At 62.3% G+C, this 56,573-nt stretch carries 53 protein-coding genes, 1 pseudogene and 1 riboswitch (2 of these 55 only partly in view); of the genes and pseudogenes, 34 read left to right on the top strand and 20 right to left on the bottom strand.

Annotation, left to right across the window (positions count from 1 at the left end; genetic code table 11):
- The 13 genes from KY494_RS13905 to KY494_RS13845 all read left to right on the top strand — a co-directional run.
- Nucleotides 1-279, top strand: partial view of a Crp/Fnr family transcriptional regulator gene (locus KY494_RS13905; RefSeq protein ID WP_141171717.1) — the 3' portion only. The gene continues 462 nt to the left of window position 1, outside the view; the window shows 279 of its 741 coding nt (coding positions 463-741); its start codon lies off the left edge, out of view; its stop codon occupies nucleotides 277-279.
- A gap of 45 nt (nucleotides 280-324) precedes the next feature.
- Entirely contained in the window at nucleotides 325-2,568 is a 2,244-nt protein-coding gene (locus tag KY494_RS13900) for a PAS domain-containing hybrid sensor histidine kinase/response regulator (protein ID WP_219891325.1), read from the top strand.
- A gap of 28 nt (nucleotides 2,569-2,596) precedes the next feature.
- Nucleotides 2,597-3,403: a response regulator gene (locus KY494_RS13895; RefSeq protein WP_219134999.1), complete on the top strand. Its 807-nt coding sequence runs from the start codon at nucleotides 2,597-2,599 to the stop codon at nucleotides 3,401-3,403.
- Between the two features lie 39 nt (nucleotides 3,404-3,442).
- Entirely contained in the window at nucleotides 3,443-3,697 is a 255-nt protein-coding gene (locus KY494_RS13890) for a hypothetical protein (protein ID WP_219891324.1), read from the top strand.
- Between the two features lie 83 nt (nucleotides 3,698-3,780).
- Nucleotides 3,781-3,896: riboswitch (TPP riboswitch) on the top strand.
- Nucleotides 3,897-3,975: 79 nt separating this feature from the next.
- Nucleotides 3,976-5,889, top strand: coding sequence for a phosphomethylpyrimidine synthase ThiC (gene thiC / locus KY494_RS13885; protein ID WP_219135001.1), 1,914 nt, complete (start codon nucleotides 3,976-3,978; stop codon nucleotides 5,887-5,889).
- A 20-nt stretch (nucleotides 5,890-5,909) separates the two neighbouring features.
- Nucleotides 5,910-6,113 (top strand): sulfur carrier protein ThiS, encoded by a 204-nt coding sequence (thiS, locus tag KY494_RS13880; protein WP_071079564.1) that lies wholly within the window; start codon nucleotides 5,910-5,912, stop codon nucleotides 6,111-6,113.
- 15 nt (nucleotides 6,114-6,128) lie between these two features.
- Entirely contained in the window at nucleotides 6,129-6,920 is a 792-nt protein-coding gene (locus KY494_RS13875; RefSeq protein ID WP_035824622.1) for a thiazole synthase, read from the top strand.
- Entirely contained in the window at nucleotides 6,920-7,684 is a 765-nt protein-coding gene (locus KY494_RS13870; RefSeq protein ID WP_219891591.1) for a hydroxymethylpyrimidine/phosphomethylpyrimidine kinase, read from the top strand. Before KY494_RS13875 ends, KY494_RS13870 begins: the two co-directional genes overlap by 1 nt.
- A gap of 10 nt (nucleotides 7,685-7,694) precedes the next feature.
- Entirely contained in the window at nucleotides 7,695-8,318 is a 624-nt protein-coding gene (gene thiE, locus KY494_RS13865; RefSeq protein ID WP_219891323.1) for a thiamine phosphate synthase, read from the top strand.
- Nucleotides 8,319-9,548: 1,230 nt separating this feature from the next.
- Entirely contained in the window at nucleotides 9,549-11,252 is a 1,704-nt protein-coding gene (gene ltrA, locus KY494_RS13860) for a group II intron reverse transcriptase/maturase (RefSeq protein ID WP_219891322.1), read from the top strand.
- 116 nt (nucleotides 11,253-11,368) lie between these two features.
- Nucleotides 11,369-12,001 carry an ANTAR domain-containing response regulator gene (locus tag KY494_RS13855; RefSeq protein ID WP_070222669.1) on the top strand — a complete coding sequence of 211 codons (633 nt, stop codon included), beginning with the start codon at nucleotides 11,369-11,371 and terminating at the stop codon, nucleotides 11,999-12,001.
- A gap of 26 nt (nucleotides 12,002-12,027) precedes the next feature.
- Complete coding sequence (locus KY494_RS13850) at nucleotides 12,028-13,134, top strand: S-(hydroxymethyl)glutathione dehydrogenase/class III alcohol dehydrogenase (protein ID WP_219891321.1); 1,107 nt, start codon at nucleotides 12,028-12,030, stop codon at nucleotides 13,132-13,134.
- A 188-nt stretch (nucleotides 13,135-13,322) separates the two neighbouring features.
- Complete coding sequence (locus tag KY494_RS13845; RefSeq protein WP_219891320.1) at nucleotides 13,323-14,177, top strand: hypothetical protein; 855 nt, start codon at nucleotides 13,323-13,325, stop codon at nucleotides 14,175-14,177.
- Here KY494_RS13845 and KY494_RS13840 read toward each other — a convergent pair.
- Complete coding sequence (locus KY494_RS13840) at nucleotides 14,174-14,446, bottom strand: hypothetical protein (RefSeq protein ID WP_219891319.1); 273 nt, start codon at nucleotides 14,444-14,446, stop codon at nucleotides 14,174-14,176. The two genes, KY494_RS13845 and KY494_RS13840, sit on opposite strands and share 4 nt — an antisense overlap.
- 109 nt (nucleotides 14,447-14,555) lie before the next feature.
- Between KY494_RS13840 and KY494_RS13835 the strand changes: the two genes are divergently transcribed.
- Entirely contained in the window at nucleotides 14,556-16,865 is a 2,310-nt protein-coding gene (locus KY494_RS13835; protein ID WP_219891318.1) for a UvrD-helicase domain-containing protein, read from the top strand.
- Nucleotides 16,866-17,063: 198 nt separating this feature from the next.
- On the opposite strand, the gene KY494_RS13830 is transcribed toward KY494_RS13835, so the two are convergent.
- The 3 genes from KY494_RS13830 to KY494_RS13820 all read right to left on the bottom strand — a co-directional run bounded on the left by KY494_RS13830 (nucleotide 17,064) and on the right by KY494_RS13820 (nucleotide 19,293).
- Nucleotides 17,064-17,855 carry a BPSS1780 family membrane protein gene (locus KY494_RS13830; RefSeq protein WP_219891317.1) on the bottom strand — a complete coding sequence of 264 codons (792 nt, stop codon included), beginning with the start codon at nucleotides 17,853-17,855 and terminating at the stop codon, nucleotides 17,064-17,066.
- 2 nt (nucleotides 17,856-17,857) lie between these two features.
- Complete coding sequence (locus tag KY494_RS13825; RefSeq protein WP_219891316.1) at nucleotides 17,858-18,814, bottom strand: homoserine kinase; 957 nt, start codon at nucleotides 18,812-18,814, stop codon at nucleotides 17,858-17,860.
- Between the two features lie 83 nt (nucleotides 18,815-18,897).
- A complete protein-coding gene (locus tag KY494_RS13820; RefSeq protein WP_219135009.1) occupies nucleotides 18,898-19,293 on the bottom strand; it encodes a hypothetical protein in 396 nt (131 codons plus the stop codon).
- 292 nt (nucleotides 19,294-19,585) lie between these two features.
- Here KY494_RS13820 and polA point away from each other — a divergent pair, with 292 nt between their 5' ends.
- The 4 genes and pseudogenes from polA (at nucleotide 19,586) to KY494_RS13800 (ending at nucleotide 26,348) form a co-directional block, all read left to right on the top strand.
- Nucleotides 19,586-22,336, top strand: a complete 2,751-nt coding sequence (polA, locus tag KY494_RS13815) for a DNA polymerase I (protein ID WP_219891315.1) — start codon at nucleotides 19,586-19,588, stop codon at nucleotides 22,334-22,336.
- A 130-nt stretch (nucleotides 22,337-22,466) separates the two neighbouring features.
- A complete protein-coding gene (locus KY494_RS13810; protein WP_219891314.1) occupies nucleotides 22,467-23,351 on the top strand; it encodes a dienelactone hydrolase family protein in 885 nt (294 codons plus the stop codon).
- Nucleotides 23,352-23,594: 243 nt separating this feature from the next.
- Nucleotides 23,595-24,351 (top strand): annotated as a pseudogene (locus KY494_RS13805) (ZIP family metal transporter).
- 263 nt (nucleotides 24,352-24,614) lie between these two features.
- On the top strand, nucleotides 24,615-26,348 hold the full coding sequence (locus KY494_RS13800) for an ABC-F family ATP-binding cassette domain-containing protein (protein WP_219891313.1): 1,734 nt from the start codon (nucleotides 24,615-24,617) through the stop codon (nucleotides 26,346-26,348).
- Nucleotides 26,349-26,397: 49 nt separating this feature from the next.
- Here KY494_RS13800 and KY494_RS13795 read toward each other — a convergent pair whose 3' ends face one another.
- From KY494_RS13795 to KY494_RS13785, 3 genes are read right to left on the bottom strand one after another with little or no spacing between them, the layout of a single operon-like run.
- Complete coding sequence (locus KY494_RS13795) at nucleotides 26,398-27,249, bottom strand: sulfurtransferase (protein ID WP_219891312.1); 852 nt, start codon at nucleotides 27,247-27,249, stop codon at nucleotides 26,398-26,400.
- Nucleotides 27,250-27,262: 13 nt separating this feature from the next.
- Nucleotides 27,263-28,186, bottom strand: coding sequence for a DMT family transporter (locus KY494_RS13790; protein WP_219891311.1), 924 nt, complete (start codon nucleotides 28,184-28,186; stop codon nucleotides 27,263-27,265).
- A gap of 57 nt (nucleotides 28,187-28,243) precedes the next feature.
- On the bottom strand, nucleotides 28,244-29,344 hold the full coding sequence (locus tag KY494_RS13785) for an aromatic ring-hydroxylating dioxygenase subunit alpha (protein ID WP_219891310.1): 1,101 nt from the start codon (nucleotides 29,342-29,344) through the stop codon (nucleotides 28,244-28,246).
- Between the two features lie 407 nt (nucleotides 29,345-29,751).
- Between KY494_RS13785 and KY494_RS13780 the strand changes: the two genes are divergently transcribed.
- From KY494_RS13780 to KY494_RS13745, 8 genes are all read left to right on the top strand, one after another.
- Complete coding sequence (locus KY494_RS13780) at nucleotides 29,752-30,003, top strand: exodeoxyribonuclease VII small subunit (RefSeq protein ID WP_219891309.1); 252 nt, start codon at nucleotides 29,752-29,754, stop codon at nucleotides 30,001-30,003.
- Nucleotides 30,000-30,905, top strand: a complete 906-nt coding sequence (locus KY494_RS13775) for a polyprenyl synthetase family protein (RefSeq protein ID WP_374197291.1) — start codon at nucleotides 30,000-30,002, stop codon at nucleotides 30,903-30,905. The genes KY494_RS13780 and KY494_RS13775 overlap by 4 nt, the downstream gene beginning before the upstream one ends.
- A complete protein-coding gene (gene dxs / locus KY494_RS13770; RefSeq protein WP_219891308.1) occupies nucleotides 30,906-32,774 on the top strand; it encodes a 1-deoxy-D-xylulose-5-phosphate synthase in 1,869 nt (622 codons plus the stop codon). It abuts the gene before it with no gap.
- A gap of 192 nt (nucleotides 32,775-32,966) precedes the next feature.
- Nucleotides 32,967-35,048 carry an FUSC family protein gene (locus tag KY494_RS13765; protein WP_219891307.1) on the top strand — a complete coding sequence of 694 codons (2,082 nt, stop codon included), beginning with the start codon at nucleotides 32,967-32,969 and terminating at the stop codon, nucleotides 35,046-35,048.
- A gap of 103 nt (nucleotides 35,049-35,151) precedes the next feature.
- Nucleotides 35,152-36,276: a cytochrome-c peroxidase gene (locus KY494_RS13760; RefSeq protein WP_219891306.1), complete on the top strand. Its 1,125-nt coding sequence runs from the start codon at nucleotides 35,152-35,154 to the stop codon at nucleotides 36,274-36,276.
- Between the two features lie 274 nt (nucleotides 36,277-36,550).
- Nucleotides 36,551-36,736, top strand: coding sequence for a hypothetical protein (locus KY494_RS13755; protein ID WP_219135023.1), 186 nt, complete (start codon nucleotides 36,551-36,553; stop codon nucleotides 36,734-36,736).
- A 117-nt stretch (nucleotides 36,737-36,853) separates the two neighbouring features.
- On the top strand, nucleotides 36,854-37,210 hold the full coding sequence (locus KY494_RS13750) for a glutaredoxin domain-containing protein (protein WP_258194862.1): 357 nt from the start codon (nucleotides 36,854-36,856) through the stop codon (nucleotides 37,208-37,210).
- 81 nt (nucleotides 37,211-37,291) lie between these two features.
- Nucleotides 37,292-37,504, top strand: a complete 213-nt coding sequence (locus tag KY494_RS13745; protein WP_219135024.1) for a hypothetical protein — start codon at nucleotides 37,292-37,294, stop codon at nucleotides 37,502-37,504.
- A gap of 30 nt (nucleotides 37,505-37,534) precedes the next feature.
- Here the strand turns inward: KY494_RS13745 and KY494_RS13740 are convergent, their stop codons facing one another.
- Nucleotides 37,535-38,086 (bottom strand): cob(I)yrinic acid a,c-diamide adenosyltransferase, encoded by a 552-nt coding sequence (locus KY494_RS13740; protein ID WP_219135025.1) that lies wholly within the window; start codon nucleotides 38,084-38,086, stop codon nucleotides 37,535-37,537.
- Nucleotides 38,087-38,236: 150 nt separating this feature from the next.
- On the opposite strand from KY494_RS13740, the gene KY494_RS13735 reads away from it, so the two are divergent.
- The 3 genes from KY494_RS13735 to glcF are packed head-to-tail and all read left to right on the top strand — an operon-like array spanning nucleotide 38,237 to nucleotide 42,050.
- Complete coding sequence (locus KY494_RS13735) at nucleotides 38,237-39,727, top strand: FAD-linked oxidase C-terminal domain-containing protein (protein ID WP_219891305.1); 1,491 nt, start codon at nucleotides 38,237-38,239, stop codon at nucleotides 39,725-39,727.
- 16 nt (nucleotides 39,728-39,743) lie between these two features.
- Nucleotides 39,744-40,814, top strand: coding sequence for a glycolate oxidase subunit GlcE (gene glcE, locus KY494_RS13730; RefSeq protein WP_219891304.1), 1,071 nt, complete (start codon nucleotides 39,744-39,746; stop codon nucleotides 40,812-40,814).
- A 6-nt stretch (nucleotides 40,815-40,820) separates the two neighbouring features.
- Nucleotides 40,821-42,050: a glycolate oxidase subunit GlcF gene (gene glcF / locus KY494_RS13725; protein ID WP_219891303.1), complete on the top strand. Its 1,230-nt coding sequence runs from the start codon at nucleotides 40,821-40,823 to the stop codon at nucleotides 42,048-42,050.
- On the opposite strand, the gene KY494_RS13720 is transcribed toward glcF, so the two are convergent.
- From KY494_RS13720 to KY494_RS13705, 4 genes are all read right to left on the bottom strand, one after another.
- The gene (locus KY494_RS13720; protein ID WP_258194860.1) at nucleotides 42,043-44,181 is read right to left on the bottom strand and encodes a bifunctional diguanylate cyclase/phosphodiesterase; all 2,139 of its coding nucleotides are present in this window, start codon (nucleotides 44,179-44,181) and stop codon (nucleotides 42,043-42,045) included. The two genes, glcF and KY494_RS13720, sit on opposite strands and share 8 nt — an antisense overlap.
- Before the next feature lie 155 nt (nucleotides 44,182-44,336).
- Nucleotides 44,337-44,822: a glutathione peroxidase gene (locus KY494_RS13715; RefSeq protein WP_258194859.1), complete on the bottom strand. Its 486-nt coding sequence runs from the start codon at nucleotides 44,820-44,822 to the stop codon at nucleotides 44,337-44,339.
- Nucleotide 44,823: 1 nt separating this feature from the next.
- Nucleotides 44,824-45,963, bottom strand: coding sequence for a PilT/PilU family type 4a pilus ATPase (locus tag KY494_RS13710; protein ID WP_219891302.1), 1,140 nt, complete (start codon nucleotides 45,961-45,963; stop codon nucleotides 44,824-44,826).
- 4 nt (nucleotides 45,964-45,967) lie between these two features.
- Nucleotides 45,968-47,011, bottom strand: a complete 1,044-nt coding sequence (locus tag KY494_RS13705; RefSeq protein WP_219135030.1) for a type IV pilus twitching motility protein PilT — start codon at nucleotides 47,009-47,011, stop codon at nucleotides 45,968-45,970.
- A gap of 70 nt (nucleotides 47,012-47,081) precedes the next feature.
- Here KY494_RS13705 and KY494_RS13700 point away from each other — a divergent pair, with 70 nt between their 5' ends.
- Nucleotides 47,082-47,786, top strand: coding sequence for a YggS family pyridoxal phosphate-dependent enzyme (locus KY494_RS13700; RefSeq protein WP_219891301.1), 705 nt, complete (start codon nucleotides 47,082-47,084; stop codon nucleotides 47,784-47,786).
- An 18-nt stretch (nucleotides 47,787-47,804) separates the two neighbouring features.
- The gene (gene proC / locus KY494_RS13695) at nucleotides 47,805-48,635 is read left to right on the top strand and encodes a pyrroline-5-carboxylate reductase (protein WP_219891300.1); all 831 of its coding nucleotides are present in this window, start codon (nucleotides 47,805-47,807) and stop codon (nucleotides 48,633-48,635) included.
- Here proC and KY494_RS13690 read toward each other — a convergent pair whose 3' ends face one another.
- The 8 genes from KY494_RS13690 to KY494_RS13655 form a co-directional block, all read right to left on the bottom strand.
- Nucleotides 48,636-49,352, bottom strand: coding sequence for an anti-sigma factor domain-containing protein (locus tag KY494_RS13690; RefSeq protein ID WP_219891299.1), 717 nt, complete (start codon nucleotides 49,350-49,352; stop codon nucleotides 48,636-48,638). It lies immediately after the preceding gene.
- Nucleotides 49,349-49,906, bottom strand: a complete 558-nt coding sequence (locus tag KY494_RS13685; protein WP_219891298.1) for a sigma-70 family RNA polymerase sigma factor — start codon at nucleotides 49,904-49,906, stop codon at nucleotides 49,349-49,351. The genes KY494_RS13690 and KY494_RS13685 overlap by 4 nt, the downstream gene beginning before the upstream one ends.
- 215 nt (nucleotides 49,907-50,121) lie before the next feature.
- Nucleotides 50,122-50,679 carry a DUF3455 domain-containing protein gene (locus KY494_RS13680; protein WP_219891297.1) on the bottom strand — a complete coding sequence of 186 codons (558 nt, stop codon included), beginning with the start codon at nucleotides 50,677-50,679 and terminating at the stop codon, nucleotides 50,122-50,124.
- Nucleotides 50,680-50,768: 89 nt separating this feature from the next.
- Nucleotides 50,769-51,116, bottom strand: coding sequence for a hypothetical protein (locus KY494_RS13675; RefSeq protein ID WP_219891296.1), 348 nt, complete (start codon nucleotides 51,114-51,116; stop codon nucleotides 50,769-50,771).
- The gene (locus KY494_RS13670) at nucleotides 51,113-51,499 is read right to left on the bottom strand and encodes a phage holin family protein (protein ID WP_219891295.1); all 387 of its coding nucleotides are present in this window, start codon (nucleotides 51,497-51,499) and stop codon (nucleotides 51,113-51,115) included. The genes KY494_RS13675 and KY494_RS13670 overlap by 4 nt, the downstream gene beginning before the upstream one ends.
- 50 nt (nucleotides 51,500-51,549) lie before the next feature.
- A complete protein-coding gene (locus tag KY494_RS13665; RefSeq protein ID WP_219891294.1) occupies nucleotides 51,550-51,906 on the bottom strand; it encodes a DUF883 family protein in 357 nt (118 codons plus the stop codon).
- A 107-nt stretch (nucleotides 51,907-52,013) separates the two neighbouring features.
- The gene (gene ubiA, locus KY494_RS13660) at nucleotides 52,014-52,868 is read right to left on the bottom strand and encodes a 4-hydroxybenzoate octaprenyltransferase (RefSeq protein WP_141171752.1); all 855 of its coding nucleotides are present in this window, start codon (nucleotides 52,866-52,868) and stop codon (nucleotides 52,014-52,016) included.
- 76 nt (nucleotides 52,869-52,944) lie between these two features.
- On the bottom strand, nucleotides 52,945-53,877 hold the full coding sequence (locus KY494_RS13655; RefSeq protein ID WP_219135039.1) for a hydrogen peroxide-inducible genes activator: 933 nt from the start codon (nucleotides 53,875-53,877) through the stop codon (nucleotides 52,945-52,947).
- Nucleotides 53,878-54,088: 211 nt separating this feature from the next.
- Here KY494_RS13655 and rfaE2 point away from each other — a divergent pair, with 211 nt between their 5' ends.
- The 3 genes from rfaE2 to KY494_RS13640 all read left to right on the top strand — a co-directional run.
- Nucleotides 54,089-54,571 (top strand): D-glycero-beta-D-manno-heptose 1-phosphate adenylyltransferase, encoded by a 483-nt coding sequence (gene rfaE2, locus KY494_RS13650; protein WP_071079434.1) that lies wholly within the window; start codon nucleotides 54,089-54,091, stop codon nucleotides 54,569-54,571.
- 129 nt (nucleotides 54,572-54,700) lie between these two features.
- Complete coding sequence (locus KY494_RS13645) at nucleotides 54,701-56,185, top strand: hypothetical protein (RefSeq protein WP_219891293.1); 1,485 nt, start codon at nucleotides 54,701-54,703, stop codon at nucleotides 56,183-56,185.
- Nucleotides 56,182-56,573 carry the 5' portion of a hypothetical protein gene (locus KY494_RS13640; RefSeq protein WP_219891292.1) on the top strand. It continues 1,078 nt past the right edge of the window, so only the first 392 of its 1,470 coding nucleotides appear in the window; the start codon lies at nucleotides 56,182-56,184; its stop codon lies off the right edge, out of view. Before KY494_RS13645 ends, KY494_RS13640 begins: the two co-directional genes overlap by 4 nt.

Raw genomic sequence — 56,573 nt, 5'->3', positions numbered from 1 at the left:
CAGCTGTGCCGCTGGCTGCTGCTGACCATGGACCGCCTGCCGAACCGCGAGCTGACGATGACACAGGAGTTGATTGCCAACATGCTGGGCGTGCGCCGCGAAGGCGTGACGGAAGCGGCCGGGCGCTTGCAGCAGCGCGGCTTCATCAGTTACCGGCGCGGCCATATTTCCGTGCTGGACCGCGCCGGCCTAGAAGGCCATGTGTGCGAATGCTATGGCGTGGTCAAAAAAGAATTCACGCGCCTGCTGTCGGACGTGCGCCAGCGCCAAGGTTCCTGATCACCGCATCCACTCTCTTATCGTTGTTACAGCCCAGGCTACCTCATGCAATCTGTTGAAAACATTCCTCCGCGCGCACCGTCGCGCTGGCCCATGGCACTGGCGTTTTCATTCAGCGCCATCGTGCTGCTGGCCATCGGCGTGCTGGCCTGGCGCGCGCCGTTCGAGACGGCCTGCGTCATCGATGCGCTGGTCTTCCTGCTGCTGATGCTGCTCGTGGCGCTGTACCGGCGCACGGTGTCGGCCAGCCTGCCGCGCCAGTTGCTCAAGGCGGGCGCCTTGCAGGACGCGATTTTCAACAGCGCCAATTTCTCGTGCATCGCCACCGATGCGCAGGGCGTGATCCAGATTTTCAATGTGGGCGCCGAACGCATGCTCGGCTATGAAGCGAGCGATGTGGTCGACAAGCTGACCCCGGCCGGTATTTCCGACGCGCAAGAAATCATCGCACGCGCCGCCGCCCTCAGTGCCGAACTCGACACGGTCATCACGCCCGGCGTCGAAGCGCTGGTGTTCAAGGCCACGCGCGGCATCGAAGACATCTACGAATTGACGTATATCCGCAAGGATGGCAGCCGCTTCCCCGCCATGGTCTCCGTGACGGCCTTGCGCGACGCGCAGAGCAAGGTCATCGGTTACTTGCTGATCGGCACCGACAACACGGCGCGCAAGCAGGTCGAGGCGGAACAGGCGCTGCTGGACCAGCGCTTGCGCGAACAGCAGTTCTATACGCGCTCGCTGATCGAATCGAATATTGACGCCCTGATGACGACGGATCCGCGCGGCATCATCAGCGACGTCAACCAGCAAATGGAAGCGCTGACGGGCTGCACGCGCGACGAATTGATCGGCGCGCCGTTCAAGAATTACTTTACGGAACCGGAACGGGCCGAGGAAGCCATCGCGCGCGTCTTGCGTGAAGGAAAACTGACCAATTACGAGCTGACGGCCCTGGCGCGCGACGGCAAGCAGACTTTTGTTTCCTACAACGCCTCGACCTTCCACGACCGCAACCGCAAGCTGCAAGGCGTGTTTGCCGCCGCCCGCGACGTGACGGAACGCAGGCAGTTTGAACAAGCACTGCAAGACACGAATATCGAAATGGAAAAGGCCCGCCAGGCGGCGGAGAAAGCGAATCTGGCCAAGTCCGAGTTTCTGTCGAGCATGAGCCATGAATTGCGCACGCCCCTGAACGCCGTGCTGGGTTTTGCCCAGCTGATGGCGTCCGAGACGCCGGCACCGAGCGTGCCGCAGCAGCGCTCGATCGACCAGATCCTCAAGGGTGGCTGGTATCTCTTGCGTTTGATCAATGAAATCCTCGACCTGGCCATGATCGAGTCGGGCAAGGTCACCATGTCGGAAGAGGCAATGTCCTTGCTCGACGTGTTGCAGGATTGCCAGGCGATGATCGCGCCGCAGGCGGAAAAACGCGGCATCAGCATGCATTTCCCCCGCTGCGGCAAGGCTTTCTATGTGCATGCCGACCGCACGCGCGTGAAACAGGTGATGATCAACCTGCTGTCGAACGCCATCAAGTACAACCAGAGCGGCGGTAGTGTGAAGGTCGAATGCACGCGCCATGCCGACCGCGTGCGCGCCAGCGTCACCGACAGCGGCGCCGGCCTGAATGCCGAACAGATGAGTCAGTTGTTCCAGCCCTTCAACCGCCTGGGCCAGGAAAGCAGCACGGAAGAGGGCACGGGCATCGGCCTGGTCGTCACCAAGCAGCTGGTCGAACTGATGGGTGGCACCATCGGCGTCGACAGCACGGTGGGCGTGGGCACCACCTTCTGGGTGGAATTCAAGGCCTCGCGCGCGCCCGAACTGCACCTGGAACAGGGCGTAGCCTTGCCGGTGGTGCAGGAAGACCAGGAAAGCCAACGCACCTTGCTGTACGTGGAAGACAATCCCGCCAACCTGGCGCTGGTGGAGCAATTGATCGCCCGCCGCAGCGATTTGAAACTGCTGACGGCCATCGATGCGCACCTGGGCATCGACCTGGCGCGCACCTACCAGCCGGACGTGATCTTGATGGATATTAACCTGCCCGGCATCAGCGGCTATGGCGCCCTGAATATCCTGCATGATGATCCCCTCACCAGCCATATTCCCGTCATGGCCCTGTCCGCCAACGCCGTGCCGCGCGACATCGAGAAGGGCCTGGAAGCGGGCTTCTTCCGCTATCTGACCAAGCCCATCAAAGTCGTCGAATTCATGGATGCGCTCGACGTGGCCCTGCACCATGCGGCCGCGCACGGCCTGGCCGACGACACTCACACAGTACGCTAATTCAGCATTTAATTTTAGGAATACCGCCATGCTTCAAGCCACCGAGATCCTGAACGCCAGCATCCTCATCGTCGATGACCAGGAGGCCAACGTCATGCTGCTCGAACAGGTGCTGCGTAATGCCGGCTACACGCACATCACCTCCACCATGGACCCGCAAGCCGTGCGCGCGCTGCACCAGCAGCACCGCTACGACCTGATCCTGCTCGACTTGCAGATGCCGGAAATGGATGGCTTCGAAGTCATGGAAGGCTTGCGCGACATCGAGGCGGGCAGCTATCTGCCCGTGCTGGTGATCACGGCCCAGCCCGGCCACAAGCTGCGCGCGCTGCAAGCGGGCGCCAAGGACTTCGTCAGCAAGCCTTTCGACCTGGTGGAAGTCAAAACGCGCATCCACAACATGCTGGAAGTGCGCCTGCTGTACCAGAAACTGGCCGAATACAACAAGTCGCTGGAACAGATGGTGGAAGAGCGCACGGCGGAGCTGCGCGAAAGCGAAGCGCGCTTCCAGCGCTTCACGGAACTGTCGTCCGACTGGTACTGGGAACAGGATGCGCAGGGCAACCTGACGCGCTTTTCCGGCCCCGTGGCTGAAATGCTGGGCATCGGCAGCGAGGAAGAGCCGCAGCGCTGGAACGCCACCGAACGCGCCTTGCTCGACGCCAAGATCGCCGCGCGCGAACCGTTCCTCGATTTCATCTACAGCCGCGCCAACCTGGATGGCAGCACGCAGTACCTGCAGGTCAGCGGCGAACCGATGTTCGACAATGGCAGCCGCTTCATCGGCTACCGCGGCATCGGCCTCGATGTCACGGAGCGCTTGCGGGGAGCGTGATTTATACTTGGTGTCATCGACATCGACAAGGAATGCATCATGGCTGACAAATCTCCCTCCTACTGGTTTCCCGCCAAGACCTATGGCTGGGGCTGGGGCTTGCCCATCACCTGGCAAGGCTGGCTGGTGTTTCTGGCCGCGCTGGCGCTGTTCGCCTGCGGCGCCTTCCTGTTCCCGCCGCAAACCATGTTCGTCGGCTACATCGTGTATGAAGTGGCTGTCGTCGCCGCGCTCATTTTCATCTGCCAGCTGAAGGGCGAACCGACCGCCTGGCGCTGGGGCAAGAAGAAGTAGGTCGATGCACAAAGACTACACCTGCAAGAAATCATCTGGCCACGCGGCGTGAACCGCGTATAATTGGCTCGCTGCCGCAAGGCGGCAAACGCTAGGGGTCCTGCCTTTCGCTGTGGAAACACAGTGCAAGCGCGGGTGAGAAATACCCTCCGAACCTGATCTGGATAATGCCAGCGAAGGGAAGCTTTAGGATGAACGCACCCCGCCTTTCCGCGTGCGCGCAGCCGAACCTCCTTAGCTGGCTCCAGGCTTAAAAATAGTCTAGCCAAGGAGCCAAAATGAACGCCAACCCGAAATTCCTCTCCGCCACCGCCACGGTCGACGCAGCCGCCATCGCGCCGCTGCCCAATTCGCGCAAGATCTACGTCGAAGGCAGCCGCCCCGACATTCGCGTGCCCATGCGGGAAATCAGCCAGTCCGACACGGAAGCGTCGTTCGGCGGCGAAAAGAATCCGCCGATCTATGTCTACGACACCTCCGGCCCCTACACGGACCCGGACGTGCAGATCGACATCCGCTCGGGCCTCGATACGCCGCGCCTGCCGTGGATCATGGAGCGGGCCGATACGGAAGAATTGCCCGGCCCCACCTCCGACTACGGCATCGCCCGCCTGGCGGACCCGAAGCTGGCCGAACTGCGTTTCAACTTGCACCGCAAGCCGCGCCGCGCCATCGCCGGCAAGAACGTGACGCAAATGCACTATGCGCGCCGTGGCCTGATCACGCCGGAAATGGAATTCGTCGCCATCCGCGAAAACATGCGCCGCCAGGAGTATTTGCGCGAACTGCAAGCCTCCGGTCCCATGGGCGAACGCCTGGCCGACCTGATGGGCCGCCAGCATCCGGGCCAGTCGTTCGGCGCCAGCATCCCGGCCGAAATCACGCCGGAATTCGTGCGCGAGGAAATCGCCCGCGGCCGCGCCATCATTCCCGCCAACATCAACCACCCGGAAGTGGAACCGATGATCATCGGCCGCAATTTCCTGGTGAAAATCAACGCCAACATCGGCAATTCGGCCGTCACCTCGTCGATCGGCGAGGAAGTGGAAAAGATGACCTGGGCCATCCGCTGGGGCGGCGATAACGTGATGGACTTGTCCACCGGCAAGCATATCCATGAAACGCGCGAATGGATCGTGCGCAACAGCCCCGTGCCCATCGGCACCGTGCCCATCTACCAGGCGCTGGAAAAGGTCAATGGCAAGGCCGAAGATTTAACTTGGGAAATCTTCCGCGACACCCTCATCGAGCAGGCGGAGCAGGGCGTCGACTATTTCACCATCCACGCGGGCGTGCTGCTGCGCTATGTGCCGATGACGGCCAAGCGCCTGACGGGCATCGTCTCGCGCGGCGGCTCCATCATGGCGAAATGGTGTCTGGCGCACCATCAGGAATCGTTCCTGTACACGCATTTCGAAGACATCTGCGAAATCATGAAGGCGTACGACGTGTCGTTCTCGCTGGGCGACGGCTTGCGCCCCGGCTCCATCTACGACGCCAACGACGAAGCGCAGCTGGGCGAACTGAAAACCCTGGGCGAGCTGACGCAAGTTGCCTGGAAACACGACGTGCAAGTGATGATCGAAGGCCCGGGCCACGTGCCGATGCAACTCATCAAGGAAAACATGGACTTGCAGCTGGAGCAGTGCGGCGAGGCGCCGTTCTACACGCTGGGACCATTGACCACCGATATCGCTCCCGGCTACGACCACATCACCTCGGGCATCGGCGCGGCCATGATCGGCTGGTATGGCACGGCCATGCTGTGCTACGTGACGCCGAAGGAACACCTGGGCTTGCCCAACAAGGCCGACGTCAAGGACGGCATCATCACCTACAAGATCGCGGCGCATGCGGCCGACCTTGCCAAGGGCCATCCGGGCGCGCAGATCCGCGACAACGCCCTGTCGAAAGCCCGTTTCGAATTCCGCTGGGACGACCAGTTCAACATCGGCCTGGACCCGGACAAGGCGCGCGAATTCCACGATGAAACCTTGCCCAAGGATTCGGCCAAGGTGGCGCATTTCTGCTCCATGTGCGGCCCCCATTTCTGCTCGATGAAGATCACGCAGGAAGTGCGCGAATACGCGGCCGGCATGGGTATCGCGGAAGACCAGGCGCTCAAGCAGGGGATGGAGGTGAAAGCCATCGAATTCGTCAAGAACGGCGCCGAGCTGTACCGCAAGGTCTGAAGGAGAGCGTGATGCCTGCATTGATATCCATCACGCTCAACGGCGCGCCGCACCAGGTGCCGCCGGGACAGACACTCGATCAATTGATCGCCGCACTGTCGCTGGAAAACCAGGCGCTGGCGCTGGCCGTCAACCGCAACGTCGTGCCGCGCAAGGCGTGGCCGGGACAGGTCTTGCAGGTGCAAGACCAAGTGGAAATCGTACGTGCCATCGGCGGCGGCTGAACTAAGGAAAAAACAATGAACAGTAATAACAACGACCTGCTGACCATCGCAGGCAAACAGTATCAATCGCGCTTGCTGGTGGGCAGCGGCAAGTACAAGGATTTGCCGCAGACGCGCGAGGCGACGGACGCGGCGGAAGCGCAGATCATCACGGTGGCGATCCGCAGGGTAAACATCGGGCAAGACCCGAACGCGCCCAGTCTGCTCGACTTCGTGCCGCCGGACCAGTACACGATATTGCCGAACACGGCCGGCTGCTACAACGCGAAAGACGCCGTCTACACCCTGCAACTGGCGCGCGAGCTGCTGGGCGGGCGCAATCTGGTGAAGCTGGAAGTACTGGGCGACGAAAAGACCCTGTTTCCGCACATGCCGGAAACGTTGATTGCGGCCGAAGCGCTGGTCAAGGACGGTTTTGACGTGATGGTTTACTGCAGCGACGACCCCATCCAGGCGAAGATTCTGGAAGACATCGGTTGCGTGGCCGTCATGCCGCTGGCGTCCCTGATCGGCTCGGGCATGGGCATTTTGAATCCGTGGAACTTGTCGCTGATCATCGATCAGGCGAAGGTGCCCGTGCTGGTGGACGCGGGCGTGGGTACGGCGTCGGATGCGGCCATTGCCATGGAACTCGGCTGCGATGGCGTGCTGATGAATACGGCCATCGCCGGCGCGCGCGATCCCGTGCGTATGGCGCGCGCGATGAAGCTGGCCGTGCGGGCCGGGCGCGAAGCGTTTTTGGCGGGACGCATGCCGCGTAAATTTGCCGCTTCCCCATCGTCGCCGATGGCGGGCCGCCTGGCGTGATGGAGCCAACGTTGCCGACGGTGCTGGTGTTTGCCGGCGCCGATCCTTCGGGCGGCGCCGGCATCGCCGCCGATATTCTGGCCATTGTGGCGCAGGGCGCGCATGCGCTGCCCGTCATCACGGCGCTGACGGTGCAGGACAATGACCGCGTGTTTGCTGTCGAGCCGGTGGCGCCGGCATTGCTGCGCCGCCAGGCGCAGGCGCTGATCGACAAGATGGCGATTCATGCCGTGAAAATCGGCATCCCCGGCAGTGCCGCGAATGCGGCCGTCATCGCGCAACTGATCGCGCAATTGCGGCAGGCCCGCCCAAGCTTGCCTGTCGTGCTCGATCCCGTGCTGGCCAGCGGCCATGGCGACGTGCTCAGCCGGGACGACGCCGTGCTGGCGCTGGCGCCCTTGCTGCCGCTGACGACCGTGATCGTACCGAACGGGCCGGAAGCGCTGGCCCTCGGTGGCGCGGAAAACCTGCGCGCGCGAGGCTGCCAGCACGTGCTGGTGACGGGTGGCCATGGCGAAGGCGAGGTGATCATCAACCGCTGGTTTGACGCCGGTGGCGGCGAGCGTGAGTGGCGCTGGCCCCGTCTTCCCGGCGAATTCCACGGCAGCGGCTGCACCCTGGCCTCCGCCATCGCGGCGCGCCTGGCGCTGGGACAGGCGCTGCCCGAAGCGCTGGATCTGGCGCAAAGCTATTGCCATGCGGCCCTGGCCGGCGCGTATGCGATTGCGCCAGGTCAACTCATGCCGCAACGATTTTTTACATAAGGAAAACATCATGCGTGGACTGTATCTGGTCACCCCGAACTGGGATGACACCGACCGCCTGCTCGACGTGAGCGAGCAAGCCCTGCAGGAAGGCGTGGCGCTGCTGCAATATCGCCACAAGAGCGCCGAGGCGCAGCAGCGGCGCGAGCAGGCGGGCGCCTTGCTGGCGCTGGCCCGCAAGTATGGCGTGCCCTTCATCATCAATGACTTTATCGAACTGTGCGAAGAACTGGACGCGGACGGCGTGCACGTGGGTGGCACGGATGCGTCCGTCGCGCAGGTGCGCGCGCGCCTGGGCAAGGACAAGATCGTCGGCGCTTCCTGCTATGGCGACATGGCCCTGGCACGGACGGCCGAGGCGGGCGGCGCCAGCTATGTGGCCTTCGGCGGTTTTTATCCGTCGCTGGTGAAAAAGTATCCGGTGACCACGCCCCTCGATATCGTGCTGCAAGCGAAACGCGAGATCGCCTTGCCGTGCGTGGTGATCGGCGGCATGACGCCGAACAACGCGGCACCGCTGGTCGCGCGCGGCGCCGATATGGTGGCGGCCATCAGCAGCGTATTTGGCAAGGACTACCAAGCAGATGATGTGGATATTGCGGTGCAGCAATTCAATCACTTGTTTGCGGCATGAACACGGGCAGGGAGGGCTGATTTGAGGGAATAATCGGCATATAATAAGAGCATCAGTGCGACACGGTCGCAAAATCGTCGCTATGCGGCAATCATTAGAAGCAGGAGCGGGTTAGTATCCCTTTGAATTTAAAGGAAAATTCGCCCTAATTGATACAAACGTAATAGTCTGAGAAGCCGTAATTCCTAGTGTGGATACAAAGTGGGTTCTGTGTTCCAGTGGGTCAATTGTGTCTGCGAATCCAGTTTAACGGTTCGCTTACGTTGTTAAAATACGACAATAGAGTCCTTCCAAAGAAAAAAATGAGTCCTCTCATTCAGCATATCAAGCGGGTTGCAAAAGACGATGTTCGGACCTTCTTCGCGCCTTTCGTGGCGATGTATAGCTTTATCCGAAAAGAGTTGAAGCGGCCTGCAATACGGTAAGCTCGGACACTAACAGCAAGGTCTAACACCTCCGCTAGTATTTTAGTAGGTATCTCACTACTTACATCAATGAACTTCTAGAGCGACAAGCTCTTCGATATCTTGTCGTACCCAAATCTTCAATTACTTGGTGCTACGATCGGGCGCACGACCGCCCGTCACCTACTCGAACATGCGTCATCGGTAACGATGGGGTATGAAGCTTCGAGGACAATGTACCCCCAAAATTTCGGTGGCTAACCGCGTGAGCGTTTGGTCAGAGACTGCTAGCAGCAATGCGGTTTAGGGGCTAGGTGAGTGCTGCAAGAGTAATGTAATGTGAACCATCGTTTGAACCCTCGTAAATATTGATAGGCCAAAACTGCTGATAGGCCTAAACCAAAACGGTACGTGGTCGGATATCTCCGTTGATGTTGGGGATACGTCGTCATTTAAACCACCGGGGGAAAGATGGACTCTAAACAGCTAGTCGCGATGTAGCTGTCGCGTCGATATCGTTGGGAACGTGGTAAGCCCGATTTTCTGCCAAAAATCAAAACAGCGAGAAATTGGCAAGTGAGCCGCAAGGCGAGCAGATGGGAAAGCGGGTATGGGAGGATGGAGAAAGCGAATGCCGGGTTTTAACGACTCGGATAGGGGTTCAGAATTTGCCCCAGCCTGAAAGGGCGCAGACTTCCATCTGGTGTAATAGTCGTTATAAAACAGTATTGTCTCCAAGTAGTCATTATTTTTCAATCACCCCGAAGGGATTCAGTTCACCCTTCGGGGAGAACTGCGCCTCTAGGGGAACTACCCGAGGTACAGCATGAAAGTAACCGTTAGTAGTCATACCGGTTCTGCGTCCTCGCATGCTCCGTCTGAATGGGCCGCCATCAACTGGCGGCTCGTTCAACGGAACGTGAGAGCCATGCAGTGTCGATTAACGAAGGCCACACAGGAAGGTGACTGGCGCAGGGCAAAAGCCCTGCAAAGGTGGCTGACCCACTCGTTTAGCGCAAAAGCACTCGCAGTTAAACGGGTGACCGAAAATCAAGGTAAACGGACCGCAGGGGTGGATCAGCAATTATGGGATTCACCGCAGCAGAAATTTGCAGCAATTGCGAGATTGAAGAAGCAAGGCTACAGACCCTTGCCACTACGGAGGGTCTATATTCCCAAGTCAAATGGAACGATGCGCCCGTTGGGCATTCCAACCATGCGTGACAGGGCAATGCAAGCGCTTCATCTGCTAGCTCTTGATCCAATCTTGGAAACGTTGAGTGACCCGAATTCCTATGGGTTCAGGAAAAATCGTTCGACGGCCGACGCTATGTCGCAGATATTCCTCCAGACCTGCCGGAAAGTCTCGGCAACATGGGTATTGGACGCAGACATTGAGGGATTCTTCGATAATATCAATCACAACTGGATGATCGAGAATGTCCGCATGGACAAATCGATTTTAAAGAAGTGGTTGAAATCCGGAGTTGTTGACCGGCAGCAATTGATGGCAACCACAGCTGGAACACCACAGGGTGGCATTATCAGCCCTGCCCTTGCAAATTGGACACTGAACGGCCTCGAATCTGGACTTATGGCGCACCTTAGTGCGAAATTCGGAAAGACAAAGGCGGGAAGGCTAAAAGTCGGAGTAGTTCGATATGCGGACGATTTTGTCGTAACTGGCGCTTCGAAAGAACTGTTGGAGGACGAAATTAGGCCATGGATTGAAGGATTCCTCGCAGTCAGGGGTCTACGACTATCCGTAGCCAAGTCCAAGATCGTGCACATTGACGACGGCTTCGACTTCTTGGGGTGGAACTTCCGAAAATACTCCGGAAAACTGCTCATTAAGCCTAGTAAGAAGAACGTGAAAACGTTCTATGCCAAGCTTAGCAAGACGATCAGTGAAAACGTTGGGGCAAGGCAAGAGAATCTTATTCGACTGCTGAACCCCATGCTACGAGGTTGGGCGCAGTATCACAGCCCCGTGGTCGCGAAGGAGGCGTTTTCGGCAATGGAGTCGCTATTGTTCTGGCGGCTCCGTCGGTGGGCTGCACGCAGACATCCGATGAAAAGCAGTGATTGGATACGCCATAGGTACTGGCGCCCGATTGAGCTTAGAAGTCAGGTATTTGCAGCGGACGTTGTCACGAAAGAGGGCAGTAAGGGCGTATTGGAAATGTACTCTTTGCCGGGTACAGCCATCGTGCGTCACACGAAAATCAAAGGGGAGTACCATCCCTATGATCTGCAATGGGAAATGTATGGGGAAACCCTTCGCCAGGAACGTATGTTGAAAAACATGCAGTACCGGCGCGAGTGGGCGAGACTTTACCTTGACCAACGTGGCCTGTGCGCAATGTGTGGATACGAGATGGACATGGAAACCGGTTGGCATGACCACCACATTGAATATCGTGTGGCAGGTGGCTCTGATGCCCTAGAAAATCGAGTACTATTGCATCCAAACTGCCATGCCCAAGTGCATAGCCAAAAACTAGAAGTTGTAAAGCCGGTTCCTGTATAGGAACTTTTATTATGCTTGAGCCGTGTGCGGTGAAAGTCGCACGCACGGTTCTTAGGGGGGAGAGTTTCCAGTAATGGGATTCTCCTACCCTACTTCATTACCGAGGTCCCCCACCCATGAGCCAGCCAGCCGCCGCGAAACGCCTTATCCTGATCGTTGACGATGACCAGCTCCTGTTGGAATTCCTCGGCGAAGTCCTGCGCCATGCCGGCTACGAGACGGCCCTGGCCAATTCGGCCGAAGTGGCGCTGCAGCTGGTCGCCCAGCGCGAGCCGGACCTGGCCTTGCTCGACATCCACATGCCGGGCATGTCCGGCCTGGAACTGGCCAAGCGCCTGCATGGCGAGACGGGCGTGCCGTTCATGTTCCTGTCCGGCAGCGGCGACAGTGAATCGGGCAAGCAGGCAGCCGCCTACGGCGCCGTCGGCTATGTCGTCAAACCCGTTGATGAAGGCCGCTTGATGCCCGCGTTCGAAGCGGGCCTGGCGCGTGCCGACGAGATCCGCCAACTGCGGCGCACCGAGCTGAACCTGAACGCGGCGCTGGCCGCCGGGCGCGAAACGAGTTTGGCCGTCGGCTTGCTGATGGGCAAGTTCCAGACGGACCGCAACACGGCCTTCGAGGTGCTGCGCGACCATGCCCGCTCCAGCCGCCGCAAGATCAATGAAATCGCCAGCCAGCTGCTGCTGGCCGAGGAAACCCTGAACGGCTTGCACGGCGCCTTCCTCAACCGCGCGAAAACCAAGTAAGCGTTTCAACCATACACAGGATACACATGAAAACCAAAGCAGCGATTGCATGGAAGGCGGGCGCGCCTTTGACCATCGAAGAAGTCGACCTGGCCGGCCCGCGCGAGGGCGAGGTACTGGTCGAGATCAAGGCCACCGGAATTTGCCACACCGATTACTACACCCTGTCGGGCGCCGACCCGGAAGGCATCTTTCCGTCCATCCTCGGCCATGAAGGCGCCGGCATCGTCGTCGACGTGGGCCCGGGCGTGAAAAGCCTGAAAAAGGACGACCACGTCATTCCCCTGTACACGCCGGAGTGCCGCCAGTGCAAGTTCTGCCTGTCGCAAAAGACGAACCTGTGCCAGTCGATCCGCTCGACCCAGGGCCGCGGCCTGATGCCGGACGCGACGTCGCGCTTTTCCATCGACGGCAAGCCCATCTTCCACTACATGGGCACGTCCACTTTCTCGAACTATATCGTCGTGCCGGAAATCGCCCTGGCGAAGATCCGCGAAGACGCGCCGTTCGACAAAGTCTGCTACATCGGTTGCGGCGTGACGACGGGCGTGGGCGCCGTGCTGTTCACGGCCAAGGTCGAGGCGGGCGCCAACGTGGTCGTGTTCGGCCTGGGCGGCATCGGCCTGAACGTGATCCAGGCGGCCAGGATGGTCGGCGCAGATAAAATCATCGGCGTCGACATCAACCCCGCGCGCCAGGCCATCGCGCGCAAGTTCGGCATGACGCATTTCGTCAACGCCAACGAAGTGGACAACGTGGTCGATACCATCGTGCAGCTGACGGACGGCGGCGCCGACTATTCGTTTGAATGCATCGGCAACACCACCACCATGCGCCAGTCGCTCGAGTGCTGCCACAAGGGCTGGGGCCAGTCCATCATCATCGGCGTGGCGGCGGCCGGCCAGGAAATTTCCACCCGTCCATTCCAGCTGGTGACGGGGCGCGTATGGAAGGGTTCCGCCTTCGGCGGCGCGCGCGGCCGCACGGACGTGCCGAAGATCGTCGACTGGTATATGGAAGGCAAGCTCAATATCGACGATTTGATCACGCACCGTTTGAAACTGGAAGATATCAACCAGGGTTTCGACTTGATGAAGAGCGGCGAATCGATCCGCTCCGTCGTGCTGTATTAATGAATTGAAATACGCCGTACCACGGCGTTTTTGCGGAGGCTGCGGCCTCCGTTTTTTTTGCCCGCTTGCCATCCATCGTCCGTGCTTGCCGTCCAGGCAGGGTTTTTTGCGGCCTGTCGCAGCGCGCTGGAGGCCAGGTTCACTTGCCGCTAAAGTCAACGCTCCACTACTTTTGCGACGAGGCAGCCATGTCCACTTCCCACCGTTTGATCCTCAGCCTGGCCGGTATCGTGCTTGGCGGCAGCGCGCTGGCCGTGCAGCCGCCGCAGCCGCCCGCGCCACCGGCCCCGCCCGCGCCGCCCAGCAAGCAAATCAATATTTCCATGGGCAGCGGCGATGGCTATGCGCTCGTCGACAGCAGCGAGGATAGCGTCACCATGGCCGGCACCGATGTCGATGGCCAGCAGATCAAGCAGCTGCAGCGCTCGCTCAAGGGGCAGTTCCTGTGGTTCCGCGACCGGGGCAAGGGCTATGTGACGCAGGATGCCGCGCTGCTGGCCCGCGTACGCGACGCCTGGAAGCCGTCGCAAGATCTGGGTTTTCAGATGAGCGGCCTGGGCAAGCAGATGAGCGAGCATGGCAAGGCGATGGGCGAACTGGGCAGCAAGATGGGCGCCCATGGCGCGGCGCAGGCGAACGTCGGCGCGCGCGATGTGGCGCAACTGCAGGCGCTGGGCCGCCAGCAGCAGGAACTGGGCCGCAAGATGGGCGAGGCGGCACGTCGCCAGGCGCAGGCGACCACGGAGACGGCGCGCCGCGCGGCCGCACGCGAGGTGGAACGCCTGCAGCAGCAGATGGAAGATGCGCAGGACGCCATGGAAGAGGTCAACGACCGCATTGCCGCCGCGCAAGAACGCGAGGCGGACAAGGTGGATGTGCTGTCGCGCCAGATGGATCAGCGCGGCAAGCCGATGGAAACGCTGGGCAAGCAAATGGAAGCGCTGGGACGCCAGCAGGAAAAGGCGACAAAAGCCGCCGACAAGACCACGCGCCAGGTGAGTGCCCAGGCGCTCAGCGAAGGCAAGGCCAGGCTGGTGCGCTAGATTTGGTTCCAGGCGGCCACGGCGCGGTATTGCGCCGGCAGCTGCCCCCTGGCCTCGTCCTCGCCGGCATATACCTCATCCTGCACGGTTTCCCAGCGAGAGTCGCAGCTGAAACGGTACACGCGCGCCTCGTCGCCGTAGCGGCATACGGCCAGGCCGTGGATGGCGACGGGGGCGGCGCCGTGCTCGTCGGCGACATGGCCGAACGGCAGGTCGGACCAGGCCCAGGCCAGTACGCGGGCGCCGTCGAGGTGGGTGGGTGGTGTCATGGGATACAGGCCGCTGTGTGGGGACGCCGATTGTAGCGCGCACATGGAAAACTGGCGCGACCGCTGGACAAATGCACAGTATTTTTAGCCATGCCGGTATAATCACGGGATGCAAAATCTTCTTCACAACCTCAATCCCGAACAATACGCCGCCGTCACCTTGCCGGCCCAGCATGCGCTGATCCTGGCTGGCGCCGGTTCGGGCAAGACCCGCGTGCTGACCACCCGCATCGCGTGGCTGATCCAGACCCAGCAGGTATCGCCGCCCGGCATCCTGGCCGTGACGTTTACCAATAAAGCCGCCAAGGAGATGCTCACGCGCCTGTCGGCCATGCTGCCAATCAACACGCGCGGCATGTGGATCGGTACCTTTCACGGCCTGTGCAACCGCTTGCTGCGCACGCACTACCGCGACGCGGCCTTGCCGCAAACGTTCCAGATCCTCGATTCGCAGGATCAGCTATCCGTGATCAAGCGCTTGTTGAAGGCGAACAATATCGATGATGAAAAATTCCCGCCGAAGACGGTGATGTATTTCATCAACAACGCCAAGGACCAGGGCTTGCGCGCCACGGACGTGGAAGCGTACGACGCACACGAGCGCAAGATGGTCGAGCTGTACCAGCTGTATGACGACCAGTGCCAGCGCGAAGGCGTCGTCGATTTTGCGGAATTGCTGCTGCGCACGTATGAATTGCTGAGCCGCAACCAGCCGTTGCGCGAACACTACCAGGCGCGCTTCCGCCATATCCTCGTGGACGAGTTCCAGGATACGAATAATCTGCAATACAACTGGTTGAAATTGCTGGCCGGCCACGGCAGCCGCGATGGCGGCGCCCTGTTTGCCGTGGGCGACGATGACCAGAGCATCTACGCCTTCCGCGGCGCGAATGTGGGCAACATGAGCGCCTTCGAGCACGAGTTCCAGGTGAAGAACTTGATCAAGCTGGAGCAGAACTACCGCTCGCACGGCCACATCCTCGACAGCGCCAACGTGTTGATCGCGAACAATAGCAAGCGCCTGGGCAAGAATCTGCGCACGGACGCGGGCCATGGCGAGCAGGTGCGCGTGTATGAAGCCAGTTCCGACTTGCAGGAAGCGCAGTGGATCATCGAAGAGGCGAAAAGCCTGATCGCCGATGGCGCCTCGCGCAGCGAAATCGCGATTCTGTACCGCTCGAATGCGCAGTCGCGCGTGATCGAACATGCGCTGTTTTCAGCCAGTATTCCGTACCACGTGTATGGCGGCCAGCGTTACTTCCAGCGCGCCGAGGTCAAGCACGCGATTGCCTATTTGCAATTGATGGACAATCCGCATAATGACTCCGCTTTCTTGCGCGTGGTCAATTTCCCCACGCGCGGTATCGGCATGCGCTCGATCGAGCAATTGCAGGCCGCGTCCGAGCAGTACGGCATCTCGCTGTACGCGTCCGTGCCGTATGTGGCGGGCAAGGCGGGCAGCGTGCTGGCCGGCTTCGTCAAGCTGATCGAAGGCGTGCGTTTCGAAACGCAGCAACTATCCTTGCCGGAAATGGTCAGAGTCGTGCTGGAAGCGAGTACCTTGCTGCAGCATTATCAGAATGAAAAGGAAGGAGCCGACCGCATCGAGAATCTGGAGCAGATGGTCAGCGCAGCCAGCCAGTTCGTTTCCGAGGAAGGTTTCGGCCCGGCGGCACCGGCCCATCTGGGGCCAGCCGCCCAGGCGCAGTCGGGCGTGCCCGTCGTCAACCAGGATGGCATCGAGATACTCGATGCGGACGCGCCGTTGCCGGCCGTGATGTCGCCGCTCTCCGCTTTCCTGTCGCACGCGTCGCTGGAAGCCGGGGACAACCAGGCGCAGGCGGGCCAGGATGCGCTGCAGATGATGACGGTGCACTCGGCCAAGGGCCTGGAATTCGACAACGTGTTCATTACCGGCCTGGAAGAGGGCCTGTTCCCGCACGAAAGCAGCTCGAAGGAAGACAATGGCGTGGAAGAGGAACGCCGGCTGATGTACGTGGCCATCACGCGCGCGCGCAAGCGGCTGTACATGAGCTTTGCGCAGACGCGCATGCTGCACGGCCAGACGCGCTACAACATGAAGTCGCGCTTCTTTGACGAATTGCCGGAAGAAGCGCTGAAATGGCTGTCGCCGAAGGTGCAGGCGAACTGGTTCGGCAACCGCAAGTCGGCCTGGGACGAGGCGCCCAAGGTGGCCAGCCTCGGTTCGGACAATGCCATTGCGCAAAAGATCGCGCAAAAAGCCACGGGCGGCGGCTGGCGCATCGGCGAATCGGTGGCGCACGCCAAGTTCGGCGAAGGCGTGATCGTCAATATCGAAGGCGGCGGCGGCAATGCGCGCGCGCAAATCAACTTCGGCCAGCACGGCATGAAGGTGCTGGACCTGGGGATTGCCAAGCTGGAACGGCTGGGACGGTGATGTAGAACGCGGGATGGCTGACGATGGCGTCGGATTACGCCTCCGGCTAATCCGACCTACGCCTGGAACGGTGATCTGGTCTGGCGCGTAGGTCGGATTAGCGCAGCGTAATCCGACAACATTGTTGGCGTGCAAGGCATTCGATATATAAAAAGGGGCAGCCTGCGCAGGCTGCCCCTTTTTACATCTGGCCGGCGATCACTCGCCGGTCTTGTCCAGCGACACCGTCTTGCTCTCATCGACGGGCAGGCCGAAGATCTGGCGGTAGGCGGCGTAGAACGAGCAATGCATGATGATGGTGAGTATCATCGACAGCGGCATCATCAGCTGCATCATCAGCGGCGTGCGGCCAAAGATGACGGCCAGCAACTGGCTGGTGACGACGCTGATGGCGAACCAGGTGGAAGCGAAGACGATGAAGGCCGACAGCGAGCGCCAGACGGCGAAAAAGCTGAAGAACAGCGACTTGCCCAGGCCGGTTTGTTTCCAGTAAATCAGCGGCGCGGCAAAGCAGAAGGCCATGGCGGCGGGCACATACAGCACGATGGCCAGCAGGATGCCCAGACCCAGGCGCGATTCGGGGATGGCGGCGCGCGCCGCTTCTTCCGTCAATTGCCCCGTGACCAGTTGCCACAGCAAGCCGTCGTCCACCAGGGTCGAGGCGCCAATGGCAACGATGGCCATCAGGATGTACAGCACGCCCAGGCCCAGCAGGGAAGGAAGCGCGGGCTTGCGGAAGCCCGAGATCAACAGGCTGGGCAAGACGCGCTTGCCCTGGTCGATATTCAGGCAGCCTTGCACGAAGGCGATGGAAAACACGGGCACGAGGATGACGGGCAGCATTTGTCCCAGCACGGGCACGATGCTGACGGCCAGCATGCAGAACATATAGCCGAGAAACAGCATCGACATGCCGCCAGGTTGCTTGCGAAACAGGGAGAATCCCTGTTTCACCCATTGCCAACCTGTACTTGCAGGTAATTTTTCCATGTTTAAAACAGTTCCGGGGCAGGTGTGGCGATACGTTCGCGCAGAATGCGTTCGAAATGCGTGGGGTCGTGCGGGGTCAGCATTTCCGCTTCGCGCGGCTGGTAATAATCGTACAGGCGCGACAGCCAGAAGCGCAGCGCGGCGGCGCGCAGCATCGCTTGCCATGCCGTCTGTTCTTCGTGCGTGAACGGGCGCACGGCGCGGTAGGCGTCGAGCAGGGCGCGCACTCTCGCCTTGTCGAGCACGCCCGTGGCCAGGTCCACGCACCAGTCGTTGACGGTGACGGCCACATCGAACAGCCAGGTGTCGCAGCCGGCAAAGTAAAAGTCGAAAAAGCCCGTCAGTTGCTCGCCGTCAAACATGACGTTGTTGCGGAACAAGTCGGCATGCACGGGACCGCGCGGGATGGCTTTATAGGTATCGCAGGCAGCAAAGGCGTCCTGGAAATGGATTTCCGCGCGCAGCAAATGCGCCTTGGCATCGTCGAGATGGTGCAAGACCAGCGGCGTGGTGGCGTTCCACCACTGCAGCCCCCGCAAATTCGGCTGCTGCAGGGGGAAGTCCTGCGCCGCCAGGTGCATCTTTGCCAGCATGGCGCCGACAGCGGCGCAATGCACGGCTTGCGGCGCCATCTGCGAGCTACCGTCGAGTTTGCTGACGATGGCGGCCGGCTTGCCTTGCAGGGCCGTCACCAGCTGGCCATCCGCGTTGGCGATCGGCGCGGGCACCAGCACGCCCCGGTCCGCCAAATGGCGCATCAGTTGCAGATAGAACGGCAATTGCTCGAAGCTGAGGTTTTCAAAGATCGTCAGCACGTACTCGCCGCGCTCCGTGCTCAGGAAGAAATTGCTGTTTTCGATGCCGGAGGCGATGCCCTTGAGCGCCAGAGGTTTGCCGAGTGGAAACTGCGTGATCCACTGGCCGATATCGTCCAGGTGTAGCGCGGTAAAAACTGCCATGGGAAAGGGAAGAATGGTCTAAAAGGTCAAAAAAAGCCGACTGCCCCGCAGGTGGCCGGGGCAGGGCAGAAGAGAGTGATTGCTTACTTCGCTGCTGCGGGCGGTGCTGGCGCGTCCGCTGCCTCTTCATCGCGTTGTTTCTGTTTCTTCTTGCCCAGATCAAATTCCAGCACTTTCCATTGCGGGCCGCGCAGGGCGTTGCCGTTGGCCTGGTCGGCGCCGGCGGCCGGTTTCATGTAATAGGTGCTGCCGCCGCTGGTGACTTTCACTTCGCTGGTGACACCCGCTTCGCGTTTTTCGGTAATCTGCTGCTTGGCGGGGGCCGGCGCCACGGTGATGGGCGCTTCGCCCATTTCCTCGATACGTTCGAGCTGTGGCGGCGCTTCGCTCGGTTTGGCCGGCGTCTGGGCGCTGGCAATGGCCGAACCTGCCAGCAGGGGCAGGGCGAGGAATGTCCAGAGTGTCGATGTACGCATCATGATGGGTTCGCTTCCATGTGTGGGACTGCAGCGCGTGCAGTGGTGTATTGCCGTCAATTTATCTATAAGGCATTGTAACAAACTGGTAGGCAATGCTGTTTAAATGCGCGGAAATGGCTGGCAGTGGCAGCCCGCGTGCCCGCACGGGGCCGCCAGAGTGGCAAAAACGGCAGGAACGAGACGCGTTGCGGCCGGTGGCGCGGCCCTAAACTCTGCGATAATTGGGCGAACTTCCACCCGCCCGCCGCTGTTTCTTCCCGGTTGGCGCGGCTCACCTTATTTTATTGGCATTATGCAAAACACCCTGCTGTTAGTCGACGGTTCCAGTTACCTTTATCGCGCCTTCCATGCGCTGCCCGACCTGCGCAGCCCGGACGGCTATCCCACGGGCGCCATGCACGGCATGGTCAACATGCTGCGCCGCCTGCGCGCCGATTACCCGGCCGCCTACATCGCCTGCGTGTTCGATGCCAAGGGTAAAACTTTCCGCGATGATATGTATCCCGAGTACAAGGCCACGCGCGCCTCGATGCCGGACGACCTGCGCTTGCAGATCGAACCCATCCACGAAGCCGTGCGCGCCATGGGCTGGCCCATTTTGATGGTCGACGGCGTGGAAGCCGATGACGTGATTGGCACCCTGGCCGTGCAGGCGGCCGCCGCCGGCATGAACGTGGTGGTGTCCACGGGCGACAAGGACCTGGCGCAGCTGGTCAACAGCCAGGTGACCCTGATCAATACCATGAGCAATGAAAAGCTCGACGAAGCGGCCGTGCTGGCCAAGTTCGGCGTGCCGCCGAACCGCATCATCGATTATCTGTCGCTGATCGGCGATACCGTGGACAACGTGCCGGGTGTATCGAAATGCGGCCCGAAGACGGCCGTCAAGTGGCTGACCTTGTATGACAGCCTGGAAGGCGTGATGGAAAACGCGGCCAAGGTGGGCGGCGCCGTCGGTGAACACTTGCGCACGGCCCTGCCATGGCTGCCGCAGGCGCGCGCTTTGATCACCGTCAAGACCGATTGCGATCTGTCGGGGCACATGACGACCATCGCCGACTCGCTGGTGGCGAAGCACGAAGACAAGGAAGCGCTGCTGGCCTTCTTCAACCGCTACGGCTTCAAGGCCCTGCTGCGCGAGCTGGGCGCGGCGCCGCCGCCGATGTCGCCCGTCGGCGCACCTGTAGCCACGACGAACACCACGGGCGACATGTTCGCCGATGCGGCCCCAGCGGTGGAAGCCGTGTATGAAACCGTGCTGACGGACGAGCAGCTCGATAAATGGATCGCCCTGATCGATGCGGCGCCTTTGAGCGCCGTGGACACGGAAACCACTTCGCTGGAACCGATGACGGCGCAAATGGTCGGCATTTCCCTGTCGGTGGCCGAACACGCCGCCTGCTACATCCCGCTGGCGCACGATTATGCGGGCGCGCCGGATCAGCTGACCCGCGAGCACGTACTGGCGAAACTGCGCCCGTGGCTGGAAGATGAAAATAAACCCAAGCTGGGGCAGAACCTCAAGTATGACAGCCACATCTTCGCCAACCATGGCGTGACCCTGCGCGGCATCGCCCACGATACCTTGCTTGAATCGTATGTGTTCGAGTCGCACAAGAAACACGACATGGACAGCCTGGCCCTGCGCCACCTGAATTACACGACGATCCCGTTCGAGGATGTGTGCGGCAAGGGCGCCAAGCAGATCACCTTCAATCAGGTCGAGGTGGAGCAGGCGGCGAAATACGCGGCCGAGGATGCCGACGTCACCTTGCGCTTGCACAATGCCATGTGGGGCAATGTGGCGAATGATGAAAAACTCACCTTCATCTATGAAAAGATCGAGATGCCGACGGCCGTGGTCCTGCAAAAGATCGAGCGCAACGGCGTGCTGATCGACGATGAATTGCTCAACATCCAGTCGGCCGAGCTGGCCGTGAAGATTTTAGAACTGGAAAAGAAGGCGTATGAACTGGCCGAGCAGCCGTTCAACCTGGGTTCGCCCAAGCAGATCGGCGAAATCTTCTTTGAAAAGTTGAAGTTGCCGGTAATTAAAAAAACCCCGACGGGCGCGCCGTCGACGGATGAAGAAGTGCTGCAAAAGCTGGCCGAGGATTATCCGCTGCCGAAAGTGCTGCTCGAGTACCGCGGCATGGCCAAGCTGAAATCGACCTACACGGACAAATTGCCGAAGATGATCAACGTCACCACGGGCCGGGTGCACACGAACTATGCGCAAGCCGTGGCCGTGACGGGGCGTTTGGCGTCGAACGACCCGAACTTGCAGAATATCCCCATCCGCAGCGCGGAAGGCCGGCGCATCCGCGAAGCGTTCATCGCGCCGCCCGGCAGCCACATCGTTTCGGCCGACTATTCGCAGATCGAATTGCGCATCATGGCGCATATCTCGGGCGATGAAGCCATGCTGCGCGCATTTGCCGACGGCATCGACATTCACCGCGCCACGGCGGCCGAGATCTTCGGCGTGCCGGCCGCGGAAGTGCAGAGCGAGCAGCGCCGCTATGCCAAGGTCATCAACTTCGGGCTGATCTACGGCATGAGCGCATTCGGCCTGGCCGGTAACCTGGGCGTGGACCGCACGGCCGCGCAAAGCTATATCGACCGCTACTTTGCCCGTTTTTCTGGCGTAAAACAGTACATGGAAGACACGCGCCAGCAAGCGAAGGCGCGCGGCTACGTGGAAACCGTGTTCGGCCGCCGTTTGTGGTTGCCGGAAATCAATTCGCCGAACGGCCCGCGCCGCCAGGGCGCGGAACGGGCCGCGATCAACGCGCCGATGCAGGGCACGGCCGCCGACCTGATCAAGCTGGCCATGATCGCCGTGCAAGGCTGGCTGGAAATGGACGGCTTGCAAACGAAGATGATCATGCAGGTGCACGATGAACTGGTGCTGGAAGTGCCGGACGCGGAGCTGGAACTGGTCAAGCGCAAGCTGCCGGAACTGATGGCGGGCGTGGCCGCGCTGAAGGTGCCACTGACGGCCGAGGTAGGCGTAGGCAAGAACTGGGACGAAGCGCATTGATGCTGCGTCGGCTTACGCGGGGCATGCCCCGCTAAGCCGACCTACATGCTTACTTGAGCAATGACCGTAGGTCGGCTTGGCGCAGCGTAAGCCGACATTTTTTTGTCAACACACCCTTCAGGAGAAACGCATGAGCGACATGATCACCGATTGTGAAAGTTTGCTGGGCCAGAGCAGCTTGTCCGGGCCGGACGGCCGGCGTGGTTTCCTGAAGGTGGCGCTGGGCGCGGGCTTTGCCGTGGCCGTGCTGCCCGTGGCGGCGCAAAACGTCATCAAGACGGATTCCGCCGGGCTCGTCACGGGCACCATGTCGGTGATGGTCGATGGCCAGGCCGTGCCCGTGTATGCGGCCCAGCCGGAGGGCAAGACGGGTTTGCCCGTCGTGTTGGTCATTTCGGAAATCTTTGGCGTGCATGAACATATCGCCGACATGGCGCGCCGCTTCGCCAAGCAGGGCTACCTGGCGCTGGCGCCCGACCTGTTCGTGCGCCAGGGCGATCCCACCAAGGTCAGCAGTATTCCGGAACTCATGAAAGGCATCATCGCCAAGACGCCGGATGCGCAAGTGATGACGGACCTCGATGCGGTTGTTGCGTGGGCGAAACAGAATGGCGGCGACACGAGCCGCCTGGGCATCACGGGCTTTTGCTGGGGCGGGCGCATCACCTGGCTGTACGCGGCGCACAATCCGGCCGTCAAGGCGGGCGTGGCCTGGTATGGCCGCCTGGTGGGCGAAGCGACTGCCCTGCAGCCGAGCAACCCCATCGATATCGCCCCGACCTTGAAGGTCCCCGTGCTGGGCTTGTATGGCGGCAAGGATACGGGCATCACGCAGGAATCGATCGCGAAGATGAAGGAGGCGCTGGCCAAGGGCGGCAACCAATCCGAGTTTGTCGTGTATCCCGATGCGGGCCACGCCTTCAACGCCGATTATCGCCCCAGCTATGTGGCGGCCGATGCGAAAGACGGCTATGCGCGTTGTTTAGCCTGGTTCAAGACACACGGCGTGGCGTGAGCCGCAACAGAAAATACCTGAATTTTCCGGAAATTGAACCGAAAGACGCACCGGGCTGTAATGCCCGGTGCGCGCCAATGCAGTACAATTGCATCTTCATCGCGCCACGCTGCCGCCAAACGCGCAAAAAATTAAATAATAGATAACAACGCATTCATCAGGCCAGACGCCAGCATCGCGGGCGCCAGTGACCCGGCGCCATTTTGAGGTAAGAAAATCATCGATCCCGTCCTTATATCCATTTTGCTCGCGACCACGATCGCGGGCGTCTTCAGCATTACCGCGGCGGCGATCTTTTCGTTTGCATTCCTGTCCAAGGTGGTCGAGCGCATGGTCAGCTTGTCCGTCGGCATCATGCTGTCGACGTCCTTGCTGCACGCCTTGCCCGAAGCGTTCGAATCGCAAGCGGACCCGCGCAGCCTGTTCGCCACCCTGCTGGCGGGCTTGCTGGCCTTCTTCATGCTGGAAAAATTCGCCATCCTGCGCCATTCGCACCACCACGAAGGCGATGGTCACCAGCATGCGCACGGCCACGACAAGCACGAGGCGGGCAAGGCCGGCTGGATGATCCTGGTCGGCGACGGCATGCACAATTTCACGGACGGCATTTTGATCGCGGCCGCCTTCCTGGCCGACCCGAAGCTGGGTCTGGTCACGGGCCTGGCCATCATCGCGCATGAAATTCCGCAGGAAATCGGCGATTTTATCGTGCTGCTCAATGCGGGCTTTTCGCGCCTGCGTGCCTACATCTTCAACCTGCTGCAGCCTGATGGCCGTGGCCGGCGGCTTGCTCGGCTATTTCACCCTGGACCGCGCCAGCAATTTGATTCCTTACGTGCTCGTGTTCGCCTCATCCGGTTTCATCTATATTGCTTTGTCCGACCTGATGCCGCAGATGCAGCGCCGCGCCACCCTGCGCGAAACCATTCCGCAAGTGCTCTTGATCGCGCTGGGCGTGTGTATCGTGCTGTTCCTGACGCATAAACGCCACGGCGGTTGATACACTGGCTCGCTGGGTGTAGTATTGCCTTTCTGACTAACTTGTCCAGAAAGGAGGAAAATATAATGGAAGAAAACTTGTTGCTCGCCTTGTGGCGCGCACGCTCTTTAAGCGCATTTGCCCGCTCTTGCCCACGTTCTATCGCGCTGCGATAACCTGGCCAGAGCAAAGTTACCCTCCTAGACGAGTCCTTTCCTGGTACTCCGTTGTCGTTAGCGCTCCTGTTAACGCGGATGCTTGCATCCCGAACAAAGACAAGAGCCATGACTACCCTTATCTCTACCCAAGCTTTACAGCTGGATACCCACGACGGTTTCCTGTTCCATGAACTCGCCTTTACCTTGCGCCAGGGCGACCGCATCGGCCTGATCGGCCACAATGGCTGCGGCAAATCCACCTTGCTGGGCTTGCTCAGCGGCACGCGGGAAGCCACGTCCGGCACCATCCATGTCGCCCGTGCCTGCCGCTTGCAGCACGTGGAGCAGCACTTGCCGGCGGAACTTGCCAGCCTGAGCCTGTACGACGCCTTGTTGGCGCCCGTGCTGGAGCAGCCGGAACTGCATTGGCGTGTCGACAGCCTGCTGGCCGAGTTAGGCTTCGAGCACGAGACGGCGCAAGTGCCCGTGCACGCGCTGTCCGGCGGCCAGCACACGCGGCTGCTGCTGGGGCGCGCCCTGCTGCAGGAGCCGAACGTGCTGCTGCTGGACGAACCGAGCAATCACCTGGATTTGCCGTCGCTGCTGTGGCTGGAGCAATTCCTGTTGACATGGCGCGGCGCCTTCATCCTCGTCTCGCACGACCAGCGCCTGCTCGACAACGTGGCCACGCGCAGCTGGATCTTGCGCGATAGCCGGCTGTACGATTTCGACTTGCCGTGCGGCCCCGCGCTGGCGGCGCTGGCCGAGGCGGACGTGGCCGCTGCCGCCAGACATGCGGCCGAACAGAAGGAAATCGACCGCCTGGCCGTCAGCAGCACCCGCCTGGCCTTGTGGGGCAAGATCTACGATAACGTCGGCATGGCGCGCAAGGCCAAAAGCATGCAGCGGCGCATCGACAAGCTGCAGGACGAGCAATCGTTCGTCAGCGATGGCGCACCCTGGCGTTTGAGTTTGCGCGGCAAGGCGCTGGCGGCCGACCAGCTGCTGGCGCTGGACGGGCTGGACGTGCGCGCCGTGCCCGCTTCTCCCGCGCTGTTCCAGATGGGTCAGCTGTGGCTGAAACCGGGCGACCGGGTCGCCTTGCTGGGCGCCAACGGCAGCGGCAAGTCGTCCTTGCTGCGCCTGTGCTGGCAAGCGATCCAGGCACAGGAGGAACGTGCGGACTTGCGCTACCACCACGCGGCCAACATCGGCTATTACGACCAGTCGCTCAAGCAACTGGCCGATACGGCCGATTTGTCTGACGCGCTGTACCCGTTTGCCGTGCAGAACGAGGCTGCGCGCAGCCAGGTGGCGCGCAAGCAAGCCTTGATTTCAGCCGGTTTCCCGTATGCGCGCCATGGCCAGACGGTGGCCACCCTGAGCGGTGGCGAGCGGGCGCGGCTGCTGTTCCTGGGGCTGTCGCTGGCCAGCTATCATTTATTGTTGCTCGATGAACCCAGCAACCACCTGGACATGCAGGGCAAGGCGGAGCTGGGGCAAGCCTTGCGCGGCTTTGCAGGCGGCTGTTTATTGGTGTCGCATGACCGCGACCTGATCGAAACGGCCTGCAACCGCTTTTGGGTGGTGGCCGACGGCCAGCTGGAAGAGTGGCCAGACGCGGCCAGCGCATATGCACGGCTGAGCGCCGAGGACGGGCCGGCGTTGACGCCCGCGCCGCGCGTGGAGCATGCGTCTGCGGTACTGACGGACATCGACCTGCAGCTGGAGCGTTTGTGCGAACTGGAGCAATTGCTGGCGGAAGACCAGGCGAGAAAACCGCGCCACCAGAAGCCGGCCAGCCAGCAGGCGTGGCAGGCGGAACTGGCGCAGTTGAATCAATCGCTGGGGATAAGTTAATAGTTATCCACGGGTGAAAAAATGGCGGACCATCTGGTCCGCCATTTTTTTAGCTGCCCGTCGCCACCGGCCGCGCCGGATCGGCGCACCATTCGCTCCACGAACCGGGATACAGGGCCGCGCCGCTTAAACCGGCCACTTCCAGGGCCAGCAGGTTGTGGCACGCCGTCACACCGGAGCCGCATTGCAGGATGGCCGCTTGCGGTGCGTCAAACAGGGCGCCGAAATCGCGCCGCAGTTCCTCCGCGTTTTTGAAGCGGCCGTCCGCCTGCAAGTTGTCCTTGAAGAAACGGTTTTTCGCGCCGGGGATGTGGCCGCCCACGGGGTCGATGGTTTCGTTTTCGCCGCGATAGCGGTCGGGGGCGCGCGCGTCGATCACGGTCAAGGCCTGGGTTTCCAGGTTGGCGATGACGTCCTGCACGCTGACCGTGCGCGTCAGGCTGGCTTTTTCCCTCAGATTGCCAACAGGGCGCGGTGCCACGGGTGTGACCAATGGTAAACCTTGCGCCTGCCAGGCGGCCAGGCCGCCGTCGAGCACGGTCACATTCGGGTGGCCGAGCCAGCGCAGCAGCCACCACAAACGGGCGGCGAACATGCCGCCTTGCCCGTCATAGGCGATGACTTGCGTGTCGTCATCGATGCCCCAGCCGCGCAGGGTGGCCAGCAGGGCGTTGCGCTCGGGCAAGGGATGCCGTCCCGTAAAGTCCGCGCCGCGCGCCGTCTTGGGACCGGACAGGGCCGTGTCGATATCGGCAAACTGCGCGTTCTGGATGTGGCCGGCGGCAAACGCGTCGCTGCCGGCTGTCGGGTTGAGCAAGTCGTGGCGACAATCGAGGATGACCCAGTCGCTGTCATTCAGGTGGCTGGCCAGTTCGCTGGCCTGGATCAAGGTGGTGTACATCAGGAACGCTCCTTTACACTTCGCTGGCGATGGGATCCGTGCGCGCGATCGCCGCGCCACGGGCCGTGTTGCGGGTATTGTAATAGGTGGCGGCGATGCCGGAGGCGAGAATGATGCCGATGCCGGCCCAGCCATGCCAGTCGAACAGGTCGCCAAAGATCACCACGCCCCAGAAGCTGGAAAAGACGATGCCTGTGTATTGCAAATTGGCAACCACGAGTGTCTTGCCCAGGCGGTAGGCGCGCGTCATGGCCATCTGCGCCATGGTGGCGCACAGGCCGATGGCGGCCAGCAAGCCGATGCCGTAGGCGCTCGTGTGCGCATGCCAGACGACGGGGCCGCCGCCGGCGCTGGCCACGTTGCCGATCACGCCGGCGAGGAAATTGACGACCGAGAAATAGAAGACGACGCGGTATTCGGGCTCGCCCAGCAAGCCCAGTTTGCGTACCTGCAAGTAGGCGAGGGCGGACAGCATGCCGGAAATCAAGGCCGTGATGGCGCCACCCAGCTGGTCCGTCTCGAACACGGGTTGCAGCAGCAGGGTCACGCCGACAAAGCTCATGGCAATGGCCGCCACCAGCGGCCACTCGACCTGTTGCATGCCCTTCCACCAGCCGCCCCCGAGCAAAATCACGGCGATCCAGATGGGCGCCATGTAATTGAGCGTCATGGCCGTGGCCAGCGGCAGGATGGCGATGGCATAAAACCATAACCACAGGGCGATCACGCCCACCACGCCGCGCCACAGATGCTGGCCCGGCATCGTGGTTCTGAAGCTGCCACCTTGATAGAGGATCGTGCAAGTCATGACGGTCATGCCGATGATGCCGCGGTACATGACGATTTCGGACGTCGAATACATCTCCGACGCCAGTTTCACGCACACGCCCATGATGGCGAACATGAAACTGGCGAATAACATCCAAAGTGACTGCATGAGTAAATCCTGACGATGAAAATGAAAAAGGGCCGCGCAATGCGGCCCTTGAGGGAATTACAGTTCGATATTGCTGCGGTACCACTCGTGGAAATGCTGCATGCCGTCTTCCATCGGTGATTGGTAAGGCCCCACTTCGTTCTCGCCGCGCGCCATCAGGGCCTTGCGGCCCGCATCCATGCGCAGGGCGATTTCATCGTCCTCGACACAGGTTTCCATGTAGGCAGCCCGTTCCGCTTCGACGAAGTCGCGCTCGAACAGCACGATTTCCTCTGGGTAATAGAACTCCACCACGTTGCGCGTCTTTTGCGGACCATCGGGCCACAGGGTCGAGACGATCAGCACGTGCGGATACCATTCGACCATGATGTTCGGATACAAGGTCAGCCAGATGGCGCCATACGGTGGCGCTTCGCCGCCACGAAATTGCAGTACTTGCTCCTGCCATTTCTTGTAGGCGGGCGAGCCGGCCTGCTGCAGGCCGCGGTGCACGCCCACCGTTTGCACGCTGTAATCCTTGCCGAACTCCCAGCGCAGGTCGTCGCAGCTGACGAAGCTGCCCAGGCCCGGGTGGAACGGTTCCACGTGATAATCCTCGAGGTAGACTTCGATGAAAGTCTTCCAGTTGTAGTCGCACTCGTGGATTTCCACGTGGTCGAACATATAGCCGGAAAAATCGAGTTCTTTCGAGACGGACAAATCTTTCAATTTTTCCATCACGTTGTAGCCATTTTGCTCGAACAGCAAGCCATTCCAGCTTTGCAGCGGCGTTTTCGACAGGTTCAGGCACGGCGTCTCGGGGAAATGCGGCGCGCCGATCAATTCACCCTTGAGGTCGTAGGTCCAGCGGTGTAGCGGGCAGACGATGTTATTGGCATTGCCGCGGCCATTGAACATCAGCGCCTGCCGGTGGCGGCATACGTTGGACAGCACTTCGATGCCATTGGCGTTGCGCACGAGCATGCGCCCTTCGTTCTCAGACGCCAGGGTCGCAAAATCGCCGGTTTCCGGCACCATCAGCTCGTGCCCGACATAGCGCGGGCCGGCTTGGAACAATTGCTGCATTTCACGCTGCAACAGCGTTTCGTCAAAATAGACGTGGACCGGAAGTTGCGCGTTTGAACGCGCCAGCTTGGCGTGAGTAGCCAGATCGGACATCCCAACCCCCCATAAATGTACAACGGTCAGCAGTGCCCCAGGCCATTCCCTGGGCAACCGCTACAGAGAGAAAGAATCCGCAAAGACCTGAATTCAAATTTGTTGAAACGGTATTTCGGACAGAACCGGCGATTATAGCGCGTATCGGCCTCGGCATTGCCAAACCCCTTCGGCAAATAGGCTACTCTAATGATAAACATTGTCATTTACGGTGCAATTTCCGACCGATGGGGGGGATTGCGCTAGAATTCACTGCCAAGCTGGTAACGTCTTCCCCTTTGAGCAGGCCGATTGCGCTTAAGTTTTCACTTAATAGTGTGGTTTGTTCTAAAATAACGCTTCTATGCTGGCCGGGAGTCCCCGGCGTCTCCCTACATACCCCTCGTGCCACGAAGAGATCTGAGTCTATGTCGAAGAAATTAACTGCCGCTGTCGCAGCGCCGGCCTCGTTTGAAGAGGCGATGGCGGAACTGGCGCAGCTGGTAACGCAAATGGAAGCGGGCCAGTTGCCGCTGGAAGCATCGGTCGCGGCGTATCAGCGCGGCTCGGAACTGGTCAAGTATTGCGCTACCCAGCTCGATAGCGTCGAGGCGCAGGTGAAAGTACTGGAAGGCGACATGTTGAAACCGTTCGTGGATGCCGGCGAGGCCGCTCAATGATGGCCAGCGTGCACGGCGTCACCTTCGGCGACTGGATGCAAGCGACCCAGTCCGGCGTGGAAGGCCGGCTCGACCAATTCCTGCCTGCGGCAGACGTAGTGCCGCACAAGCTGCACGCGGCCATGCGCTACGCGCTGTTAGGCGGCGGCAAGCGCGTGCGTCCGCTGCTGGTGATGGCGGCCGGTGAATTGTTTGATGCCGATCAAGATACCCTCGCGCGCGCCGCTTGCGCGCTGGAAATGATTCACGTGTATTCACTCGTGCATGACGACATGCCGTGCATGGATGACGATGCCTTGCGCCGTGGCAAGCCAACCGTGCACATCGCCTACGATGAAGCGACGGCCCTGCTGGTCGGCGACGCGCTGCAATCGCAGGCGTTCATGCTGCTGGCCGATGGCGCGGCGATTCCGCCCGCGCGGCAAATGGCCATGCTCCAGCTGCTGGCGCACGCGTCCGGGTCAAGCGGCATGTGCGGCGGCCAGGCGATCGACCTCGACAGTGTCGGCCTGGCCTTGACCTTGCCGCAGCTGGAACAGATGCATCAACTCAAAACGGGCGCCTTGCTGCGCGCGGCCGTGATCCTGGGCGCGCTGGCGGGCAAGGACTTGACGCCAGACGAGATGACGGCGCTGAACGCGTATGCGCGCGCCGTCGGCCTGGCCTTCCAGGTGGTCGACGACGTGCTCGACGCCACGGCCGATTCGGCCACCCTGGGCAAGACGGCGGGCAAGGATGCGGCCGCCAACAAGCCCACTTACGTATCGATACTGGGGCTGGAACCATCGCGAGCCCTGGCAGAACAATTGCGGTGCGACGCCCATGCGGCGCTGGCGCCATTCGGGGACAAGGCACGCCGTCTGCGCGAGCTGGCAGACCTGGTCGTGCAGCGGAAGGCATAAATGAAACTGTTAGAAACCATCAATGAACCAGCGCAAGTGCGCAAGCTGGCCCGCTCGCAACTGGTGCCGCTGGCGCAGGAATTGCGCAGCTTCCTGCTCGATTCCGTCTCCAAGACGGGCGGCCACCTGTCGTCCAACCTGGGCACGGTCGAGCTGACCGTCGCGCTGCACTACGTGTTCAACACGCCGCACGACCGTATCGTCTGGGACGTGGGCCACCAGACCTATTCGCACAAGATTCTCACCGGCCGGCGCGAGCGCATGCACACGCTGCGCCAGAAGGATGGCATTTCCGGCTTCCCGAAGCGCGACGAGAGCGAATACGACACGTTTGGCACGGCGCACTCGTCGACGTCCATTTCCGCCGCGCTGGGCATGGCGCAGGCGGCCAAGATCAAGGGCGACCCGCTGCACGCGATCGCCGTGATCGGCGATGGTTCGATGACGGCCGGCATGGCTTTCGAGGCGATGAACAATGCTGGCGTGCAAGAAGACGTCAACCTGCTCGTGATCTTGAACGACAACGACATGTCGATCTCGCCGCCCGTGGGCGCGCTGAACCGCCACCTGGCGCGGCTGATGTCGGGTCAGTTCTATGCGGCAGCCAAGAATGTCGGCAAGTCCGTCTTGCCCGGTCCCGTGCTGGAACTGGCGAAGCGCTTCGAAGAGCACGCCAAGGGCATGGTCGTGCCCGCCACCATGTTCGAGGAATTCGGTTTTAACTATATCGGCCCCATCGATGGCCACGACCTCGATTCGCTGATCCCGACCTTGCAAAATATCAAGCAATTGAAGGGCCCGCAATTCCTGCACGTGGTGACCAAGAAGGGGCAAGGCTACAAGCTGGCCGAGGCGGAGCCAATCCTGTACCACGGCACGCCGAAGTTCAATCCCCTGGAAGGCATCAAGCCGGCCACGGCGCCTGGCAAGATGACGTACACGGAAGTGTTCGGCAACTGGCTGTGCGACATGGCCGCGCACGACAAGCGCCTGGTGGGCATCACGCCCGCCATGCGCGAAGGCTCGGGCATGGTCAAGTTCGAACAGCAATTCCCCAACCGTTACTTTGACGTGGGTATTGCCGAGCAGCATTCCGTGACCTTCGCCGCAGGCCTCGCTTGCGAGGGCTTGAAACCCGTCGTGGCCATCTATTCCACGTTCCTGCAGCGCGCCTACGACCAGTTGATCCACGACGTGGCCCTGCAAAACCTGGACGTGACGTTCGCGCTGGACCGCGCCGGCCTGGTGGGCGCCGACGGCGCCACGCACGCGGGCAATTACGACATGGCGTTTTTGCGCTGCATCCCGAACATGGTCGTCATGGCCGCGTCCGACGAAAACGAATGCCGTCAAATGCTGACGACGGGTTACCACTATCCAGGCCCGGCCGCCATCCGCTATCCGCGCGGCGCCGGTGCCGGCGTGGCCATCGTGCCGGAACTGACCAGCATCGAGATCGGCAAGGGCGAGCTCAAGCGCCAGGGCAAGCGCATCGCCATCCTGGCCTTCGGTTCCATGGTGGCGCCGAGCGTGGCGGCGGGCGAGAAGCTCGACGCGACGGTGGCCAACATGCGCTTCGTCAAGCCGCTCGACGTGGCGCTGGTGAAGCAACTGGCGCATGACCACGATTACCTGGTGACGGTGGAAGAGGGCTGCATCATGGGCGGCGCCGGTTCGGCCGTGGCCGAGGCGCTGGCTGCCGAAGGGATCGTCAAGCCGATTTTGATGCTGGGCTTGCCCGACGTCTTCATCGACCATGGCGACCCCGTGCAACTGCTGAAAGGCGTGGGCCTGGACGCCACCGGCATCGCCGCCTCGATCGAGCAGCGTTTCCCGGCAGTAGGGCCGCGCCTGGCGATGGTCAGCTAAGCGTATCGGTACGCGCATAGAAGCGGCACTGCGGTGCCGCTTTTTTTACCCGCAGGAATTTTACGCTGCACTGCAACATTTATCCTCCGGGAATGCTACGATGACGCTTTGATACCTTTCTCAAAGTCCACCTTGCATTTCAGGAAACTTCACCGCCGTTCGCGTGCACTGGCCGGCCGCTGGCTGACGGGCATGCACGCCTATACCGACAAGCTGGCGCAGCGCCGTCCCCTGTGGATGGTCAGCCTGGCCATCGATGAAACGAATCTGTCCGAGGGCTTGCGGGCCGCCTGCGCTTCCAGCGCCATGCTGCTGCTGGGCCTGCTGTTCGACCACCCTGATTTTTCCTGGGCCGCCATCGGCGCCTTCTGGACTTGCCTGGCCGACGCGGCCGGCACGCGGCGCATGCGCTTCGTCTCGATGCTGGGCTTCGGCCTGTTGTCGACCGTGGCCGGCGGCCTGACGGCGCTGGCGGCCGGCCATGGCGTGGCGACGGCGGCCGTCGCCGTGCTGCTGTTTTCCTGGGCCGGCGCGCTGGCGCGCATCTGGGGCGCGGCCACGGCGCAAGTGGCCATTCTGGCGGCCACGGCCTGCGTGGTGATGGTCACGCACCCATTGGAATCGATGACGCAGACGGCGCCTTTCCTGGGCCTGTACATGTTCGGCTGCCTGTTTGCCACCGTGCTCAGTTTTACCGTCTGGCGCATCCACCCGTTCAACCCGGCCAGGCGCGCCATCCGCGCCGCGTATTCGCGCCTGGCCGGCATCGCGCGCGACAATGCGCGCTTCCTCGAACATGACGCCGCGCAGGCGGGTGTTGCCGCGCATGGCGCCAGCTACCGCTCGCAGGCGCGCGCCGCGCTGGAAGCGGCGCGCGTGGCGCTGGCCGCCGTGCCGCCCGCGCGCGCCGGGCGCAGCGCCCTGTACGACAACTTGCTGCTGGCGCTCAGCGACGCCGAGCGCATCTTCGCCTATCTGATCGCCGTCACGCATACGTGCGAGCGCGAGCAGCAGCGCCTGCGCCAGGACCCGCGCGCGCGGCGCAGCCTGGAAGTGATGGCCGTGCTGCTGCGCCGCCTGGGGCAAGCCGTGCAGCGCCAGCCGGAAACGCCGCCCCTGGAATTGCAGCGCCGCCTGGCTGGCTGCGGACGACGCCTGGAAGCGGCGCTGGGCGCCTTGCTGCCGCTGCGCCTGAACGTCGACTTCATGGAACTGGGCTTGCCGCGCGCGGCGCGGCTGCCGTGGCGCGAAGCGGCTTTCCTGGCGCTGGTGCAGGCGTGGCAAACGGCGAAAGTCAACGCCACGCCGCGGTCGCTGAGCTGGCGCCATGCGGCGCGCGTGTCGCTGGCGACGACGGCCGGCTTCCTGCTGGTCGAGGCGCTGCATATTCCGTTCGGCTATTGGGCCACCATGGCGACCTTATTGATACTGCAGCCGTCCGTGTCGACCACCTGGCCGCGCGGCATCGAGCGGGTCGCTGGCAGCGTGCTGGGCGCCGTGCTGGCCGTGCTGATCGGCCTGGCCGTGCATACCCCGCTGGCGATTTCGCTGGTGGTGTTTCCCCTGATCGTCGCCACCATGGCGTTGCGCCGCGTCAGCTACAGCCTGCACGTGCTGTTCATGACGCCCGCCTTCGTGCTGGTGGCCGACTATGCGGCGCCCGCCAGCGAGATGGTGTATGCGGCTAGCCGCCTGGGCAACAATGTGCTCGGTTGCGTGCTGGCCTTGCTGGCCACGTTTTTCCTGTGGCCGGACCGCGAAGCGGACGACCTGGACCAGCGTCTGGCAAAAGCCGTGTCCGCCAACCTGAAATATTTGCTGGCCGTACTGGCGGCCGGCGGTAAATGGGATAGCGCCATCGCGCGCCTGCGCCGCGAGGCGGGGCTGGCCAGCAATAACGCGGAACAAGTGCTGCAGCGCCTGCGCATCGAGCGCCGCCTGGACCGCAGCGCCGGCGTGGGCCTGGCGGCGCTGCGCACCTTGCCGCTGCTGCGCCGCGTGGCGGGCAGCACGGCGCGCATCAGCCTGAGTCCCCAGGCCGAGCCGGCGCCGCCCGAGCTGCAGCAGTGGATTGCCGCCGTCAGTGCGGAAATCGATGCGCTGTTGCGTGGTGAAGCCGATGCCGGCGCGCCTGGTCCTTGTGCTGCCGAGGGTTTGACTGCCTTGCAGGCCGACGCCGTGGGGCAAGTGCAGTTGCTGCGCGGCTTGCTGCGCGAGCATGTGCAGGCGCAGGCGGAGGGAAGTCCGGGAAACTTGACGCAGGTCACAAAATAGAACCGGCCGCACGCGTTCATGCGGTGACTGCAATTGCTCATTGTTATCATTTGCCGATACCAATATGGATGTAGGGCAGGGCAGAGTCATGACAGCTGGGTGGATGAAAAAAAATGCGGCGCTGGCCGTGCTGGCCACGGCAGCCGGACTGCTGTTCAGCCAGGGCGGGGCGGCGCGTGAAGCGTCGTCGTCGTCGACGGACTGCGCCACGCACGATGGCTGGGATCTGGCCTGTTTGCGCCAGATCTATGTCCGGCCCATCGCCGGCTGGCCCCGTCCGCACGTGCCCGCTGGCGTGACGCCGCAGGAAATGGCGCCCGTCTCCGCCATCCCCGTGGCCCTTGTCGCGCCGGCCGTCGCGGCGCTGGGGCAGCGCCTGTTCAACGACCCGCGCTTGTCGCGCTCGAACGCGGTCGCCTGCATCAGCTGCCACAGTCCCGCGCACAGCTTTGCCGACAGCAAGCGTGTTTCCGTCGGGCATGCGGGACGCCTGGGCCAGCGCAATACGCCGGGCTTGCTGGGCGTGGCGCAGATCACGCCGCTGTTCTGGGATGGCCGCGCCAGCACCCTGGAAGAGCAGGCGCTGGGACCCTTGCAGCATCCCGATGAAATGGCCATGGATGCAGCGGCGTTGCCGGCCAAGCTGGTCGCGCTGGACGATTACCCGGCGCAATTCGATGCTGCTTTCGGCAAGAAAGATGGCGTGACCCTGGCGCGCATCCTGACGGCGCTGGCCGATTACCAGCGTACCTTGCTGCCGCCCGTCACGCGTTTCGATACCTTCCTGGAAGGCCAGCGCACGGCCCTGAACGACCGCGAGCTGCTGGGCCTGCATCTGTTCCGCACCAAGGCGCGCTGCATGACCTGCCACAGCGGCGCCCTGCTGACGGACCAGCAATTCCACAACCTGGGGCTGAGCAATTACGGCAGCCGCAAGTATGAAGACCTGGGGCGCTACCTGGCGACGGGCAAGAATGAGGACGTGGGCAAATTCCGCACGCCGGGCCTGCGCGGCGTGGCCGCTTCGGGCCCGTGGATGCACAATGGCGCGTTTGCGCAGATGGTGGGGATGCTGAACATGTACAACGCGGGCATGTCGCGCCCCGTGCCGCACAACGCGCAGCAGGCGGCCGATCCGAAGTTTCCCGTCACCTCGCCCCTGCTGCAGCCATTGCAGCTGACGTCCGATGAAATCATCGCGCTGAAGAGTTTTCTCGAAGCCCTGTAGCCGCTCGGCCGGTTGCGCCCGCAACCGGCCTTTCCTGCTTGCGGCGCCGACATTGTATAGACGTTTGGTGCGCCGCAATCTCTCCAAATGCCACATTTCAGGGGCATTGCCCGTATATTTTCCAAATTGGAAATTTATCGAAAGGAAACGTTGACTCTAAAATAAGTGCGGTCTATATTCGTTTTTGTAGCAAGCAGTGACGAAATCTGTATTAATTTTTTACGACTGGTCTGACGCGATTGCCTGAGGCAATGGCTAACATGGAGAGTATTAAATGAAAAAGATTGCCGCATTTATTTTTACCCTGGGATTGAGTGCTTCCTATGCCATCGCTTCCGATATCGGCTGCTCTAGCTGCGAGGAGGAATTGCGGGAATGCACGATGATGAATGGCGACAGATCCCCATTTTGCATCGGCAGTTACAAAGCCTGTCTGAGAGTCTGCCAAATCGGCTCCTGATATCCATTTTTGCATTGCATTGCGAGGCGGCCGGCAAGCGTATGCGGCGTCGGCCGCCCTCGATCATCTACGCCTCTGACAATACTTATGATGCAGAAAAAAATTAAGATTATTGCCATGTATGGCTTGATCCTGGTCGCCGGCCTGGGCAGCGGTTATGGCTTGTCCTTGTTGCCTGGCTTGCTCAAAGCGGATTACACGGAAGGCAATTACGCCGCGTATTTCCCGAATGCCCAGGCGAAGGTCGTGCTGTACGGCACGGACTGGTGCGGCTATTGCGCCAAGACGCGCGCGTACTTCAAGGAAAACAAGATCGAATTCGTCGATCTCGATATCGAGAAATCGCCGGCAGGGAAACAAGCCCATAAAGCACTCGGCGGCGGCGGCGTGCCCGTGGTGCTGATCGGCAACCGCAAGATCACCGGCTACGACACCGGCGCTTTCCAGGCGGCGTTGAAGAATACCGCTGGCTGATTCCATTCCTGATTTCTGTGCGCAACATGAATCGACGGGGTGTTGCGTGTTTTATTTTACGTCGCTAATAAAAGGAATAGCATGTTTAAAAAAATCGCTTTTTTTCTTTTTGTTGCAGGTGCCAGTCTGTCGTTCAACAAGGCCGCGAACAGTACGCCGAGCTGTGGTTTTCAGTGTGCCCAACTGAGGGGAATTTGCCTCGATGAAGGCCGGGGCGATGCTTCTTGCCGCGACAACTACAATTTCTGCCTTGAAAATTGCCGCAATGGCATTTATCCGGACATGCCGGAATAAGCGGTAACACGCCGTGGCGGCATGGCCGCGTCATCTGGCGCGGTCATGTCGCCACAGCACGTCGCTGCCGCCGGCAAAGCGGTTCAGCACGCGCGACAGCACGAACAGCAGGTCCGACAGGCGGTTCACGTACTGGCGCGGATGTTCATGGATAGGCTCCGCATTCGCCAGCGCGACGATGCTGCGCTCGGCGCGGCGGCACACGGTGCGGCATACATGCGCCAGCGAGGCGGCGCGCGAACCGGCCGGCAGGATGAATTCACTCAAGGCGGGCAAGTCCGCATTGTATTTCGCCAGTAAATCATCGAGGCGCAGCACATGCTCTTCCTTGATCAGCTGGTAGCCGGGGATGCAGATTTCCCCGCCCAGGTCGAACAGGTCGTGCTGGATGGCCACCAGCTCTTCGCGCAAGGCGTCGGGCATGGCTTCGCACAGCAGCAAGCCGATATTGGAATTGAGTTCGTCCACGTCGCCCATGGCGTGGATGCGGGCGCTGTCCTTGCTGGTGCGGCTGCCGTCGCCCAGGCCGGTGCTGCCATTGTCGCCCGTGCGCGTGGCGATTTTCGAGAGTCGATTGCCCATGATGCTGATCCTGTCAATGAAGAATGGGGGCAGCATACGACACTGCGCGCCGCCTGGTCGCCGATTTGGCGTCGAAATGGACAAAAAAAACGCTGCGTGCCACTTTTGTGCTTACAATCGTTGCACGCCCATGCCCTTTCCCCCCATCTTATGCTCAATGCTGCTCCTGAATCCGGATTGACCGCCGCGCGCCAGCAAGCCGTCGTCGCGGCCCTGCTGGCCGTGCTGCCGGCCCGCTGCGTGCTGTCCGACGCCGAAGATACGCGCCCGTACGAATGCGACGGCCTGGCCGCCTACCGCCAGCTGCCGATGGTGGTCACCCTGCCGGATACGGAGGAACAGGTCATCGCCATCCTCGGCGTCTGCCGGGAACTGAAGGTGCCGATCGTGCCGCGCGGCGCCGGCACCGGCTTGTCGGGTGGCGCCTTGCCGATTGCCGACGGCGTGGTGCTGTCGACGGCGCGCCTGAACCGCATCGTGCGTCTGGACGCCTACGCGCGCACGGCCGTGGTGCAGCCGGGCGTGCGCAACCTGGCCATTTCCGAAGCGGCGGCACCCCACGCGCTGTACTACGCGCCCGATCCCTCCTCGCAGATCGCCTGCAGCATCGGCGGCAACGTGGCGGAAAACTCGGGCGGCGTGCATTGCCTGAAATACGGCCTGACCGTGCACAATGTGCTGCGCGTGCGCATCGTCACCATCGATGGCGACGTGCTGGAGCTGGGTGGCGAATGCCTCGACTCTCCGGGCCTCGACCTGCTGGCCGTCTTCATCGGCTCCGAAGGCATGCTGGGCATCGTCACGGAAGTGACCGTGAAACTGATCCCGAAACCGGCCACGGCCAGGGTCATCATGGCGTCCTTTGACGACGTCGTCACGGGCGGCAACGCCGTGGCCAACGTGATTGCCGCCGGCATCATCCCGGCCGGGCTGGAAATGATGGACCAGACCTCCTCGCGCATGGTCGAACCGTTCGTCAAGGCCGGCTACGACATCGACGCGGCCGCCATTTTGCTGTGCGAAGCGGACGGCACGCACGAGGAAGTGGAAGAGGAAATCGCCCGCATGACGGCCGTGCTGGAAGGGGCGGGCGCCAGCGCCATCGCCGTCTCGCAGTCGGAAGCGGAACGCATGAAGTTCTGGTCCGGCCGCAAGAACGCGTTTCCCGCCGCCGGGCGCATCTCGCCCGATTACTACTGCATGGACGGCACCATCCCGCGAAAAAAACTGGCGGAAGTCCTGACGGGCATCGCCGGCATGGAAACGACGCATGGCTTGCGCTGCGCGAATGTGTTCCACGCGGGCGATGGCAATCTGCACCCGCTGATCCTGTTCGATGCCAACAAGCCCGGTGAATTCGAGCGCGCCGAAGCGTTTGGCGCGGACATATTAGCCCTGTGCGTGGCCGTCGGCGGCACCATCACGGGCGAGCATGGCGTGGGTATGGAAAAGATCAATTCCATGTGCGTGCAGTTTACGCGCGCCGAACTCGATGCCTTCTTTGCCGTCAAGCGCGCCTTTGACCCGCATACCCTGCTGAACCCGGACAAGGCGATCCCCACCTTGAACCGCTGCGCCGAATTCGGCAAGATGCATGTGACGGCAGGGCGCCTGCCGTTCGCCAACCTGCCCCGTTTTTAATTTGCCGGAGACTCCTTTGCAAGCGATAGTGGAACAATTCAGGCAGGCCATCCTGGCGGCCAGCGCGGCGGGCAAGACCTTGCGCCTGCGCGGTGGCGGCACGAAAGACTGGTATGGCCAGCAATTCGACGGCGAAGTGCTCGACACGCGCGCGTATGCGGGCATCATCGACTATGAACCGACGGAGCTGGTGATCACGGCCCGCTGCGGCACGCCGCTGGCGGACATCGAGGCGGCGCTGGCCGCGCGCAACCAGATGCTGGCCTTCGAGCCGCCGCATTTCGGTCCTGGCGCCACGCTGGGCGGCGTCGTCGCCAGCGCGCTGTCCGGCCCGCGCCGGGCCAGCGCGGGCGCGCTGCGTGATTTCGTGCTGGGCGCCGTGCTGATGGACGGCCACGGCGAACGCCTGGCTTTCGGTGGGCAAGTCATGAAAAACGTGGCCGGTTACGATGTCTCGCGCCTGCTGGCGGGGTCCATGGGCACGCTGGGCCTGATCCTGGAAGTGTCACTGAAGGTATTGCCCCTGCCGCTGCGCGAAGCGACGTTGCGCGTGGCGTGCGCGGAAATCGCCGCCTTGCGCTTGCTCAATGAGTGGGCGGGCAAGCCGCTGCCGATATCGGCCAGCTGCTGGCACGACGGCGTGCTGACGGTGCGCCTGTCCGGCGCCGAGGCGGCCGTGTCGGCGGCGCTGCGCACGCTGGGTGGCGAGCTGCTGGCGCCCGAAGACGCGGCCGCCTTCTGGCTGGCCGTGCGCGAGCAGACGCACGCTTTCTTTGCTGGCGCGGGCAGCCTGTGGCGCTTGTCGTTGCCGCCGCACGCCAGCGCCGTGATTTTAAAAGGGCGCCAGCTGATCGAGTGGGGCGGCGCGCAGCGCTGGCTGAAGCTCGACGGCGACGCCGACGCCGATAGCGCCCGGCACATCCGCCAGGCCGTGGCTGCGCTTGGGGGCCACGCCACCCTGTTCCGCGGCGGCGACAAGGCGGTGGGTGTGTTCCACCCGCTGGCGCCCGCCATCGCCACCATCCACCAGCGCCTGCGGCAGGCTTTCGACCCTGCCGGCATCTTCAACCCGCACAGAATGTATTGAGCGCGCATGCAAACCAATCTCGCCGATTTCATCAAGAATACGCCGGCAGGCGACGAAGCCGAAGCCATCTTGCGCGCCTGCGTGCATTGCGGCTTTTGCACGGCCACCTGTCCCACCTACCAGCTGCTGGGCGACGAGCTCGATGGCCCGCGCGGACGCATCTACCTGATCAAGCAAGTGCTCGAAGGCGCGCCCGTCACGGCCAAGACGCAGACGCACCTGGACCGCTGTCTGACCTGCCGCAACTGCGAGTCGACCTGTCCCTCGGGGGTGCAGTACGGGCGCCTGGTCGACATCGGCCGCAACGTCGTCGAACAGCGCGTGCAGCGCCCCTTGCGCGAACGCGCCTTGCGCTTCGCCCTGAAGGAAGCCTTGCCGCGCCGCTGGCTGTTTACGCCCGTGTACAAGGCGGGGCAGGCGCTGCGGCCCTTGCTGTCAAAAAGTTTGCAGGACAAGCTGCGTCCCGGCGCCGCCGCCGGCGCATGGCCCGCGCGCCAGCACGCGCGCAGCATGCTGCTGCTCGATGGCTGCGTGCAGCCGGCCATGTCGCCCAACATCAACGCGGCCACGGCGCGCGTGCTCGATGCGCTGGGCGTGCAATTGATCGTCGCGCCGAAGGCCGGCTGCTGTGGCGCGCTGCGCCATCACCTGAACGACCAGGAAGCGGCGCTGGACGACATGCGCCGCAATATCGACGCCTGGTGGCCGTATGTCGACAGTGCGGAAGCCATCGTCATGACGGCGTCCGGCTGCGGCGCCACGGTGAAGGAATACGGCCATCTGCTGGCGCACGACGCACAGTATGCGCAGAAGGCGCGGCGCATCGCGGCACTGACGCGCGATTTGTCCGAGATCATGCCGGCGTTTGAAAACGAGCTGGTGGCGCAGCTGAAAGGGCGCATCGTTAAAAAGGTCGCGTACCACCCGCCGTGCACCCTGCAGCACGGCCAGCAAATCCGCGGCAAGGTGGAGCAGGTGCTGCGCGCCGTCGGCGTCGACGTGCGCCTGTGCGCCGACAGCCATCTGTGCTGCGGTTCGGCGGGCACGTATTCGATCCTGCAGCCGGCCCTGTCGCAGCAGCTGCGCGACAACAAGGTGGCCAACCTGGAAGCGTGCGAGCCCGATGAAATTGTGTCTGCCAATATCGGCTGCCTGAGCCATTTGCAGTCGGGCACGCAGACGCCCGTGCGGCACTGGATCGAGCTGATCGACTCCGCTTTGTCCCAGGTCAAATAGACACTTCGCTGTATTGCGCAGTTTTCCATTGCGGCGCCGGGATGAAATTGTGCGCCCACTCCAGCACGGCGTCGGCCGGCATGGGGCGGGCGATGCCGTAGCCTTGCGCCAGGTCGCAGCCCAGCTGGATCAGGCGCGCGCCATGTTCGACGCTTTCCACGCCTTCGGCGATCACCGTCAGGCTGAATGAACGGGCCAGGCCGATGACGGCGCGCACCAGGTGCAGGTCGTCGCGGTCGTTGAGCATGTTGCGCACGAAGCTCTGGTCGATCTTGACGATGTTCGCCGGCAGGCGCTTCAAATACGACATCGACGAATAGCCGGTGCCGAAATCGTCGAGCGCGAACGTGATGCCCAGCGCCTGGCAGGCGCGGATGATGCGGCGCACGTCCTCGATGTCGTGCAGGGCCGACGATTCGAGGATTTCCAGTTCCAGCATGCTGGCGCACACGCCGGGAAACTCGCCGAGGATGGTCTCCAGACGCGAGACGAAATCCGGTTGCTGGAAGTGGCGCGCCGCGATGTTCACGCTGACCACCCAGTGCTTGCCGACCGCGCTCCAGCGCTGCATCTGCCACAGGGCCTGGCGCAGCACCCATTCGCCGATGTCGATGATCAGGTCCGTCTGCTCCACCAGCGGCAGGAATTGCGCCGGCGCCAGCACGTCGCGGCGCGCATGCTGCCAGCGCAGCAGCGCTTCCATGCCCACCACGGTGCCGGCGCGCATGTTCACCTTGGGCTGGTAGTACAGCCGCAGTTCGCCGTTGATCAGGGCCTGGCGCACTTCCGTGCGCTGGTTGTGGTGGGTGCGTACTTCTTCGTCGAGGTTGGTGTCGAAGAAGTGATACTGGTTGCGCCCCGTCAATTTCGCCTGGTAGACGGCGTGGTCGGCGTGGCGCAGCAGGCTTTCCGTATTCAAGTCCTTGCCCGCATAGACGGCGATGCCGGCGCTGGCCGTCATGTGCAGCGCCTGCTGGTCGCACTGGTAGGGGCGGCTCAGTTCCTGCAGCAATTGCGTGACGTTCTGTTCGATGCTGGCGATATTGGCCTGGCCGCACAGCAGCATGACGAATTCATCGCCGCCCAGGCGCGCCGCGTAATGGACCTGGCCCGTAAAATCGTGCAGGCGGCCCGCCACCTGCTTGAGGATTTCATCGCCCGCTTCGGCGCCGTAACGGTCGTTGATGGCCTGGAAGTGGTCGAGGTCGAACAGACAGACGGCCAGCAGGCGCTGGCGTTCGCGCGCCAGGAACAGTTCCTGTTCGAAGCGGGCGGCCAGCGCGGCACGGTTGGGCAAGCCCGTCAGCACATCATTGTAGTTTTGCCATGACAGTTTTTGCAGCGCCTGCTGCATGTGCACGGTTTCGTTCAGTTGTTCGCCCAGCTGGCGCTGGCTGGTCTTGAGCGACGTCAACAGCTCTTCGACATCGCCGGCCATGCTGTTGAACGAGTGCGACACGGCTTGTGCTTCGGGCGTGGCGCCGGTTGCCAGCCGCACGGCGAAGTTGCCTTCGCGGAAGCGGTCGGTCGCTTGCACCAGCCGCGCCAGCAAGCGGCGGTGCGTGGCCAGGATCAAGCCCAGCAGCAGGAAGACCAGCACGATATTGATGCCGCTGAGGATGGCTTGCTCGCGCACCCGCTGCCACACTTGCGCCAGTGGCAGTCCGGGCGTGTAGTGCAGGGCGAGGATGCCGTCGCCGCCGTCCGGCAGCGCCACCGTCAGGCGGCTGCGGATGGCATTGATGCCGGCCAGGCGCGCGAACCACGCGGGCACCGTGGCCAGTGTGTCGCCAGGCTTGCTGTCGGCCAGCACTTCGACATGCCCGTCAGCCGTATCCCAGCGCGCGGAGGCGAGGCTGCGGTTCAGCGGCAGGGCGCTGCGCAGCACCTGGCGCACGCTGTCATGCATCGCGTGTCTGTCCGCGTGCACGGCCAGCGGCAGCACGCTATTGGCCAGGAACAGGTCGAGTTGCCGCGCATCGCTCTGGTAGCGCGCCTTGGCCAGCGCCGTTTCCGTACCGAGCAGGGCGTGATAGCGAACGGCGGAAACGGCGAGTATCAGGAAAAAAAATAGGAAGAAAGAGGCGGGAATAAATTCCCATCCGCATCCATGAAGATAATATTTTCCCAAAGACTGGCATCGTTTTTTGATCGATATCTGCGAATAATTATGCAAACATTATCACCGAAATTTGCTATTGGAAACACAATATTGATATCAAGTATGAAATAAATACGGATAGCTTGATTTCATTGTTTGTTGTTTTAAATCAAACCATCGAATTGCTATTCCTGTAGCAATTGCCGAATGTCGGCCGCCAGGCTGGCCGGTTTGCTGGCCGTCGCGTAGCGGCGAAATACGCTGCCATCCTTGCGCACTAAAAACTTGGTGAAATTCCATTTGATCGACTGCGTGCCGAATATGCCGGGCGCCGCCTGTTTTAATTGCGCAAATACGGGATGGGTATGCGGACCATTCACGTCGATCTTGGCAAACAGGGGAAAGGTGACGCCGAAGTTTTTCTCGCAAAAGGTTTTGATTTCCCCGTTCGAGCCCGGTTCCTGTTGGCGGAATTGATTGCAGGGAAAACCCAGCACGACCAGGCCTTGGTCGTGAAATTCGCGGTACAGCGCTTCCAGGCCCTGGTATTGCGGCGTGAAACCGCAGGCGCTGGCCGTGTTGACGATCAGTAGTACCTTGCCCTTGTAGCGTGCCAGGTCGACCGGCGTGCCGTCCAGCGCATCGGCCTGGAAATCGTGGATGTTGCTCATGTCAGAGGAGTCCCAGTGTGGTGGCGCCCGTTTGCGGGGCCGGTTCCGGCGCCGTTGCGCCCTTGAGCTTGATCGCCAGGCGCAGGTCGTTGACGGAATCGGCATTGCGCAGCGCGTCTTCATGGCTGATGGCGCCCGCTTCGTGCAGGTCGAACAGGGCCTGGTCGAACGTCTGCATGCCGTGCTCGCGCGATTTTTTCATCAGCTCCTTGATCTCGTGCACCTGGCCCTTGAAGATCAGGTCGCTCATCAGCGGCGAATTGAGCAGGATTTCCAGCGCCGCCTTGCGCCCGCCGCCTTCCTTGTTGGGGATCAGCCGCTGCGAAATCATGCCCTTCAAATTGAGCGACAGATCCATCAGCAGTTGCTGGCGCCGCTCTTCGGGGAAGAAATTGATGATGCGGTCCAGCGCCTGGTTGGCGTTGTTCGCGTGCAGGGTCGCCAGGCACAGATGGCCCGTCTCGGCGAATGCGATGGCGTGGTCCATGGTCTCGCGGTCGCGGATCTCGCCGATCTGGATCACGTCGGGCGCCTGGCGCAGGGTGTTTTTCAGGGCCGTGGCCCAGTCATCCGTATCGACGCCCACCTCGCGCTGGGTGACGATGCAGTTGCCGTGCGGATGGATGAATTCCACGGGGTCTTCGATGGTGATGATGTGGCCGTGGCTGTGCGCGTTGCGGTGGCCCAGCATGGCGGCCAAGGTGGTCGACTTGCCGCAGCCCGTGGCGCCCACCATGATGACGAGGCCCCGCTTGCTCATCACGATGTCTTGCAGGATGGCGGGCAGGCCCAATCCATCGAGGGTGGGGATGGCGGTATTGATCAATCGCAAGACCATGCCTGCCTGGCCCATCTGCACGAAGGCGGACACGCGGAAACGGCCGAGGCCGTCCGGGCTGATGGCGAAATTGGCTTCGCGGCTGGACGCGAACTCGGCCGCCTGGCGTTCGTTCATGACGGCGCGCACGTAGCCGGCCGCCTGCTGCGCATCGAGCGCGGCGCCCGCCAGCGGCATCAGCTTGCCGTCGAGCTTGATGGCGGGCGGAAAGCCGGCCGTGATGAACAGGTCCGAGCCGCCCCGTGCGCGCATCTGCGCCAGCAGCGCGTGCATGGCGCCATCGTGTTCGTGGTTGGTCTGCATGGGCTTATCCGGGGAAGTTTTCGGGAACCTTGGCGGCCGCGCGGGCCGTCTCCGCCGTAATCGTGCCGCGCCGCACCAGGTCGGACAGGCACTGGTCCAGGGTCTGCATGCCGACATTGCTGCCCGTCTGGATGGCTGAATACATCTGCGCCACTTTTGCTTCGCGGATCAGGTTGCGCACGGCCGGCGTGGCCAGCATGATTTCATGCGCGGCCACGCGGCCCGCGCCATCTTTGGTTTTGAGCAAGTTCTGTGAAATGACGGCTTGCAAGGATTCGGACAGCATGGCGCGCACCATTTCCTTTTCCTCGGCGGGGAAGACGTCGATGATGCGGTCGATCGACTTCGCCGCCGACGAGGTGTGCAGGGTGCCGAACACCAGGTGGCCCGTCTCGGCCGCCGTCAGCGCCAGGCGGATGGTTTCCAGGTCGCGCAATTCGCCCACTAAAATCACGTCCGGGTCTTCGCGCAGGGCCGAGCGCAGCGCGTTGCTGAACGAATGCGTATGCGACCCGACTTCGCGCTGGTTGATCAGGCATTTTTTCGGTTCATGCACGAATTCGATCGGGTCTTCGATGGTCAGAATATGGTGGTTCAGGCGTTCGTTGACGTGGTTCACCATCGCCGCCAGGGTGGTCGACTTGCCCGAACCCGTCGGCCCCGTCACCAGCACGAGTCCCCGTGGGCGCATGGCCAGCTCGCCGAATATGCGCGGCGCGTTCAGTTCTTCCAGACTCAGCACTTTCGAGGGAATCGTGCGCAGCACGGCCGAAGCACCCCGTTCCTGGTTGTAGGCGTTGACGCGGAAACGGGCCAGGCCGGGAATCTCGAACGAAAAATCGCATTCCAGCGCTTCTTCATAGGCCTTGCGCTGGCTGTCGTTCATGATGTCGTAGATCATGCTGTGCACTTCCTTGTGCTCGAGCGGCGCCACGTTCAGGCGGCGCACGTCGCCATGGACCCGTATCATCGGCGGCAGGCCGGAAGACAGGTGCAAGTCGGAAGCCTTGTTGCTGACGGAGAAAGCGAGTAATTCGGAGATGTCCATTTATAATCCCTGTGCCTGCATTGATGGGCTGGCGCACTGTGCCGCCGCCCCTATACACTAGAAAATGATTATGTCCACAATCGAACAGAACTTGCAAGCCGTGCGCGACAGTATTGCGCAGGCCGCCGCTGAGGCGCAGCGCGCCCCTGGCGACGTGACCCTGCTGGCCGTGTCAAAAACCTTCGGCGCGGACGCCGTGCTGGCAGCCATGCGCGCGGGCCAGGCGGCGTTTGGCGAAAATTATCTGCAGGAAGCGCTCGACAAGATCGCCTTTGTGAAGGAGGCCGCACCGCAGCACGTCCCGGCATGGCACTTCATCGGCCCCATCCAGAGCAACAAGACGCGCCCCATCGCCGAGCACTTCGATTGGGTGCACACGGTGGAGCGGGAAAAGATCGCCGTCCGGCTGTCCGAGCAGCGCCCGGCCGGCTTGCCGGACCTGAATATCTGCCTGCAAGTCAATATCAGCGGCGAAGCGAGCAAGAGCGGCGTGACGCCATTTGACTTGCCGGCGCTGGCGCGCGCCGTGGCGCAACTGCCCCGCATGCGCTTGCGCGGCCTGATGGCGATTCCCGAGCCGGAAACGGATGTCGCCCTCCAGCGCCGCGCCTTTGCGCAATTGCGCGTGCTGTACCAACAATTGCAGGCCGAAGGCCTGGAGCTCGACACCTTGTCGATGGGCATGTCGGCCGACTTGCGCGCCGCCGTGCTCGAGGGCGCCACCATCGTGCGCGTGGGCAGCGCCATCTTCGGTTCCCGTAATTACTCTCACTGATTGAATGGAAGAATCACCATGACGACAGAATTGAATATCGCATTTGTAGGCGGCGGCAATATGGCCGCCGCCCTGATCGCCGGCCTGGCGGGCAAGCTGACCCTGGGCGGCAACATCCACGTGATCGACCCCCATGCGCCCGCGCTGGAAAAATTGCAGGCGCAATTCGGCGTCACGACGGCCACTGCCGCCGGTGAAGCGCTGCGCGGCGTGGACGTGATCGTGCTGGCCGTCAAGCCGCAAAGCATGCGCGAAGTGGCGGCCCAATTGCTGCCCTTCCTCGACGGCGAGCGGGCGCCATTGATCCTGTCGATCGCCGCCGGCATCCGCGCGCAAGACCTGTCGCGCTGGCTCGGTGATTATTCTTCCATCGTGCGTTGCATGCCGAATACTCCGGCCCTGATCGGCATGGGCATCACGGGCATGGTGGCCAGCAGCGGCGTCAGCGACGAACAGAAAAAGACAGCGGACGCCATCCTGCGCGCCGTCGGCCAGACCGTCTGGCTCGATGACGAAGCGAAGATCGACCCTGTGACGGCCGTGTCCGGCAGCGGTCCCGCCTATGTGTTTTACTTTATCGAAGCGATGCAGCAGGCGGCCGCCGAACTGGGTCTCACGCCCGAGCAGGGCACGCAGCTGGCGATCGCCACGTTTACGGGGGCGGCGCAGCTGGCGGCCAACTCCAGCGAACCCGTGTCCTTGCTGCGCGAGCGCGTCACGTCGAAGGGCGGCACGACGTATGCGGCACTCACCAGCATGGAAGAGAGCGGCGTGAAGGCGGCCATCGTCAAGGGCATCAAGGCGGCCGCGCAGCGCGGGCGCGAGATGGGGGATGAGCTGTCCAAGTAACTAGATCACCTTGACGGCCCGGCCGATGTAGAGCACCGGCCCCGTCGGCCTGCCCGTGGGCGAACCCGTAGCCGGTTCCAGCGTGATTTCAAACAGTTGCTCCGGCTGCAGCGGCGGCAGTTTGTCCAACGTCAACTTGAGGCTTTGCCCCGGTTTGACCAGACCCAGCGAGACAGGCGCGCCCCAATCCTTGCCTTTGGTCCAGAATTGCAGGGCTTTTTGCTGCGGCACATTGGTTGGTCCCAGCGGGATCAGGCTCAGGTCGCGGTTCTTGCCGCCGCGTCCGCCCGCCTGCACGATCCAGCCCGGCGATTTATCCTGTGGCGCCACCAGGACGACCAGGTAGCCGGGTCCGGCTGGTGCTTGCAGTTGCACGGCAACGAGCACGGCCAGCGCGGCCGTGGCCACCAGACCGCCGCCGGCCAGCAGCCTCCAGAACGCCAGGCTGTTCCACCATGCCTGCCAGCCGCCCGCTTGCCGCACTGTGTTCGGCGTAAACAGGCTGGCGCTGATGCGCGGCCACAGTTGCGCCGAGGGCGTTTCGGGCGGCGCCAAAGTCGTCAATGGCAGCAAGCGCTGTTCCCAGGCAGCAACGGCGTCGCGTAGGGCGGCGTCGCGCGGCAAGCGCTGTTCCACTTCCGCGCGCTCGGCCAGCGCCAATGTGCCCAGTACATATTCGCCGGCCAGCCGTTGTAATTGCTCATCGCTGTCGATCATCCCATGCACTCCCGCAAGGCGGCCAGGCCCCGCTTGACCCAGGCCTTGACGGTTCCCAGCGGCGCTTGCAGGCGCTGCGCGATTTCGCTGTGGGTACAGCCATCGACGTAGGCGTACAGAATGCTATTGCGTTTGGGTTCGTCCAGATGACCGAGGCAATCGTGCAGCTTGCCCATGTTCGCCTGCAGGGCGTAGGCATCACCGGCGTCATCGTCTTGGCGTTGGTGCAGCAGGGTTTCCACGCTATCCTCGTCGGCCGATACTTCATGGGCGCGGGCGCGCGCCACGTTCAGTGCCTGGTGCCGCACCACCACATAGATCCAGCCCTTGCCGCTGCCGCGCGTGGCGTCGAAGCTGCCGGCACGGCGCCAGATATTCAGGAAGGCATCGTGCAGCACGTCTTCGGCCAAGGCCCGCTGACGTACGATGCGCAAGGCCACCCCCAGCAGGTAGCGGCTTTCCTGCTGGTACAGGCCGTGCAATGCCTGCTGCTCGCCCCTGGCGCAGGCGCGCAGGGCGGCATCGTAATCGTAAGGGGCGGCTGTGGCTGGCAAGGTCGGCGCAATCGTTTGGAGTTGACGGTTAGCAAGTTTTCAGTGCCGAGTATAGGCCAGAAACCCGAATTTCTACCGTTGTTTTCCTGTTTCACAACGCCTAACAAAACCGTAGCGAGCGGAAGGGAGAGGTGGCTAAGAAGCGCAACCGTACTCTAGTACGGTGAGCATCGCAGGCCGCCTATCCCGACGCGCAGTAGGTTTTGATAGGTGTTTTATGCGGCTTTCCAGAAGATGTAGTCGGCCTGGTAGGGCACCCATTGCTTGATGCCAACGGTGTCCATGCCGCAGGGGCTGCTTGGCGCCACGCCGCCGCTGGTGGCCACGCGCTGGATGTAGCTGACGCCCTGCATGGCGCCGCTGCCCGTGGCCGGGTTGGCTTTGACCAGCTGATACGGGATGTTGCCCGCGCCGGCCGGCGCCACGGCCACTTGCGTCGCCGTCACTTTCGAGCCGTCCAAGTTGGCCCAGGTGGCAGGAGGACCGACATACGTGCCCACTTGCATGCCGCCGCGGTCATTCAGGGCCGCGTCCGGTCCCACGAAGACCCATTCATGCCCCGTCATGTCCTTCTTGGCCTTGCATTCGTAGGCGATCTTGCCCACGCCCACCGTCTGCATGGCGACCTGGTGGCCATCGGGCACCTTGACGGCGTTCGGCAATTGTTCCTGCGAATAGCGCGCACTCATTGGTGCGCAGGCGGCCACGAGCAGGGCGGCGCACAGGACGGTGAGTGTAGGGGCGGTATGGCGTGGGGCGGTGATGGCATGCATGGCAAGCTCCTGGTAGTTGGCTCAACCGGCTGGTTGATACGATTACTACGCATGGGTCTGCCATTTGGATGCAGCCAGGTAAAAATATTTTAAGGCGGCGTGTCTTTCTTGCTGAAACGCTGCGCCAGCGCCAGCACGACGGGCATGGCGGTGCTGGCGTGCTTGAGCAGCGCGCCGCTGGCCCGCAGCAGCGGCAGGAAGCGGCGCGGACGCACCAGCAGCAGGCCCAGCACGGCTCCCCCTATCATCAGGGGAACTTTAAAACGCGTGGCCAGGGTGTGGCGCAGATTGCCGCCCGTCAAAGGTTCCAGCAATTGGCGCGTCTGCACGCCCAGGGCCAGGCGCTGCAGCGCGCATTCGGCCAGCAGGGCGTCGCGCCGCCGCGCCAGACTGGCGGCCGTGTGCACATGCGACAACTTGGTGGGATGCGTGGTCATGGCCGCTCCGCTCCCCGGCGCGCCAGCAATTGCAGCTCGTCCAGGTCTTTGTTCAGTTCGGAAAGTGTGAAGGACAGCAGTTTCGGCTTGCTGCGGAAACTGGCGCGCACACCCAGCAGGGTGGCGAGGGCGGCAGCGATGAAGACGGCGGCCGTGACGGCGATGGCGGCGATGCGGTGCGTGTCCCAGAACAGCACGATGACGAGGAAGACCAGCAGCACCAGGCCGACAAACAGGCACAGCAGTGCCAGCATGGCCAGCGCCAGATAGGACAGGAAGCGCAGCGACTCTTCTTCCATTTCCACTGCCGCCAGGGCCAGACGGGTCTGGACGATGGCGGCGAGAGTCGCTGCGACTTGGGCGACATGGTGCACGATAGCCATATGCTGCCTTTCGCGTCAGGAGACGGCGAATGCCGTCGCTACTCCTACTACTAGCGGCGTGACGAGGAAAGCAGCAGGCCGAACAGCACGCCCACGACGGCGCCCGCGCCCACGGCTTTCCAGGGATTGTCCTGCACGTACTCGTCGGTGGCCTTGGCCGCCTTCTTGGTACGTTCGAGCAAGTCTTCTTCCAGCTTGATCAAGTCTTTCCTGGCCGTTTCCAGGGTGGCGATGAACTTGTCCTTGACGGCTTTGACATTCTCGCCCGTCTGATCCTTGGCGCCATCGAGCCAGCCTTCCGCTTCATTGATGACGGTTTTCAGGTCGCCGACCAGTTTGTCGCGGGCCTTGTCGGCGTCGGCGAGGATGCTGTCGCTGCTGGATTTTCCGGTATGTATCGAGCTCATGTATTACCTCATGGAAGTGAAACTGCACAGTGAAATACCAGTGTAGGCAACAGCGGCCAGTGTGTCTTGCGCCGCCTCAAGGGCTGCCGCGGCGCAAGGATCATTGCTTAACGGAAAGCAAAGTCCAGCACCACGCCCGCAAACACCGCTGCTCCTAGCCAGTTATTATGCCGGAACGCCGCAAAACACGGCATGCGCTCGCGTGCGCGGATCAGGGTGTAGTGGTAAACGGCGCAAGCGGCCGCCACCAGCAAGCCCGCCACATACCAGTAGCGCAAGCCCAGGTGCCAGCCGCAGACCAGCCACAACAGCAGGAAAGCGGCGTAGCACAGCATGATGATGGCCACGTCGTAGCGGCCAAAGGTGATGGCCGAGGTCTTGATGCCGATCTTTAAGTCGTCGTCGCGGTCGACCATCGCGTATTCCGTATCGTAGGCCACGGCCCAGAAGACATTACCCAGCAGCAGCAGCCAGGCGACGACGGGCACGGAATCCGTGATGGCGGCAAAGCCCATGGGGATACCGAAGCCGAAGGCGATGCCCAGGTAGGCTTGCGGAATCGCAAAGAAACGCTTGAAGTAGGGATAGGTGCCGGCGATGATGACGGCGGCCACCGACAATTGCTTGGTGAGCGCATTCAGGGGCAGGATCAGGCAAAAGGCCAGCACGGTCAGCACGCCGGCCACGGCCAGCGCTTCCTTGCCGCTGATGCGCCCGCTGGTGATGGGACGGTCCACCGTGCGCTTGACGAATTTGTCGATATCCTGGTCGGCGTAGTCGTTGATGGCGCAGCCGGCCGAGCGCATCAGGAAAGTGCCAAGCGTAAAAATGAGCAGCAGCCGCCAGTCCGGCACACCCTGCTGCGCCAGCCACAGCGCGCACAGGGTAGGCCACAGCAGCAATACGGTACCGATAGGCTTGTCCAGCCGTATCAGGCGGAAATACAGCGCCAGCTTGTTCATGGAAGACTCGATCTTGTTAAAGAGAAAGGTCGATTATCGCAAATAGTATGCAAATGTACTATTTGATGTCCTCGACCTACTCCTCGCAGAGTGGTGTAATGCCGGGCAAGTCGCAGCTGGCGATGGCCGCGCACAGGGCATCGATGGCGGCCTTGCGCGTAAAACTCTTGCGCCACAGCATCACCACCCTGCGCGATGGCACGGGTGCGGCGAAGGGCCGGTATTCGAGCATGCCCTCGGTGGCGTGCATATTCGACACAGAGGCACGCGGCAAGACCGTCAGGCCGATGCCGCTGGCCACCATGTGGCGGATGGTTTCCAGCGAGGAACCTTCGAACGTGCGCTGCATGCCGTTGCCGGGCGAGGAAAAACGCGCCATTTCGGGGCACACTTCCAGCACCTGGTCGCGGAAGCAGTGGCCATTGCCCAGCAGCAGCATGGTTTCCGATTTCAAGTCTTGCGCGGCAATTTGTTCACGCGCTGTCCACGGATGCTGGCGCGGCATGGCCACGACGAACGGTTCGTCATACAGTTCTTGCATGGCCATGCCGTGGTCGGGCAGGGGCAGGGCCATGATGGCCACGTCCAGTTCGCCCTGGCGCAGCAATTCGAGCAGGCGAACCGTGAAGTTTTCCTGCAAAATCAAAGGCATCTGCGGCACCTGGTCTATCATGGCCTTGACCAGGGGCGGCAGCAGGTAGGGGCCGATCGTGTAGATCACGCCCAGGCGCAGGGGGCCGGCCAGCGGGTCCTTGTTCTGCTTGGCGAGTTCCTTGATGGCGGCCGTCTGTTCCAGCACGCGTTCGGCTTGCGCGATGATCTGCGCGCCCAGGGGCGTGACGGAGATTTCCGCGCCGCCCCGTTCGAACAGGACCACGCCCAATTCGTCTTCGAGTTTCTTGATGGCCACTGACAGGGTGGGCTGCGCAACGAAACAGGCTTCGGCGGCATGGCCGAAGTGCTTCGCTCGCGCGACTGCAACGATATATTTCAGTTCAGTCAGTGTCATAGTTTGATTGAAACACAGGAAGTGCTCACTTGCAATGAATGAAAGGTGGCGCGCACGTGAAACTGTGGCACCGGTGGCGTATTGTAGCGGATCGCCCCCTATAATGCGGGAGCGGGCAGCGAAGGGAGAGGGCTGCAGGCGGCATGCAAGGCGATAGCCACGCCTGAGCTTGACCATAGCGTGCCCCTATTTAACCCAACAAGAGATATCCATGCCTGATTTTGAAAACAAACTGTGCGACCGTGACGAACTGCGCGCCCGCGCCGCGGCCCTGCCGAAACCGGTGGTGGTGACGAACGGCGTGTTCGACATTCTGCACCGCGGCCACGTGACGTACCTGGCGCAGGCGCGCGCGCTGGGCGCCTCGCTGGTGGTGGCCGTGAATACCGATGCATCGGTGAAACGCCTGGGCAAGGGCGACGACCGTCCCCTGAACAGTTGCGAAGACCGCATGGCCGTGCTGGCCGCGCTGGAAGCGGTGAGCCTGGTGGTGCCGTTCTCGGAAGACAGCGCCCTGGAAGTGGTGCAGGAAATCGAACCGGAAATCTATGCCAAGGGCGGCGACTACGACATGGCGGCCATCCCTGAAGGCAAGGCCGTGCTGGCGTATGGCGGCCAGGCCGTGGCCATCGATTTCGCGCACGACCGCTCGACCACCAAGCTGCTGACGAAAGTGCGGACGCAGCAGGGCTGAGGAACGCCGTCAATGTTTTCATACAGATAAAAAGACGTTACTATGAGAACTGCCAGGGTTGCGACCTCGTTGCGTCAGCCCCAGCACCCGTTACACCGCCTGATATGCATTGCTAGTCATAGAAAATACATGGATCTTAAAACTTCTGGGGATTGGGCCGTGCCCTCCGGCGTCTGGTACGTCGACGACGATGGCGCGTGGAGCATGCAGCGCAGCGCGGATGGCCAGAACGTCTCGCCCCTGCTGAGCCAGGCCGATATCGGCAAGCTGATGCACGCGCGGCGCCTGCCGGCTGCCGCCGACGCGCCCGTGCGGCTGTTTCCGCCCGAATTCTCGTTCGACCCCGCCTCGGGCGCGGCCTTGCAGGTGCCGCCTGGCACGGCGCTTACCCTGCCCTGGGTTCCGCCTTTCGGCGCGCAGCCCGTCAGCGACGTGCCACCGGCTGGCGCGGCCGCCTTGCGCCAGGCCAGCGTGCCCTTGAAGCTGGCGGACCAGCGCGTGCGCGAAGAGCATGCGCAGGCCGACGCCTCGCTGCCCATGCCGCCACCGGGCGAATACGAATTCTTTTCCGCCCAGTTCGGCACCAGCGCGCCCGCGCTGCTGGCGCTCGATCCGCGCAAGGCCGTCTTGCACGCCTGGCTGCCCGCCTCGAAACGCTGGCTGGCGCTGGACCCCGACCATGGCGGCTTGCTGGCCGAATCGGACCTGGCCCACGGCGCCTGGCGCGCCGAGCTGGTGCCGGAGTTCAACAGCGTGCTGGTCTTGCCGACCAGCCATGGCCTCGCCTGCATCCGTCCCGACGTGCCTTCGCTCACTTACGTGGTCGAGCATGTGGGCGGCGCGCCGTGCGTGGCGGGCCCCGTCTGGTTCCAGAATCGCCTGTGGGCGCCCTTGCGCGACGACGATGGCCGCATCCGCTTCGTCAACCTTGACGCGCAAGAAAAGTCGGGCAGCGATGTGCTGCTCGACGGCATGATGGATCTGGGTGCCGTCGGCGCGCCCGTGGCCTACAACCGCATGGCCGTGTGGCCTTGCGCCAACGGCCAGCTGCGCTTGCAGCTGCAGCCGGATGGCAATGTGGCCGCCTCGTTCACGCCCTGGCCCGAAGGGCTGGTGCCGCACTTCGAATTCGGCAGCCCCTACCTGTCGCGCGACGGCGGCCTGTGGCAACTGTGCTTTGAAAGCCGGCGCGGCACGTATGTCTATGTGAAACTGGGCGCCCAGGTCGAGAAGGCCGACGCGCTGGCGCCGCGCCTGTGTTCGGGCAGCTTCAATTACCGCTTCGCCACCAAGCTGAAAACGGCGCCGTGGGAAGAGCCGGAACACGGCGACGATGGCGGCAAGAACCAGGCCGTCATGCCGCTGCTGGAATCGGGCGGGGGCAACAGCGTCTTTGGCGTGAAGTTTGCCACCAGCGCCGGCCTGTCCAGCGTGCTGCGCTCGAACGAGCGCCTGGCGGCCCAGCTGGTGCAGGACGATGAATTGCGCGAAACCGTGTTTCATACCTTTGCCGTCAGCGAGCCGTGGCGCGTGCGCCTGTTTGTCCATGAAGGCACGCTGTGGGCCTACCACCCGCTGCTGTCGCGCATCGATGGCTGGGCCTTGCAGGCATGAAGGCGCGCTTACTGACGGTGGCCTGCGCCGCGTTGTTCAGCGCTGCCGCCGCGCACGCGGCCGGCATCCAGCAAGCGTTTCTGGTGCAAAATTCGGGCTGGATGGAGCCGTTTTATACGGATGAACATTCGCAACTGAAAGCCCTGGTGGGCGCCGTGGCGCAGGCCGCCACGAGCCCGTCCGACAAAGTCTACACGCTGGCCTTCAGCCAGAGCAGCGGCAGCAATGTGTCGCCCGCACTGATCGGGCAAGGGCAGGGTGGCGCCGGCGTGGCGGGCCAGCTGGCCAGCCTGGGCCTGGCGCGCAAGAGCGCCGGCGGCGCGCTGGCCGACACGGATTTCCAGGAAGCCGTGACCAAGACCATCACGGGGCCGTTCCAGTCCGCTTC

This window comes from Janthinobacterium sp. PAMC25594, from assembly GCF_019443505.1.
GTDB lineage: Bacteria > Pseudomonadota > Gammaproteobacteria > Burkholderiales > Burkholderiaceae_D > Janthinobacterium.
This window is presented reverse-complemented; position numbering and strand designations above follow the sequence as displayed.

Excerpts from the sequence above, each read along its gene's own strand:
- KY494_RS13900 (WP_219891325.1), top strand. The coding sequence starts at position 325 with ATGCAATCTGTTGAAAACATTCCTCCGCGCGCACCGTCGCGCTGGCCC.
- KY494_RS13895 (WP_219134999.1), top strand. The coding sequence starts at position 2,597 with ATGCTTCAAGCCACCGAGATCCTGAACGCCAGCATCCTCATCGTCGAT.
- KY494_RS13890 (WP_219891324.1), top strand. The coding sequence starts at position 3,443 with ATGGCTGACAAATCTCCCTCCTACTGGTTTCCCGCCAAGACCTATGGC.
- thiC (WP_219135001.1), top strand. The coding sequence starts at position 3,976 with ATGAACGCCAACCCGAAATTCCTCTCCGCCACCGCCACGGTCGACGCA.
- KY494_RS13875 (WP_035824622.1), top strand. The coding sequence starts at position 6,129 with ATGAACAGTAATAACAACGACCTGCTGACCATCGCAGGCAAACAGTAT.
- KY494_RS13870 (WP_219891591.1), top strand. The coding sequence starts at position 6,920 with ATGGAGCCAACGTTGCCGACGGTGCTGGTGTTTGCCGGCGCCGATCCT.
- thiE (WP_219891323.1), top strand. The coding sequence starts at position 7,695 with ATGCGTGGACTGTATCTGGTCACCCCGAACTGGGATGACACCGACCGC.
- ltrA (WP_219891322.1), top strand. The coding sequence starts at position 9,549 with ATGAAAGTAACCGTTAGTAGTCATACCGGTTCTGCGTCCTCGCATGCT.
- KY494_RS13855 (WP_070222669.1), top strand. The coding sequence starts at position 11,369 with ATGAGCCAGCCAGCCGCCGCGAAACGCCTTATCCTGATCGTTGACGAT.
- KY494_RS13850 (WP_219891321.1), top strand. The coding sequence starts at position 12,028 with ATGAAAACCAAAGCAGCGATTGCATGGAAGGCGGGCGCGCCTTTGACC.
- KY494_RS13845 (WP_219891320.1), top strand. The coding sequence starts at position 13,323 with ATGTCCACTTCCCACCGTTTGATCCTCAGCCTGGCCGGTATCGTGCTT.
- KY494_RS13840 (WP_219891319.1), bottom strand. The coding sequence starts at position 14,446 with ATGACACCACCCACCCACCTCGACGGCGCCCGCGTACTGGCCTGGGCC.
- KY494_RS13835 (WP_219891318.1), top strand. The coding sequence starts at position 14,556 with ATGCAAAATCTTCTTCACAACCTCAATCCCGAACAATACGCCGCCGTC.
- KY494_RS13830 (WP_219891317.1), bottom strand. The coding sequence starts at position 17,855 with ATGGAAAAATTACCTGCAAGTACAGGTTGGCAATGGGTGAAACAGGGA.
- KY494_RS13825 (WP_219891316.1), bottom strand. The coding sequence starts at position 18,814 with ATGGCAGTTTTTACCGCGCTACACCTGGACGATATCGGCCAGTGGATC.
- KY494_RS13820 (WP_219135009.1), bottom strand. The coding sequence starts at position 19,293 with ATGATGCGTACATCGACACTCTGGACATTCCTCGCCCTGCCCCTGCTG.
- polA (WP_219891315.1), top strand. The coding sequence starts at position 19,586 with ATGCAAAACACCCTGCTGTTAGTCGACGGTTCCAGTTACCTTTATCGC.
- KY494_RS13810 (WP_219891314.1), top strand. The coding sequence starts at position 22,467 with ATGAGCGACATGATCACCGATTGTGAAAGTTTGCTGGGCCAGAGCAGC.
- KY494_RS13800 (WP_219891313.1), top strand. The coding sequence starts at position 24,615 with ATGACTACCCTTATCTCTACCCAAGCTTTACAGCTGGATACCCACGAC.
- KY494_RS13795 (WP_219891312.1), bottom strand. The coding sequence starts at position 27,249 with ATGTACACCACCTTGATCCAGGCCAGCGAACTGGCCAGCCACCTGAAT.
- KY494_RS13790 (WP_219891311.1), bottom strand. The coding sequence starts at position 28,186 with ATGCAGTCACTTTGGATGTTATTCGCCAGTTTCATGTTCGCCATCATG.
- KY494_RS13785 (WP_219891310.1), bottom strand. The coding sequence starts at position 29,344 with ATGTCCGATCTGGCTACTCACGCCAAGCTGGCGCGTTCAAACGCGCAA.
- KY494_RS13780 (WP_219891309.1), top strand. The coding sequence starts at position 29,752 with ATGTCGAAGAAATTAACTGCCGCTGTCGCAGCGCCGGCCTCGTTTGAA.
- KY494_RS13775 (WP_374197291.1), top strand. The coding sequence starts at position 30,000 with ATGATGGCCAGCGTGCACGGCGTCACCTTCGGCGACTGGATGCAAGCG.
- dxs (WP_219891308.1), top strand. The coding sequence starts at position 30,906 with ATGAAACTGTTAGAAACCATCAATGAACCAGCGCAAGTGCGCAAGCTG.
- KY494_RS13765 (WP_219891307.1), top strand. The coding sequence starts at position 32,967 with ATGCACGCCTATACCGACAAGCTGGCGCAGCGCCGTCCCCTGTGGATG.
- KY494_RS13760 (WP_219891306.1), top strand. The coding sequence starts at position 35,152 with ATGAAAAAAAATGCGGCGCTGGCCGTGCTGGCCACGGCAGCCGGACTG.
- KY494_RS13755 (WP_219135023.1), top strand. The coding sequence starts at position 36,551 with ATGAAAAAGATTGCCGCATTTATTTTTACCCTGGGATTGAGTGCTTCC.
- KY494_RS13750 (WP_258194862.1), top strand. The coding sequence starts at position 36,854 with ATGTATGGCTTGATCCTGGTCGCCGGCCTGGGCAGCGGTTATGGCTTG.
- KY494_RS13745 (WP_219135024.1), top strand. The coding sequence starts at position 37,292 with ATGTTTAAAAAAATCGCTTTTTTTCTTTTTGTTGCAGGTGCCAGTCTG.
- KY494_RS13740 (WP_219135025.1), bottom strand. The coding sequence starts at position 38,086 with ATGGGCAATCGACTCTCGAAAATCGCCACGCGCACGGGCGACAATGGC.
- KY494_RS13735 (WP_219891305.1), top strand. The coding sequence starts at position 38,237 with ATGCTCAATGCTGCTCCTGAATCCGGATTGACCGCCGCGCGCCAGCAA.
- glcF (WP_219891303.1), top strand. The coding sequence starts at position 40,821 with ATGCAAACCAATCTCGCCGATTTCATCAAGAATACGCCGGCAGGCGAC.
- KY494_RS13715 (WP_258194859.1), bottom strand. The coding sequence starts at position 44,822 with ATGAGCAACATCCACGATTTCCAGGCCGATGCGCTGGACGGCACGCCG.
- KY494_RS13710 (WP_219891302.1), bottom strand. The coding sequence starts at position 45,963 with ATGCAGACCAACCACGAACACGATGGCGCCATGCACGCGCTGCTGGCG.
- KY494_RS13705 (WP_219135030.1), bottom strand. The coding sequence starts at position 47,011 with ATGGACATCTCCGAATTACTCGCTTTCTCCGTCAGCAACAAGGCTTCC.
- KY494_RS13700 (WP_219891301.1), top strand. The coding sequence starts at position 47,082 with ATGTCCACAATCGAACAGAACTTGCAAGCCGTGCGCGACAGTATTGCG.
- proC (WP_219891300.1), top strand. The coding sequence starts at position 47,805 with ATGACGACAGAATTGAATATCGCATTTGTAGGCGGCGGCAATATGGCC.
- KY494_RS13690 (WP_219891299.1), bottom strand. The coding sequence starts at position 49,352 with ATGATCGACAGCGATGAGCAATTACAACGGCTGGCCGGCGAATATGTA.
- KY494_RS13680 (WP_219891297.1), bottom strand. The coding sequence starts at position 50,679 with ATGCATGCCATCACCGCCCCACGCCATACCGCCCCTACACTCACCGTC.
- KY494_RS13675 (WP_219891296.1), bottom strand. The coding sequence starts at position 51,116 with ATGACCACGCATCCCACCAAGTTGTCGCATGTGCACACGGCCGCCAGT.
- KY494_RS13670 (WP_219891295.1), bottom strand. The coding sequence starts at position 51,499 with ATGGCTATCGTGCACCATGTCGCCCAAGTCGCAGCGACTCTCGCCGCC.
- KY494_RS13665 (WP_219891294.1), bottom strand. The coding sequence starts at position 51,906 with ATGAGCTCGATACATACCGGAAAATCCAGCAGCGACAGCATCCTCGCC.
- ubiA (WP_141171752.1), bottom strand. The coding sequence starts at position 52,868 with ATGAACAAGCTGGCGCTGTATTTCCGCCTGATACGGCTGGACAAGCCT.
- KY494_RS13655 (WP_219135039.1), bottom strand. The coding sequence starts at position 53,877 with ATGACACTGACTGAACTGAAATATATCGTTGCAGTCGCGCGAGCGAAG.
- rfaE2 (WP_071079434.1), top strand. The coding sequence starts at position 54,089 with ATGCCTGATTTTGAAAACAAACTGTGCGACCGTGACGAACTGCGCGCC.
- KY494_RS13645 (WP_219891293.1), top strand. The coding sequence starts at position 54,701 with ATGGATCTTAAAACTTCTGGGGATTGGGCCGTGCCCTCCGGCGTCTGG.